General features: G+C 45.1%; 40 protein-coding genes, 1 other RNA gene and 6 riboswitches (1 of these 47 running past the window's edge). Of the genes, 6 read left to right on the top strand and 35 right to left on the bottom strand.

Annotation, left to right across the window (positions count from 1 at the left end; genetic code table 11):
- The 4 genes from ACMQ5W_RS14320 to ACMQ5W_RS14305 form a co-directional block, all read left to right on the top strand.
- Nucleotides 1-80: the 3' portion of a sodium-dependent transporter gene (locus tag ACMQ5W_RS14320; protein WP_419025759.1), read on the top strand. Its footprint begins 1,327 nt before the window's first position; 80 of the gene's 1,407 nt are visible here — the last part of the coding sequence; its start codon lies off the left edge, out of view; its stop codon occupies nt 78-80.
- Nucleotides 81-338: 258 nt separating this feature from the next.
- Nucleotides 339-1,766, top strand: a complete 1,428-nt coding sequence (locus ACMQ5W_RS14315; protein WP_419025758.1) for a sodium-dependent transporter — start codon at nt 339-341, stop codon at nt 1,764-1,766.
- Nucleotides 1,767-2,036: 270 nt separating this feature from the next.
- Nucleotides 2,037-3,455, top strand: a complete 1,419-nt coding sequence (locus ACMQ5W_RS14310; RefSeq protein ID WP_419025757.1) for a sodium-dependent transporter — start codon at nt 2,037-2,039, stop codon at nt 3,453-3,455.
- 212 nt (nt 3,456-3,667) lie between these two features.
- Nucleotides 3,668-5,068, top strand: a complete 1,401-nt coding sequence (locus ACMQ5W_RS14305; protein ID WP_419025756.1) for a sodium-dependent transporter — start codon at nt 3,668-3,670, stop codon at nt 5,066-5,068.
- A gap of 165 nt (nt 5,069-5,233) precedes the next feature.
- Here ACMQ5W_RS14305 and nifJ read toward each other — a convergent pair whose 3' ends face one another.
- The gene (gene nifJ / locus ACMQ5W_RS14300; protein WP_419025773.1) at nt 5,234-8,746 is read right to left on the bottom strand and encodes a pyruvate:ferredoxin (flavodoxin) oxidoreductase; all 3,513 of its coding nucleotides are present in this window, start codon (nt 8,744-8,746) and stop codon (nt 5,234-5,236) included.
- 148 nt (nt 8,747-8,894) lie between these two features.
- Nucleotides 8,895-9,155 (bottom strand): pro-sigmaK processing inhibitor BofA family protein, encoded by a 261-nt coding sequence (locus ACMQ5W_RS14295; protein WP_419025755.1) that lies wholly within the window; start codon nt 9,153-9,155, stop codon nt 8,895-8,897.
- 95 nt (nt 9,156-9,250) lie between these two features.
- Here ACMQ5W_RS14295 and ACMQ5W_RS14290 point away from each other — a divergent pair, with 95 nt between their 5' ends.
- Nucleotides 9,251-9,445: a DUF2508 family protein gene (locus ACMQ5W_RS14290; RefSeq protein ID WP_419025754.1), complete on the top strand. Its 195-nt coding sequence runs from the start codon at nt 9,251-9,253 to the stop codon at nt 9,443-9,445.
- 27 nt (nt 9,446-9,472) lie between these two features.
- Here ACMQ5W_RS14290 and recR read toward each other — a convergent pair whose 3' ends face one another.
- From recR to ACMQ5W_RS14145, 29 genes are all read right to left on the bottom strand, one after another.
- Nucleotides 9,473-10,072 (bottom strand): recombination mediator RecR, encoded by a 600-nt coding sequence (recR, locus tag ACMQ5W_RS14285; RefSeq protein WP_419025753.1) that lies wholly within the window; start codon nt 10,070-10,072, stop codon nt 9,473-9,475.
- On the bottom strand, nt 10,072-10,428 hold the full coding sequence (locus ACMQ5W_RS14280) for a YbaB/EbfC family nucleoid-associated protein (protein ID WP_148494540.1): 357 nt from the start codon (nt 10,426-10,428) through the stop codon (nt 10,072-10,074). Before ACMQ5W_RS14280 ends, recR begins: the two co-directional genes overlap by 1 nt.
- Before the next feature lie 27 nt (nt 10,429-10,455).
- The gene (gene dnaX, locus ACMQ5W_RS14275) at nt 10,456-12,036 is read right to left on the bottom strand and encodes a DNA polymerase III subunit gamma/tau (RefSeq protein WP_419025752.1); all 1,581 of its coding nucleotides are present in this window, start codon (nt 12,034-12,036) and stop codon (nt 10,456-10,458) included.
- Nucleotides 12,037-12,183: 147 nt separating this feature from the next.
- An RNA gene (ffs, locus tag ACMQ5W_RS14270) (signal recognition particle sRNA large type) lies at nt 12,184-12,373 on the bottom strand.
- Nucleotides 12,374-12,675: 302 nt separating this feature from the next.
- The gene (locus ACMQ5W_RS14265; RefSeq protein WP_419025751.1) at nt 12,676-13,572 is read right to left on the bottom strand and encodes an MBL fold metallo-hydrolase; all 897 of its coding nucleotides are present in this window, start codon (nt 13,570-13,572) and stop codon (nt 12,676-12,678) included.
- A gap of 1 nt (nt 13,573) precedes the next feature.
- The gene (locus ACMQ5W_RS14260) at nt 13,574-14,569 is read right to left on the bottom strand and encodes an AIR synthase family protein (protein ID WP_419025750.1); all 996 of its coding nucleotides are present in this window, start codon (nt 14,567-14,569) and stop codon (nt 13,574-13,576) included.
- Entirely contained in the window at nt 14,562-16,535 is a 1,974-nt protein-coding gene (gene ligA, locus ACMQ5W_RS14255; protein ID WP_419025749.1) for an NAD-dependent DNA ligase LigA, read from the bottom strand. Before ligA ends, ACMQ5W_RS14260 begins: the two co-directional genes overlap by 8 nt.
- Nucleotides 16,536-16,599: 64 nt before the next feature.
- A complete protein-coding gene (locus tag ACMQ5W_RS14250; protein ID WP_419025748.1) occupies nt 16,600-18,807 on the bottom strand; it encodes an ATP-dependent helicase in 2,208 nt (735 codons plus the stop codon).
- Between the two features lie 280 nt (nt 18,808-19,087).
- Entirely contained in the window at nt 19,088-19,798 is a 711-nt protein-coding gene (locus ACMQ5W_RS14245) for a Bax inhibitor-1/YccA family protein (protein WP_419025747.1), read from the bottom strand.
- 182 nt (nt 19,799-19,980) lie between these two features.
- On the bottom strand, nt 19,981-21,354 hold the full coding sequence (locus ACMQ5W_RS14240) for a branched-chain amino acid transport system II carrier protein (protein ID WP_419025746.1): 1,374 nt from the start codon (nt 21,352-21,354) through the stop codon (nt 19,981-19,983).
- Nucleotides 21,355-21,600: 246 nt separating this feature from the next.
- Complete coding sequence (locus ACMQ5W_RS14235; protein WP_419025745.1) at nt 21,601-22,365, bottom strand: sugar phosphate isomerase/epimerase family protein; 765 nt, start codon at nt 22,363-22,365, stop codon at nt 21,601-21,603.
- A 181-nt stretch (nt 22,366-22,546) separates the two neighbouring features.
- Nucleotides 22,547-22,736: riboswitch (cobalamin riboswitch) on the bottom strand.
- Between the two features lie 32 nt (nt 22,737-22,768).
- Nucleotides 22,769-23,335: a cysteine-rich small domain-containing protein gene (locus ACMQ5W_RS14230; protein ID WP_419025744.1), complete on the bottom strand. Its 567-nt coding sequence runs from the start codon at nt 23,333-23,335 to the stop codon at nt 22,769-22,771.
- A 91-nt stretch (nt 23,336-23,426) separates the two neighbouring features.
- Nucleotides 23,427-23,615, bottom strand: a riboswitch (cobalamin riboswitch).
- Nucleotides 23,616-23,641: 26 nt separating this feature from the next.
- The gene (locus tag ACMQ5W_RS14225) at nt 23,642-25,738 is read right to left on the bottom strand and encodes a heavy metal translocating P-type ATPase (protein WP_419025743.1); all 2,097 of its coding nucleotides are present in this window, start codon (nt 25,736-25,738) and stop codon (nt 23,642-23,644) included.
- The gene (locus tag ACMQ5W_RS14220; protein ID WP_419025742.1) at nt 25,735-25,977 is read right to left on the bottom strand and encodes a DUF6110 family protein; all 243 of its coding nucleotides are present in this window, start codon (nt 25,975-25,977) and stop codon (nt 25,735-25,737) included. Before ACMQ5W_RS14220 ends, ACMQ5W_RS14225 begins: the two co-directional genes overlap by 4 nt.
- A gap of 300 nt (nt 25,978-26,277) precedes the next feature.
- Entirely contained in the window at nt 26,278-26,919 is a 642-nt protein-coding gene (locus ACMQ5W_RS14215; RefSeq protein ID WP_419025741.1) for a diphthine--ammonia ligase, read from the bottom strand.
- 97 nt (nt 26,920-27,016) lie between these two features.
- Nucleotides 27,017-27,193: a hypothetical protein gene (locus tag ACMQ5W_RS14210; protein WP_419025740.1), complete on the bottom strand. Its 177-nt coding sequence runs from the start codon at nt 27,191-27,193 to the stop codon at nt 27,017-27,019.
- 74 nt (nt 27,194-27,267) lie between these two features.
- Complete coding sequence (locus ACMQ5W_RS14205) at nt 27,268-31,860, bottom strand: bacterial Ig-like domain-containing protein (RefSeq protein ID WP_419025739.1); 4,593 nt, start codon at nt 31,858-31,860, stop codon at nt 27,268-27,270.
- A 70-nt stretch (nt 31,861-31,930) separates the two neighbouring features.
- Entirely contained in the window at nt 31,931-32,605 is a 675-nt protein-coding gene (locus ACMQ5W_RS14200; protein WP_419025738.1) for a hypothetical protein, read from the bottom strand.
- Between the two features lie 283 nt (nt 32,606-32,888).
- Nucleotides 32,889-33,079: riboswitch (cobalamin riboswitch) on the bottom strand.
- Between the two features lie 60 nt (nt 33,080-33,139).
- Nucleotides 33,140-34,486, bottom strand: coding sequence for a DUF4430 domain-containing protein (locus ACMQ5W_RS14195; protein ID WP_419025737.1), 1,347 nt, complete (start codon nt 34,484-34,486; stop codon nt 33,140-33,142).
- Nucleotides 34,487-34,488: 2 nt separating this feature from the next.
- Nucleotides 34,489-35,781, bottom strand: coding sequence for a fibronectin type III domain-containing protein (locus ACMQ5W_RS14190; RefSeq protein WP_419025736.1), 1,293 nt, complete (start codon nt 35,779-35,781; stop codon nt 34,489-34,491).
- A 19-nt stretch (nt 35,782-35,800) separates the two neighbouring features.
- A complete protein-coding gene (locus tag ACMQ5W_RS14185) occupies nt 35,801-36,907 on the bottom strand; it encodes a hypothetical protein (protein WP_419025735.1) in 1,107 nt (368 codons plus the stop codon).
- Nucleotides 36,908-37,006: 99 nt separating this feature from the next.
- A riboswitch (cobalamin riboswitch) is annotated at nt 37,007-37,201 on the bottom strand.
- Between the two features lie 176 nt (nt 37,202-37,377).
- On the bottom strand, nt 37,378-45,873 hold the full coding sequence (locus ACMQ5W_RS14180) for a DUF4430 domain-containing protein (protein WP_419025734.1): 8,496 nt from the start codon (nt 45,871-45,873) through the stop codon (nt 37,378-37,380).
- A gap of 159 nt (nt 45,874-46,032) precedes the next feature.
- Nucleotides 46,033-46,263, bottom strand: coding sequence for a hypothetical protein (locus ACMQ5W_RS14175; RefSeq protein WP_227142605.1), 231 nt, complete (start codon nt 46,261-46,263; stop codon nt 46,033-46,035).
- Between the two features lie 323 nt (nt 46,264-46,586).
- A riboswitch (cobalamin riboswitch) is annotated at nt 46,587-46,794 on the bottom strand.
- 48 nt (nt 46,795-46,842) lie between these two features.
- Nucleotides 46,843-47,778 carry an ECF transporter S component gene (locus ACMQ5W_RS14170; RefSeq protein WP_419025733.1) on the bottom strand — a complete coding sequence of 312 codons (936 nt, stop codon included), beginning with the start codon at nt 47,776-47,778 and terminating at the stop codon, nt 46,843-46,845.
- Nucleotides 47,757-49,412, bottom strand: a complete 1,656-nt coding sequence (locus tag ACMQ5W_RS14165) for an ABC transporter ATP-binding protein (RefSeq protein ID WP_419025732.1) — start codon at nt 49,410-49,412, stop codon at nt 47,757-47,759. The genes ACMQ5W_RS14170 and ACMQ5W_RS14165 overlap by 22 nt, the downstream gene beginning before the upstream one ends.
- Nucleotides 49,385-50,290 (bottom strand): energy-coupling factor transporter transmembrane component T, encoded by a 906-nt coding sequence (locus ACMQ5W_RS14160; protein ID WP_419025731.1) that lies wholly within the window; start codon nt 50,288-50,290, stop codon nt 49,385-49,387. Before ACMQ5W_RS14160 ends, ACMQ5W_RS14165 begins: the two co-directional genes overlap by 28 nt.
- A complete protein-coding gene (locus ACMQ5W_RS14155; protein ID WP_419025730.1) occupies nt 50,280-51,323 on the bottom strand; it encodes a homing endonuclease associated repeat-containing protein in 1,044 nt (347 codons plus the stop codon). The genes ACMQ5W_RS14160 and ACMQ5W_RS14155 overlap by 11 nt, the downstream gene beginning before the upstream one ends.
- Before the next feature lie 109 nt (nt 51,324-51,432).
- Nucleotides 51,433-51,623: riboswitch (cobalamin riboswitch) on the bottom strand.
- A 238-nt stretch (nt 51,624-51,861) separates the two neighbouring features.
- On the bottom strand, nt 51,862-52,464 hold the full coding sequence (locus tag ACMQ5W_RS14150; RefSeq protein ID WP_419025729.1) for a hypothetical protein: 603 nt from the start codon (nt 52,462-52,464) through the stop codon (nt 51,862-51,864).
- On the bottom strand, nt 52,427-52,741 hold the full coding sequence (locus ACMQ5W_RS14145; protein WP_148494590.1) for a hypothetical protein: 315 nt from the start codon (nt 52,739-52,741) through the stop codon (nt 52,427-52,429). The genes ACMQ5W_RS14150 and ACMQ5W_RS14145 overlap by 38 nt, the downstream gene beginning before the upstream one ends.
- Before the next feature lie 116 nt (nt 52,742-52,857).
- On the opposite strand from ACMQ5W_RS14145, the gene ACMQ5W_RS14140 reads away from it, so the two are divergent.
- A complete protein-coding gene (locus tag ACMQ5W_RS14140; RefSeq protein ID WP_419025728.1) occupies nt 52,858-53,739 on the top strand; it encodes a LysR family transcriptional regulator in 882 nt (293 codons plus the stop codon).
- Here the strand turns inward: ACMQ5W_RS14140 and ACMQ5W_RS14135 are convergent.
- The 4 genes from ACMQ5W_RS14135 to ACMQ5W_RS14120 are packed head-to-tail and all read right to left on the bottom strand — an operon-like array spanning nt 53,717 to nt 57,084.
- Nucleotides 53,717-54,838, bottom strand: a complete 1,122-nt coding sequence (locus tag ACMQ5W_RS14135) for a M20 family metallopeptidase (RefSeq protein ID WP_419025727.1) — start codon at nt 54,836-54,838, stop codon at nt 53,717-53,719. The two genes, ACMQ5W_RS14140 and ACMQ5W_RS14135, sit on opposite strands and share 23 nt — an antisense overlap.
- Nucleotides 54,839-54,861: 23 nt before the next feature.
- Nucleotides 54,862-55,335 (bottom strand): PadR family transcriptional regulator, encoded by a 474-nt coding sequence (locus ACMQ5W_RS14130; protein ID WP_148494597.1) that lies wholly within the window; start codon nt 55,333-55,335, stop codon nt 54,862-54,864.
- Between the two features lie 50 nt (nt 55,336-55,385).
- Nucleotides 55,386-56,255, bottom strand: coding sequence for a DUF2812 domain-containing protein (locus tag ACMQ5W_RS14125; RefSeq protein ID WP_419025726.1), 870 nt, complete (start codon nt 56,253-56,255; stop codon nt 55,386-55,388).
- Nucleotides 56,256-56,259: 4 nt separating this feature from the next.
- Entirely contained in the window at nt 56,260-57,084 is an 825-nt protein-coding gene (locus ACMQ5W_RS14120; RefSeq protein WP_419025725.1) for a DUF2812 domain-containing protein, read from the bottom strand.
- Between the last annotated feature and the right edge of the window lie 587 nt (nt 57,085-57,671).

Here is a 57,671-nt window from a genome sequence, read left to right as displayed (position 1 = left end):
TGAAATGGGTTGCACCGATATTCCTGGTATTCATCCTTGTCGGTCAGATGAACAGCTTCTTCGCACTAGGTTGGTTCTAAAATAATGTCGCTTTTACCTAATAAAGATTAAATAAATGCATGTATGCAGACAGCGCCCGCGAGATATTCGCAGGGCGCTGTCTGCGTTTTTAAAATCTCTAGTCCCATGGGACTATTCTGCCACTTTACCCTAAACCCTGAGTAGCAATTCATCACTGAATCGTTGTTTAATATTTTCAGAATATTATAATGTAAGTTGCAATCATTTGCAGCACTTTTACTATTTTACAGTGTTATCTTGAATAGGAGGTAGTAATAATGGAAAAAGAGAATAACGGCAAAGGTAAATTTAACAGTACCTTTGGATTCTTAATGGCATCTATCGGATCTGCTGTCGGTCTTGGCAACCTTTGGGGGTTTCCATATAAGATGGGCATCGGGGGCGGTTTCGCTTTCTTGCTGATTTACTTGATTTTGGCAGTCTTTGTCGGCTATCCGCTGATATTAGGTGAAGTTGCCCTGGGCCGTAAAACCCAGAGAGCCGCTATCGAAGCATATAGAGACGCAGACCATAGGTTCACCATCAACGGCTGGTTCGAGACCATCGTACCATTCCTGTTAATCTGCTTCTACTGCACCATGGGTGGCTATGTCATCAAATACATGGTTGCAAATTTTGGAGACATCTTCGGCGCGGGTTTTGGAACTGGACGCGGCGATGCTGACGCTTTCTTCGGTGGATTCATCAGCAGCGGCATGCCTGCAATTCTGTGGGGTGTCTTCTTCCTGGCGCTGACCGTCATCATCGTCATCGGCGGCGTATCCGGCGGCATCGAGAAGTTCTCCAAAGTGGCCATGCCAGCGCTGTTCATCATGTTGGTCATCGTAGTCGTCAGAAGCTGCACCCTTCCGGGCGCAGGAGGCGGCATCGAATTCATGTTCAAGCCGAACTTCGAGGTGTTCAAAGGGCTGGGCTGGCTGAAAGTTCTGGGGCTGGCAGGCAGTCAGATGTTCTTCTCACTATCCCTGGCTTCCGGCTGTCTCATCGCTTATGGTTCTTATCTGGAGAAAGACTCCAATCTGGAGCAGAATGCAGTCATCATACCTGCTGCTGACACCATCGTGGCGCTTCTCGCAGGTATGGCAGTTATGCCGGCAGTCTTCGCCTATGGCATTGAGCCAAGCGGCGGACCGGGACTGCTCTTCGTATCTCTGCAGGCTGTATTTAACCACATGGGGGCTGCAGGCCCGATCTTCGGCTTCATTTTCTATCTGCTGGTATTCTTCGCGGCGCTGACCTCCTCCATCGGCATGATGGAAGGCGGTATCTCAGCCATGATGGACGCCCGGATCAAAAAGGGGAAGAGCGTCAACCGTACTGTGCTCACTCTGATCATGGGCGCTGTCGCGTTAGTCGGATCCACTATCGTATCTGCTGACGGTCTAGGTTCTACGGGAATGTGGAATCCGTTGCTGTCCATCCTTGGTCCAGATTCCGGAAAGGTATGGCTGGATGTCTTTGACTTAGGTGCAGAGGGTATTCTGATGCCGCTCGGCGGACTGCTGATGGCCATCATGCTCGGCTGGACCAGACGTCATTACATCGACGACGAGATCGAACTCAGCGGCAAATTTGTCAGCAAAAAATTCATCGATATCTGTTTCCGGTACATCGGTCCGGTCTTCATGATCTTCATTCTGGTCGTACAGCTCAACTCCTTCTTTGGGTTTACGAAGGTGTTCTAAAAATTGATATTCTCCTGATAGGATGAATAAATGCATGTAAAAAGAGGTGACCTCGCTTTGTCGAGGTTACTTCTTTTTTTGATATATAAATAACAAACTTGGTAGAAATTGTGAAAAGACAACAAATAATCGTGCACTTTTTGTAATTATCTGATAATTTTGTATTTTAAATGTATACATGTTGACACCTCTCCACGGAAAGGATTATAATACTATTGAAATAAATTATTATTTTGATGCATTTATTTAATCTTATTAGGAGGTAGTTCAATGGAACAGAACAAAGGCAAATTTAACAGTACCTTTGGATTCCTGATGGCATCCATCGGATCAGCTGTTGGCCTAGGCAACTTATGGGGTTTCCCGTACAAGATGGGCGCAAGCGGCGGCTTCGCATTCTTACTTATTTATCTCATTTTGGCAGTCTTCGTCGGTTATCCACTCATTTTGGGTGAGATCACCTTAGGTCGTAAGACCGGAAAAGCTGCAATTGAAGCATACAGAGATTGTGACAAACGCTTCACAATCAATGGCTGGTTCGAAACACTTGTACCATTCTTCTTGATTTGCTTCTACTGCACAATGGGCGGCTATGTAATCAAATACATGATCGCAAATCTGGGCGATATCTTCGGCGCAGGCTGGGGCACCGGCCGTGTCGATGCAAACGCATTCTTCGGCGGATTTATCAGCAGCGGCATGCCGGCAATCTTATTCGGCGTATTCTTCCTGGTTCTGACCGTACTCATCGTCATCGGCGGTGTATCCGGCGGTATCGAGAAGTTCTCCAAGATCGCGATGCCGGCACTGTTCATCATGCTGGTCATCGTCGTTATCAGAAGCTGTACTCTCGATGGTGCAGGCGCTGGTCTCGAATTCATGTTCAAACCGAACTTCGAAGTGTTCAAAGGAGCCGGCTGGCTGAAAGTTCTAGGTGCGGCAGGAAGCCAGATGTTCTTCTCACTGTCCCTGGCATCTGGATGTCTGATCGCTTACGGTTCATATCTGGGCAAAGACTCCAATATGGAGCAGAACGCAGTCATCATCCCAATCGCAGATACTGTAGTAGCAGTATTAGCCGGTATGGCAGTTATGCCAGCAGTCTTCGCTTACGGCATCGAGCCAAGCGGCGGCCCTGGACTGCTTTTCGTATCTTTGCAGGCAGTATTTGACAACATGGGAAGCACCGGTCCGATCTTCGGATTCATCTTCTACGCATTGGTATTCTTCGCAGCTCTGTCATCCTCCATCGGCATGATGGAAGGCGGCATCTCCGCCATGATGGACGCCCAGCAGAAGAAGGGCAAGAAGGCCAACAGAACCATGCTGACCTTGATCATGGGCTTCGTAGCATTAGTCGGATCTACCATCGTGTCTGCTGACGGACTCGGCTCCACTGGCATGTGGAATCCGCTCCTCGCAACATTGGGACCTGACTCCGGCAAGGTTTGGCTAGACGTATTCGACCTCTTCGCAGAAGGTATTCTGATGCCGATTGGCGGATTGCTGATGGCAATCATGTTCGGCTGGACCAGACGTAATTATCTGAACGATGAAATCGAGCAGAGCGGCGCATTCAAGAGCAAGGGATTTGTCGATATCTGCTTCAGATATGTCGGTCCTGTATTCATGTTCTTCATTCTGATTGTACAGCTCGACTCTTTCTTCGATTTCACTGATTTGTTCTAAATTACATAAGAAGAGCTTTCAAACCGGGATTCTCAGAATCCCGGTTTTGTTTTTTCTCCACAGTCTCCGAACAATAATTATGCTTATTTTGTTTTTGATAACAAAATTCAATCGCAAATTTATGTATCCATTGACAATTTTTTTCATTGTATGTATAATGATACTTACGAAATTATAATTGATTTGATATTTGATTTTTAGGAGGTAGTTCAATGGAACACAATAAGAAAGGCCAATGGGGCAGCAGCTTCGGCTTTCTGATGGCCGCAGTCGGCTCGGCTGTAGGCCTTGGTAATTTATGGGGATTCCCATACAAGATGGGAATGAATGGCGGCTTCGCCTTTTTACTGATTTACGTCATTTTGGTTATCCTTGTCGGCGTCATCATCTGCCTGGCAGAATTATCGCTGGGACGTAAGTCCGGCAAAGGTGTCGTCGGCGCTTATGAATCTATCGATAAGAAATTTGGTTTTGTCGGCTGGTTCGGCTGGATTTCACCGTTATTAATCTTAGGATTCTACACTATGCTTGGCGGCTATTGTATCAAATATGCCATTGCAAATCTAGGTGATTTGTTCAACGCAGGCTGGGGCATAGGAGACGCAGATAGTGGTGACTTCTTCGCGAATTTTTATGGTGACCAGATGCAGACAGTCATCTTTACTTTGATCTTTGTTCTCCTTACGGTCCTCATCGTAAAGGGCGGTGTCTCAGAAGGCATCGAAAGATTTTCCACAATCGCCATGCCGGCTTTATTCATATTATTAGTTATCGTCATCGTCAGAAGTGTAACCTTGGATGGTGCAAGCGAAGGTCTCGCATTTATGTTCAAGCCAAACTTCGAAGTTTTCAAGGGTACAGGCTGGATCAACGTTCTCGCCTCTGCAGGCGGGCAGATGTTCTTCTCCCTGTCGCTGGGTATGGGTATCACCGTCACTTACGGTTCCTATATGAAGAAAAGTGAAAATCTGGAGCAGAATGCCTTGTTGATTCCTGCAGCAGATACCATCATCGCCATCATGGCAGGACTTGCTATCATGCCGGCCGTATTTGCTTCCGGCCTCGATCCAGGACAAGGCCCTGGCCTCCTGTTCGTAACTCTGCAGACTGTATTCCAGGCCATGGGAGCTGCCGGACCAATTTTCGGATTCCTGCTCTACTTCCTGGTATTCATCGCAGCGATTACATCATCCATCGCCCTGCTTGAAGCTGTTGGTTCCGTAGTGATGGACAAGCAGATTGAAAAGGGTAAGAAACCGAACAGAAACCTGGTTACATGGGGAATGGGTGCTATCGTCGCTGTCGAAGCCGCACTGATTTCTCTCGACGGACTGGGTTCCAACGGATTCCCGCAGTTCTTCGGACAGCTCACCTGGCTGGACTCTTTCGATCTGGTCTCAGAAGGTATCTTGATGCCGCTGGGCGCATTGCTCATGGCTATCATCTTCGGCTGGATTCGTCCAGGATATACTGACGACGAGATTCAACTGGGCAGAACCTTCAAAATGAAAAAATACTTCCACTTCTGCATCAAGTGGATCGTACCGCCGGCTATGGTATTAGTCCTTGCTGGACAGATTGACTCATTCTTTAAGATGGGATGGTTCTCATAAAAGCAATAAAACAAATGCAACCGGCCCGAGAGGGCCGGTTTTAGATTGCAAGAGGGCAAGCCGCGACTGATTTGCCAGTCACGGCTTGCCCTCTCCGTTTGCGGCCCACTTCCGCTCCGAAAGAAGGCCGCTGAATTCAAATGTCTATTTAATTGATTGTAAGGATCACTTTTCAGCTAACTTTTTATAACCCTCGTATTTTTCCCTGGCATCCTCCTCTGTCATATTAAACAGCTTATCGGCGATTTGCGGGAATTCCTTGGCCAATGCAGCATATCTATTCTGACCCAGGATAAAGTCTCTGAACGGCTTCGTAGGAGTCTTAGAATCCAATATAAACGGGTTCTTCCCCTGCTTCTTCAGTTCAGGATTGAAGCGATACAAGTGCCAGTAACCGGAGTCCACCGCGTCTTTGATATTTTCCTGGGATTTTCCCATGCCTTTCTTAATACCGTGATTGATACAAGGCGCATAGGCGATGATTAAAGATGGGCCGTCGTAACTTTCCGCCTCAGTAATGGCCTTCATGAACTGATTCTTATCTGCACCCATGCCTACCTGCGCTACATAGACGTACCCATAAGACATGGCCATCATGCCCAGATCTTTTTTCTTGATCTTCTTGCCCGAAGCCGCAAATTTAGCAATAGCGGCAGCCGGTGTCGCCTTCGATGCCTGGCCGCCCGTATTGGAGTAGACCTCAGTATCGAAGACCAGGACGTTGATATTCTCACCAGAGGCCAGTACGTGATCCAATCCTCCGTAGCCGATATCATAAGCCCAGCCGTCTCCGCCCACGGCCCAGATGGATTTTTTGACCAAATGATCCTTGTGCTCCATAATTCTCCCACAGAGCTGTGTCACAATACTATCCTGGCTTTGGAGATTCTCGATGGCTTCCACCACCTGGTCGCTCACGCTTCTCGATCTCTCACCGTCATCTCTGTATGCCAGCCAATTCTCAAAGGCTTCCCGCAAAGTCCCGTCGATTTCCAGTTCCAGCAGAGTCTTCATATTCCGTTCTATCTTATCCCTCATCTGCTTTGATGCCAAAACCATGCCGTAGCCAAATTCCGCATTATCCTCAAAGAGAGAGTTCGCCCAGGCCGGTCCTCTGCCATTTTCATCCTTGCAGTACGGCATGGACGGTGCAGATGCGCCCCAGATAGAAGAGCAGCCCGTAGCGTTAGCAATCATCATCCGATCTCCGAAGAGTTGGGTGATAACTTTCAAGTACGGCGTCTCACCGCAGCCTGCACAAGCGCCGGAGAATTCCAAGTACGGCATAGAGAACTGACTGCCTTTCACCGATTTCTTCTCCAACGGCAGCGCTTTCTTACTTACCGTCATAGCATATTCCCAATTAGCGGCTTCTTTGACTTCTTTATCGAAAGCCTCCATTCTCAAGGCCTTCTCCTTTGCCGGACAGATATCAGCACAGTTTCCGCAGCCCATACAGTCGAGGGCAGAAATCTGCATTCTGTAGTGCAGACCCTCCCTACCGACACCTTTGGCTTCTATGGTCGCAAAGTCCCCCGGTGCAGTCTCTTTCTCCTTGTCGTTGAGCAGCACTGGACGAATGGCTCCATGTGGACATACAAAAGAGCACTGATTGCACTGAATGCACTTGCTTTCATCCCATCGCGGCAGATGCGTGGCAACGCCTCGCTTTTCGTATCTGCTGGTTCCCAAAGGAAAGGTCCCGTCAGCTCTGTCCACGAACTTGCTCACAGGCAGCCCGTCCCCCTCTTGGCGGCTCATCGGCAGCAAGATTTCCTCTATGAACTCCGGCAGATTCTCAGACTTCTCATCCTGTTCCTCTGCCCAGCGCCATGCCGATGGAATCTCGATCTTCTCAATGGCCTCGATTCCCTGCTCCACAGCGCGGCAGTTCATTTCAATAACCTGCCGTCCTTTTTTGCCGTAAGTCTTTTGGATGCCTTCTTTTAGATATTTGACAGCATCTTCTACTGGAATAACCTCCGTCAGCTTAAAGAAAGCGGCTTGCATAATCATATTGATTCTGCTGCCCAAGCCGATTGCCCGTGCAATCTTGCCTGCATCTATGGTATAAAATTCAGCTTCTTTTTCGGCCAGATGCCGCTTCACCTTAGCTGGCAGCCTCTTCTCCATTTCTTCCGATTCCCAAAGGCTGTTGAGGAGAAAAACCCCGCCTTTTTTCAAATCCTTTAACATGTCATACTGACCCAAATACGCCTGGTTATGACATGCTACGAAGTCCGCTTGATTGATTGAATAAGCCGACTGAATGGGACTCTTCCCAAAGCGCAGATGGGAAATGGTCACACCTCCCGACTTCTTGGAGTCATAGGCAAAATACCCCTGGGCGTACATATCAGTCTTATCGCCAATAATCTTGATTGCCGTCTTGTTCGCACCTACAGTTCCGTCAGAGCCCAGCCCCCAGAACTTGCATTTGATGGTGCCGGCAGGTTCGCGGGAAAGGTCTGCCGCATAAGGCAGAGACAGCCCTGTTACATCGTCCTCAATGCCTATTGTGAAGTGATCCTGCGGATTTTTACGGCAGAGGTTGTCGTAGATAGCCTCCACCATACCCGGTGTCACTTCCTTCGAGCCAAGTCCGTATCTGCCGCCGTAAATCTCTGGCGCTGCGGGTTCACCGTACAACATGGTCTTAATATCCTGATAAAGAGGTTCACCTACAGCTCCCGGTTCTTTCGTTCTATCGAGAACCGCAATCTGTTTTACCGTCTTTGGCAAGACCGCCATAAAATACTTCTTTACGAAAGGTCTGTACAGTCTGACTTTGATCAGACCGACCTTGCGTCCTTCAAGAACCATCTGATTCACTGATTCTTCGATGGTATCGCAGACCGAACCCATGGCCACAATGATCTGCTCCGCATCTGCTGCACCAATGTAGTCAAACGGCTTGTAAAACCTGCCTGTCAACTGGCCGATCTTGTCCATATATTCTACAACGATCTCAGGAAGGGCATCATAGAATTGGTTGGACGCTTCTCTGGCCTGAAAGAAAATATCCGGGTTCTGCGCTGTCCCCCTGACGACAGGGTGTTCCGAATTGAGCGCCCGTTTCCTGAATCTTACTACTGCTTCCTGGTCAATCAGCTCTCTCATATCATCATAATCGAGAGTCTCAATTTTCTGTACCTCGTGGGATGTCCTGAAGCCATCAAAGAAATGCAGGAACGGCAGGCTGCTTTTGATTGCCGCCAGATGTGCCACTGCCCCTAAATCCATGGCTTCCTGCACAGAACTTGAGGCCAGAAGAGCAAAGCCGGTCTGTCTGGCTGCCATGACATCGGAGTGGTCTCCGAAAATACAGAGGGCATGGCTTGATACGGTTCTGGCCGCAACATGAAAAACAGCAGGAAGCATTTCCCCCGCAATCTTGTACATGTTAGGAATCATCAGCAGTAATCCCTGGGAAGCCGTATATGTAGTCGTCAGCGCGCCAGAAGCCAGGGACCCGTGCACCGTACCAGCTGCACCGGCCTCAGATTGCATCTCTGCCACCCTGACGGTCTGTCCAAAAATATTTTTCTTTCCGTAGGCTGCCATTTCATCCACGACTTCCGCCATTGTCGAAGACGGTGTAATCGGGTAAATCGCCGCTACATCTGTAAAGGCGTAGGATACCTCTGCCGCAGCCGTATTTCCGTCCATTGTTTTCATTCTTTTTTTAGTCACAGTGTTTCCTCCAATTCTCTCCTATTTTGTACTAAAAAGCAAACAATGGAAACACTTTAATACAATATTGCGCTAATGTCAATATTGTATCTACAATAATACAATATACATATATTTATGCACAGCTTATACATCAATTACACAAAAGCAACAGCATGATGACACCAGGCACCCCTAAAATCCCCACTGTCAAAGAATTCACCACATTAATCGGTATCAAAACCCCGATATTCATGCCGATGAAATTTATTACAATAATCAATACTGCGCCTAATACGCTGTTAAGCAGAAGGCGCAAAATAACTTTCAGGGGCACCAATAAGGCTTTTCCCAATAAAAATATCAAAATCATTGCGCCGCCAAAGGTCAAAAATACCCCCATTTCAGTTCCCATATCACATCTCCTCCTAAGCAAATAATTGGTACCTTGTATAAAATATGCCAATGTGGAATAAAATAGAATTAAATAACTTTGAAGGATGTGATAATTTGAAACCTGATGAAGAAATAATCGTTACCTCAATAAAAAATGCCCGCTCTGAATTGGAGCAGGCTGTTAGTCTTTTCAATGAGATGACCGACTTCACCGCCATAGACTACGCTTCATACAATCTATTGGCAGTAAAGGCCAAATATTCATATTTGATGCAAATTGCAAAAGAAAAAGGGTTATCCGTCGGATAGAATGGCAAAACAACAGGGAGCTGTAATCTACAGCTCTCTTCTTCCTTCCATGGCCTTGAGCAATGTGACTTCATCGGCATATTCCAAATCGCCGCCCACAGGGATGCCATTGGCGATACGGCTGACTTTGATGCCCGAAGGTTTGATCAGTCTGGCGATATACATTGCGGTAGCTTCTCCCTCAATGTTGGGGTTAGTGGCCAATATGATTTCTTTTACATCGCTGTTCTGCAGCCTGACGATGAGTTGTTTCAGGTTGATATCCTCCGGCCCCACACCGTCCATGGGCGAAATGGCTCCATGAAGGACGTGATAAAGACCGTCGAACTCCTTAATTCGTTCCATGGCCATCACATCCCTAGGACTCTCCACCACACAAATCACATCCTGTCTGCGGGTTTTGTCAATACAGATGCTGCACGGATCCTGATCGGTCAAATTTCCACAAACGGAACAGTACCGCATAGTCTGCTTCGCCTCCAAGATGGAGTGCGCCAGGTTTTCTGCTTCTTTATCCTCCATAGACAGAATATGAAAAGCCAGCCTCTGGGCCGTTTTTCCTCCGATCCCCGGAAGCTTAGACAGTTCATTAATTAATTTTCCTAAAGGTCTCGGATACTGTCTCATTATACTAATCCTGGAATATTCAGTCCTCCTGTAATCTTACCCATTTCTTCACTTGAAAGTTCCTCCATCTGTCTCATGCCTTCATTGACAGCAGCCACGATCAAGTCCTGCAGCATTTCCACATCATCGGGATCTACAACTTCTTTGTCAATGGTCAGATTTGTAATTTCTTTCTTTCCATTTACAGTCACACTGACTGCACCACCGCCAGAAGTAGTAGTGATTTCTTTCTCTTCGATTTCAGCCTGCATCATCTCCATCTGACGCTGCATGGCCTGCATCTGCTGCAGCTGCTTCTGCATATTTCCACCGCCGCCTGTCTTTGGCTTCTTACCTGCTCTCATGCCTTTTCCCATAATGAATTCCTCCTATTTATTCCATATTTATTCAATCTTTACATCCAGACCCAGCTTAGCGCTGACCTCTTCTGCCAGTTCCAACGCCTCCTGGTCAGGTGTAACGTCTTCTTTCTGGTTCTCTGTCTGACAAACCAGCTTCAATCTCCTGCCGATAATCTTCTCCATCAAATCACAGATATGCAGTTGATTTGCCTCTACGTATTGCTTCGTAAATTCGTTGTGAGCGATGACTTTAAATTCCTGACCGTTCATATCTGCCAATGTCGCGCCCGTCCTAATCAAGTTGAAACTGCCTTTAAACCCTTCCCCCTCTTCAAATATCCTGCCCCAGATTTCCGCAAGATCATATCCGCTTCCATCGAAATCATCGTTTTCTGCCTGTGCAGGCGACACACCAGTGGATGCAGCCTGCCCTGCCGGCTCCGCCGGTTTTGCCGATACAGCAGGCTTCTTTGGTCTGGCGGCCATCTGCTGTCTCGGCTGTGCCTGCGCCATTCTTGGCGCTGCCTGCTGCGTTTCTGCCGAAAGCCCTGAGGCAATGGTCACGATGGCCAGTTCCAGCAAAATTCTCGGCTGCGTGGAATATCTAGCATCATTAATCGTTCTGGAAAGGGTAATAATGCCATGATTGATTTCGTCCAAGGAAACCTGATTGCTCTGGTTCCGCAGTTTCTCTATGTTTTCGGTAGACATGTTCAGCATGTCCTCCGCATTTTTTATATACTTGGTGATGAGCAGGCTTCTGTAATGGCTCATCCAGTCCTTCATCAGCTGCTTGACATCCTTGCCTTCCTGCAGTGCTTCATCAAGAAGCACTAAGGCTCCCGCCACATCGCTCAGAGCCACTCGGTCTGTCAAATCCAAAAAGAATTCCTCTGATACCGTGCCGAGAAAATCCAAAACCGTATCACGGTCAAGATCCTTCTCTCCGCCAGCCAGGCACTGATCCAAAATGCTCAGTCCATCTCTGACTGAACCGTCAGCATTGGCGGCAAGCAGGCGCAGCGCGCTGTCCGTAACCTGCACGCCTTTTTCGCTACAGATGCGGCTCATATGGTCAATGAGCACTTTCTCTGGCACTCGTTTGAAGTCCAGGCGCATGCATCTTGACAAGATTGTCTGTGGCAGCTTCTGGGGATCGGTGGTCGCCAGAATGAACATGACGTTCTCCGGCGGCTCTTCCAAGGTCTTCAGCAGCGCATTAAAGGCGCCTGTAGACAGCATATGGACTTCGTCTATGATATATACTTTCTTTCTGCCCACAGCAGGGGGATATTTGACGCTTTCCCTCAGTTCCCTGATATTGTCAACACCGTTGTTGGATGCCGCGTCGATTTCCACCACATCCATGAAGGTTCCCTCTTTGATGGCCACGCAGTTTGCACAGTGTCCGCAAGGCCTGTCCTCATCATCCAGGCAGTTGACAGCCTTTGCCAGAATTCTCGCTGTCGTCGTCTTACCGGTTCCTCTAGTTCCACAGAACAGGTAAGCGTGACTGACCGAATCTGTAGCGATTTGATTCTTTAAGATTCTCACGATATGATCTTGCCCGATGACTTCGGAAAAAATTTCCGGTCTCTGGGCTCTATATAACGCAGTGTACACTGGCATTCCTCCCTTACAAAGCTGAACCTTTGTGATGTGTCTATATTCTGGCAGCATTGGCAATTGGTCCGAGTTCGGACTAATTGCAAACGTCTCAAAGTATACATATAATTCTAATAAGACGCAGCACGCCTATTTTCCTATGTAATACAAAATTGCCCTTTAATAGCTCCGCAGGTGTTGGAGAAGGCTGATCTGCGGCACATAAGAACTTCCGCTTATTGCTGCTTCCTTCCGGACCTGACAAGGTTCACGGCATCTCATTGCGCAGGACCCAAACCATACCAGGCGAAGCTATTAAAGGGCAATATTTAATTTGTCGTACACATTATTATATTGTTTTTGCGAGGCTATGTCAAGAAATGTTTCATACATAATTACGGCAAAGGCATGAAAGCTGATTCAGTCAGTCTGCAGATGCAATTTTTACTATTAACATTATTTTATTTAAATTGAGTATAATTTATTGGAATAAAATGTGAATTAGGTCAGGCTTGGAGCGATTTTATGTTGTTTTCAACCCATTTTGATGGCAATTCGTGAAATTTACTAGTATTTTTTATACTCACTTTTGCAAAAAAAGCCCTCTATAGTAAAATTACCGCAGTAGCTGAACCGACTTTGTTTACAATCTGTTTTTCATTCGTTTGATTTTAATTCCCGGTGCCACTTGATGCGCATCTCCTCACACGCAATGGCAATCCGCCCCTCGTCATGGAGCTTTGCCAACATGGTCTTGATGGTGCAGCCATTGAGACAGTATTGGCTCAAGTTAAAAGCCAGCTGGTATTTCTCAAATAGAGCCGCCATCAGATCGTCAAAGGTCAGACCCTCCCCGCCGCATAAAGTCTCCACGTCGTCCATGATGTCCAGTGTGTTCTTGATATTGACCTCTGCCAGGGGGACGATATCCTCGCATGGCGCTGCATGAGAAGGGATGAACAGAGCGGCTGACAAGCCCTTTACCATCTCCAAGGTCTCAAGATAGCTTCCCACGTCAAAGACGTGAGAGATTTTGTACTTGTCCAGAGTATCCTCTCCCATCAGACAATCTGCCAGAAAGATGACGTCATCGTCAGTGCGCAGGCCAAACTGCCCGTCGGAGTGGCCCGGCAGCGGAATCACAGACAGCCCTGCCGGCAGCACTTCCTCTGTAAGTTCCGACGCCTGGCATTCCTTTGCCATTAAAAATTTATTCTGCAGTTCCTTTGGCGGATAAGCGCCGAAGAGAAAGGCCGGCTCCAGCAGCGGTCTTTTGATAAAGGCAAGGTCGCTGCCTGAACCGTAGATCTTGCACCCCGTCCTCTGCTGCAGCAGCTGGTTTCCGCCGATGTGATCGGCATGGAAGTGGGTGTTGATAATCATTGACAGCTTCCAGCCCTGCCCTTCAATGGCTTTCAGTGCCTTCTTCCCCGCGTCTTTGTCGTTGCCGCTGTCGATGAGGCAGACCTCCGACTCGTTGATCTTGTAAAGTCCCATCTTCGCTGGACACTCTATGTAGTAGGTCTTTTCGCCAACCTGCACTAGTTCATACATCCTATTTCACCACCTTGTACAACTCATCCGCTTCCGGCGGGGCAATCTCGATCTGCCGCTCTTCGTCCACCAAATACAGACCCTTCTCTTTCTCGCAGACCTTGCCGATGCAGCTGACTTCAATGCCGCCAATCTGCAGGGCCGACATGATTTGCTCCTTCTTTATCTCCGGCGCCACGATGAGCATGCAGCCACTGGAAATCAATCTCAGCCAGTCGATACCGAAATGCTCTGCAACTTTGATCGTTACCGGATCTACTGCCACTTTCTCTTTCCACACCTGGCATCCCAGGCCTGCAATGTGGCACATCTCCCAGACCGCTCCCAGGATGCCGCCCTCTGTCACATCGTGCATGCCGGAGGTGCCGATTTCGCCGGCGATGAGGCCTTCTTTGACAACACTGACCTGTTCCAGCAATGCTTTGGCACTCACCAGTTCCTCACTGGTCAGCACCCCTGCAAGCTCTTTTTCAAAATCAGAGGCGATAATCCCGGTTCCTTCCAGGCCCGCCGTCTTGGTCATCAGAATGTAGTCACCCGGTTTCATGTTGTGGGCGCTCTGAGAGTCCCCTGCCAGACCTCTGCCGATGGCCGTGGAGACGATGACTGGCTGATTCACTGCCGCCGTTATTTCGGTATGGCCGCCGATAATTTCTACGCCCACTTTTTCAGCTGCAGCGCCTGCCTGTGCCATAATCAGAGAGATGTCCTCTTCCGTCGTCCCCTCTGGAAGCATCACCGTCAAAGTAATGCCAAGAGGTTCTATGCCGTTACTGGCGATATCGTTACAGGATATGTGGATTGCCAATCTGCCGATATCATTCATCGCCGCCGTAATCGGATCTGTGGAAACCACACACTCGTATTTGCCATAATCGATGACTGCACAGTCTTCGCCGATGCCAGCTCTCGTCTTGACTTCCGGCCTCTTATATTTAATTTTGTCGATGACAATCTTCTGCAGCATGTTGCTGTCAAGTTTTCCTACCTTAAGCATTTTCTATTTCTCCTGTTTCGAGCCATCTCTTTATGGTTTCTTCATCTATAATTGGAATATTTAATTCTTTCGCTTTTTTGTTCTTTCCTGTGCCTGATTGCAAGTCGTTATTGATCAGGTATCCGGTCTTTGCGCTGACGGAGCCGGATACCCTGCCGCCCGCCTTTTCAATCTCCTCTTTGAGTGCGTCTCTGTTCTCATAATGGTGGAGAGAGCCTGTAATGACAAAGGTGATGCCAGAAAGAAAGTCTTCCGTCTCTTCCTCGGTTTCATCCAGTCTGACCACTTTGATGATATCGTCCACGATTTTCTTTTTCAGTGGATTGCCAAAATAAGCGGCAAAGGCGCCTGCCATGATTTCACCGATGCCGTCAATGTCAACCAGTTCCTCCTCAGTCAGGTTTACGATTTTCTCCCACTTCCTGTGACAGGCTTTGGCAATCAGCCGGGCGTTAGCCACGCCGATGCCCGGAATACCCAGCGCGTATAGCAGCCGCTCTGGTGTAGTATCCTTGGCTTTCTCAACAGAAGCCCTCAGATTTTCAAAGGACTTTTCTCCAAAACCCTCCATCTGCGTGATTTCTTCCCGGAAACGCTCTACATGAAAAACGTCGGCCAGTTCCTTAATCAATCCTTTGGCAATCAATTTCTCGATGGTCGCCTCAGAAAGACCGTCGATGTTCATAGCATCTCTCGATACGAACAGAGTAAAACTCTTAATCTGTTTTGCCAGGCATTCCGGATTGGTGCAGAAGAGTGTCTCTACGCCGTTGTCATTTCTAATCTCCGCCTTGTGCTGACAGACAGGGCAGCTATCTGGCACATGAATGCTGTTGCTGCCAGTCAGGTTTTCTGCAATCTGCGGAATGATCATATTCGCCTTATAGACTGTAATTCGATCTCCCAATCCCAGCTTTAAATCCCGCATGACGCTGATATTGTGTACCGACGCCCGGCTGACCGTAGTTCCCTCCAACTCCACCGGATCAAAAATGGCGACTGGATTAATCAAGCCCGTCCGCGATGCGCTCCACTCCATCTCCGTAAGTATCGTCTCTGCCAGTTGATCCCGCCATTTGAAGGCGATGGAATCCCGCGGGAATTTTGCTGTGCTGCCCAAACTCTGACTGTACAAAATGTCGTCAAAGGTCAGTACCAGCCCATCAGAAGGCACGTCGTTATCCTCGATGGCTTTTTCAAAGTATTCTACCGCTTCGACAATGTTCTCTGCAGTAACGGCTTTGTATTCTACGATATCGAACCCCTGGCTCTGCAGCCAGGTCATCTGCTTTTCTCTGCTGTTTTCAAAGTCGACATTTCCGGCTTCTACAAGGCTGAACGCGAAAAAATTGACATTTCTCTGCGCGGTGATTTCGTTATTCAGTTGTCTGACGGAGCCGCTGCAGAGATTCCGCGGATTCTTATATTTTGCTTCCGCATCTGGTATGGAAGCGTTGATTCGTTCAAACTCGCTGTACTTGATAACAGCTTCTCCCCTTAGAACTAACCGTCCATCAAAAGGAATCTCCACCGGTACATTGACAAAAACCTTGGCGTTATTGGTGATGACTTCCCCAACTTCTCCGTTGCCCCTGGTCAGCGCTTTTACAAGAGTGCCGCCCTCGTAAGTCAGCACGATGGTCAGTCCGTCCAGTTTCCAGGAAAGAAGTCCTTTTTGGTTCCCCAGCCAACCGCGGAGCGCCTCTCGGTCTTTGGTCTTATCGAGGGAGAGCATACGGCTGGGATGCTGCTCCTTTGGCAAATCTGACAGGACTTCATAGCCAACATTCTGCGTGGGGCTGCCCGCCATGATGATGCCCGTCTCCCGTTCCAGCTCCATCAGCTCATCATAAATTTTATCATATTCAAAGTTAGAAATGATTTCCTCTGCATCATGATAGTAGGCCTTGGCCGCTCTATTCAAAAGTTCTATTTTTTCTTTCATCAAAGACCGCTTGTCTTCCATATGCATTACCTTCCAAATTTGTATTTTCAATATTATTGTCGCCACACACCGGCACCTTATACCCCTAAATCTTTTTTAGCGGTGCGATGCCTTTGGCCATCTTCTTCTGACCCGCTGCATCAAAAATAACAGTCAAAGTCTTGCCGTCCTGATCGACGATCAAGCCTTCCCCGAATTTTGCGTGGCGCACTTTGTCACCGATAGCAAATCCTTCACCGCCGGCGGATACATTGGCTTTTGTCGCTGCTTTAGCATATCTCAAAGAGTCGTATGGTTTTGGACTCTCTTTTGCTGCAAATCCGTCGAAAGAACCAGTGGAGACGCCCAAGCCCGAGTCCCTGTTCTTTCTTACATAGACTGCATCGCCATCCAGCAGACGCTTATCCACTTCCCGCAGGAACTGAGATTCCCTAGTATACTCCGTGCGACCGTACAGTGTACGCACTGCAGCGCTGCAGAGAATCAGCGTTTCCTTGGCACGCGTCATGCCCACGTAACAGAGTCTGCGCTCTTCTTCCATCTTGTCACTGCTGTCAAAGGCCTTATGTCCCGGAAAAAGTCCGTCCTCCAGACCGGGCAGGAACACCACAGGGAACTCCAGCCCTTTGGCGCTGTGCATGGTCATCAGGACCACCGCATCCTGGCTGGCATCGTGATTATCGACTTCTGCCATCAGGGTGATTTTTTCCATGAATTCCTCAACATTAGGATTTTCAGCCTGTTCTTCGTAATCGTAAATGACCGATTTGAACTCCATCAAGTTTTCGATGCGGCCTTCTGCCTCCACTGTGTTGGCATCCTCAAGGGATTTCATATAACCAGTCTTCACCAGTAAGTTATCGTAAATATCTGAAACTCGTAAGTTCTCTCTTTCATCGCGGCACAAATTGATACACTCAACCATATTTTTGACACCGCTGTAGGCTTTGCCCGGTAAAGTGGCCAGAACCTCTTCATCGGAAAGAGCCTGCAGCAGACTTTCGCCTCGCACGTTGGCAAAGGTCTGAATCTTTTCAACGGACTTGTCCCCCATACCCCGCTTCGGCTCGTTAATCACCCGGCGCAGAGATAAATCATCATAAGGATTGACCACCAGTCTCATATAAGCCATCATATCCTTGATTTCTTTTCTGTCATAATAGCGCAAGCCGGAGAGGACCCTATAAGGAATATCTCTGCGGGTCAGAGCCTCTTCAAAGTGTCTGGACTGGGCATTGGTTCTGTAGAGAATGGCAAAGTCGCTGTACTTCTTGTCGCGTCCTTTCAGCAAATCAATCTCCTGTGCCACGTATCTGGCTTCGTCTTTTTCCGTGTCGGCTCTGTAATACTTGATTTTGTCCCCGTCTTCTCTATCGGTCCACAGTTTCTTGCCTTTTCTGCCGCGGTTATTTTCGATGACGGAGTGTGCTGCTGCCAAAATATTGCCGACAGATCGGTAGTTCTGTTCCAGCTTGATGACCTTGGCTTCCGGGAAGTCTTTTTCGAAATCCAAAATGTTCCTGATATCTGCACCCCTCCACTGATAGATGCACTGATCGTCGTCACCCACAACACACAGATTATGGTGACCTTCTGCCAGCATCTTAATCAGTTTATATTGGATGTGGTTGGTGTCCTGATATTCGTCCACCATGATATATTGAAATTTCCTCTGGTATCTGAGCAGAATCGCCTCGTCACGCTCGAAGAGTTTGACCGTGTTCAGAAGCAGGTCGTCAAAATCCATAGCGTTGTTCTTCTTCAATTCGTCTTCGTAAGCTTTGAAAACGCTGTAGATGACCTTTGTCTTATAATTATCTTCTACCGCATCACGATATTCGTCAGCAGATACCGCTTTCTCTTTGTAATCACTGATAATGCTGAGAAGATAAGGCGCGCTGAACTCTTTGTCGTTAATCCCCTGCCCTTTGAGGATGTTCTTGACAATGGTCTTCTGATCCGTACCGTCGTAGATGACAAAATTATGGTCGTAGCCGATAGCCTCACAATTGTAGCGAAGCATCCGCAGGCACATGGCGTGGAACGTCATAATCCACATATCATCACATCTGCCAACCAATTCCTCTACTCTGCTTCTCATTTCTCCGGCAGCCTTATTGGTAAAAGTCACCGCCAAAATATTATAGGAAGGAATTCCCTGTTCTATCATATACGCAATACGTTCCGTCATGGTGCTGGTCTTGCCGGATCCCGCCCCTGCCAGGATCAGAAGCGGCCCCTCCACCTGCATCGCGGCTTTTCTCTGTTTCTCATTCAGTCTCTCTAAACTCATCTATATTCATTTCTCCTTCGTCGTTTTCCGCCTACTATTTTATCACAAAATGTGATGGGGTGCTATGACATTCTGCCTTTTGAGAGGAAACCGGCAAATCCGCCATAAAAGCTTGTTTTTTAATTATTTCGACCACTATTTTATAAAGTCAAGCTTATTTTCGAACATATTTTCCAAAGAAAGTAAATAAATGCAGCGATTTTATGATAAACAAAAAGAGCCGTCGCCCTAACGGTTATTTTCCGTTAACGCAGGCAGCCCCTTTCAGTTTATTTATAGATCACTTTTTTGCCCTTCCTAAGAGGCGCAGCAGATACAAGAACAGGTTGATGAAGTCCAGATATAGCTGCAGGGCGGAGAATATGGACGCCCGTGCCAACATCGCCTGATCACCCTGATAGCAGTTGTAATAGGTACGGATCTTCTGGGTGTCGTAAGCTGTGAAGCCCAGGAATACGGCAATACCGACCAGACACACGATTCTGTCAAAATCCCCCAAATCCAGGAATAAGGATAGCAGTCCGCAGACAATCAGGAAAAGCAGACCGCTTATCAAAATAGGACGCATACGGGAGAGGTCCTTTTTGGTGACATGTCCGTACAGTGCCATGATGCCAAAATATGCCGCTGTCATTGCAAAGATCAGAATCAGTCTCGTCTTCTCGTATATCAGGAAATAGGCTGAGAACACCACGCCGTTAAGTACGGCATAAGCAAAGAAGAGTACCCGTGCCGTACCCACCTGGAGCTTCTGTATGCGGGCTGAAAGAATCAAAACGACTGCAAGTTCAGCCACCAAAAGTACAATTGGCACATATGGAATCGCAAAAATAAAGAAGATGGCTCCCGTATAATAGCCAAAGAATGCCACGGCAAAGGTGGTCAGAAGGCCCAGAAACATCCACTGAAAAGTCTTGGTGGTATAAGCGCCCACACTGTCTCCCATATTTTCTTCATATCCCCTGTCATAATCAAATTCATTTTCACGCATAGTTATGATACCTCCATTTTGGCCAGTATATCATATTTTGTCCACCCTGTCCATTGCCAGCTGGCTCGGAGCGGCCAGTTCAGAGAATAACTAGTGCGTATCAGCCGTACCATCAAAGGCTGCAGGCGGAGGGCCACCGATTTTTATCGCTCTCCCTCCGCCAGCAATGGTCAAACTTTTATTTATGCCGCAGCGTTCTGCTCATCTTCTGCAAGCATTCTATCCATTTCATCTATGATGCTTTCTTTTCCCAGCACCTTGAAGATGATGCCGCCTGCAATACCTCCCACAATTGCAGGAACAAGCCACGGAAATCCGGATTCCGCCAGCGGAATGGCAGCAACCAGATGATCAATTGCTGTCAAACGGAATGAAATCAGTCCGTTGGTAACCGCTACAGAATATGCGCGGTAGAGACCGAAAATCAATGCCATCAGAATGGAGCCCTTCCATACTCCGTCATTTGGAATCAATTTCTTGCAGACACCGAGAACCGTCAATGTCATGTACATCGGGAATAAAAAGTTAAACAGCGGGCCCGAAAGTCTGATGATAAAGCTGACACCTGTGGACGCTACCAGCATGATGGCAATGGAAAGCGCCAACGCGGCGATTCTGTACGGGATCTTATCCTTTGACAACATATTGATCCAGTCTGCTGCAGTGGCGATCATACCTGCTGCCGTTGTAAAACATGCGAAAATAATTGCTAGAGAAAGCACCACAATGCCTCCATATCCGGCCAGCTTTCTGACTAATCCTACCAATAAAACGGTGTTTTCTGTATCAGGTGCAAAGAACTTTGTTCCAGTAGAGCCCAGATAACAAAGCCCCGCGTAGATGACAAACAGGAGAACAAAGGCAACGACAATGACGCGAAAGAGAATTTTTTTCTGCTCTCTGCCTGGTTTATAACCTTTCGCATTCAGCGTCGTAATGAAAATGCCTGCGCAGACGATGCCAGTTCCGACATCTCCAGTGTTGATCGCTGTCAAAAATGCGTTAGTAAATGGATTCTCTGTGACTCCGCCGGAAGGCGTTCCCAGCGGATTGACGACTGTCAAAACCACGATAATCAACAGACAGATCAAAAGAGCCGGTGTGATAAATTTGCCGATATTATCCATGACGCTTGATTTACTGCTGGCAATCAGGAACGCGATGCCAAAGAAAATCAAGAGAAATATCCATTTTGAAATGGGTGGCAATTCCGGGAGAATTCCCATAAGCCCGATTTCATAGGCCACACCGCCACACCTTGGAATGGTTCCAAAGGTTACAGCCATAATGCCTACTACCATACAGAGCACATGGAGTTTAGAATGTACGTGCGAAGTGATATCTTCAATCTTTGTCCCGGTGTTTCCTACTGCTGCAACTGCCAACATCGGGAACAAAATTCCAGAGAGCGCAAGACCAATCGCTGCAGGGATAACACTGGCTCCAGACACCAATCCGATTTGTGGTGGGAATACCAGATTGCCTGCGCCAAAGAATACGGCAAACATGGCGAATCCGACTACCAGACTGTCTTTTAAAACTTTCTTTTCGTTCATAATTCATAATCCTTTCCTAATTCACAAATCTTTAATAAGTTTATTATATTCATTAAAGTGCAAAGGTTATGCCAAAGCAAAAGTGTCGGCGCTAAAACAGATTTCGCAAATATTTCTAATTTTTCTGAAACGTCCGTGTCAAATTCTTTTATAATATCAAATTATCTTTAATTTTTAAAATTTTCCATATAAAAGCGCCGTCCTGATGATTTATCTTCAACAGGACGACGCTCTCGTTTTACATCTTTACTTAAAATGTTGGATAATCCACGCTGCACTGGATGCGCAGGTACGGCTCTCTATGGTCATCGTCACATCAGGTCTGCAATAGGTCTTGATGGAATCCAGGACGGCGATCATATCCATCGTGCCCCTATCCAGCGGTCCATGCAAGTCCTCTTTGCCGTCGTTGTTGTGCAGGTGAAAGTGACCGATCATCGGTCCCAGAATACGAATCCAGTCGTGGATATCAAAGTCCTCACAAGTGACCGCATTGGCATGTCCCACGTCCAGGCAAATCTGTATTCTGGAATCGTTTAATTCTTCAATGATTTCTTTCATCATCAGCGGTTCATCTTCAAACACATTTTCAATATAGATGACAAAATCCTCTGGTTTGTCTTTCATAAATTCTTGCCAGAAATAGAGAGATTTTTCTTTGTGCCATTCCTTGAAGTACAGTAAGGGCATGTGTCCAGAGTGAACGACCATTTTCTTGATTCCCAATTTCTCAGCCACCGCATGAGCCTCATTGAGACGGGTCAGTCCCAATTCCACCGCTCTGTGATCAATGGACGCCGGAATAATTTCGGTGAATGGACCATGGATAATAGCCCGCTCTGCTCCTGCGTTTGCAATCTCTTGCTTCATCTCAGACATCGTTTCTCTTACTTTTTCCGGATCTAGATTCTCTGAAATACATAAATCGTTCAGTTCAATATTGAAGCCATTGTTACGAATGACATCGATAGCGTTTTCTGAAAAAGTGGCGATATATATCTGCTCTCTCATAAACTTCCTTTCACGCCTCTGCAGACAAAAAATGTTTTGAGGCAGGGTGACGAATCCTGCCTCAATTATGAAAAAAGAATGAAAAGCTCGGTTATCCGTCCACCTATAAATATAAAAAGACTGTGGATAACCCACAGCCCGTATTTGCTGTTCTTGCAACTTTCTAACCCAGTTCACCGCCGGAATAGAAATAATTTTATGCAGGTCTCCTGGCTCTGGAATCGTCGCTTCATCTGCCTTCCCAGAAAATCCAGTGGCATACGAGATGAAACTCCTCCATTACAGTGGCGGGACCGCACAGGCATCTAACCTGTTTCCCTCTTAGCCTCTTCTCCATGACGAGAAAAGGAACATAAAATTGTATTGATTTACTACTTCATTATATTGCAGATTGTCCCCAAAGTCAAACCTTTTCACGCAGACTTTTATGGAATTCCATCAGTTTTTCCATCATGTGATCGTAATTTTCTCTCTTGTGGGGTACCATGCAGCCGCTGCAGTCTTTGACGCCGTTGTCCAAGTAGAGAAAATTACCGCCGCAGTCCCTGCCCATGGCATAAAGTGGACAATAGCAGAAAATACAGTTGTAATTTTCCTCATCTACCGTTCTGTGACAGGGAAAATACTCGCAGTTTTTGTGACTAAAAAATTTGTATTCCGACGCTTCTTCACAGAATCCCTTATCATTGATTCCGTATAGACAATAACACTCGTAGCTCTCCCCCATATAGATCCAAACATTTTCCCCCATTTCGATGTGCTCGTCAAAGACGAGATCCGGAATGAAGAGTTTGATCGAGGTTCTCTTCTTTCCCTTTAAAACGACGCCCTCCTTGGTCGGATAGGCATCAAATTCCTCAATTTTCTGTCTCAGATTCTCAATGCCTGTTTCTTTACCGAAGTTGTCAACAAATTTGTCAACGTCGGCGTACACCACATTATTAGGATTTTTTAACCAACTTAGGTTCATGATATGTAATCTCCTTTCGCAATCAAAAAAGACTGTGGCAGATGCCACAGTCCGTATTTCACTGATCTTCTCTTTCCGAATGGGTTCACCGCCCTTGGAAAATATTCTATGCAGGTCTCCTGGCTCAGGAATCGTCGCTTGATCCGCCTTCCCAGCCATAAGGCCAGTGGCACCTTTAGATTAAGCTCCTCCATTACAGTGGCGGGACCGCGCAGGATTTTAACCTGCTTCCCTCTTAGCTTCTCCAATGCGGAGAAGAACACAGAACGCAAATATTCAGTTCTTACAGAGATTAGTATATCAGTATCAAAAATCCTTGTCAATATCCTCCGGTAAAAGATTCGTCATGCTGTGCATGCCGATGCCCAGCGTGGACATGTTGTGTAAAAATGCCGACATCTGCGGTGTGATCAGACCAGCAAGTCCCATGAGAAGCAATGCCGAATTAAAGCCTATGACAACTCTGTAATTGCTTGAAATCCGGTTTACCAACTGGTCGCTCAGCTCCCTCAGCACCACCAGTTCATACAGATTATCCTGAGAAATCGTAATATCGGAAATTTCTCGTGCTACGTGGGCGCCTTCGCTGATGGCGATACCCACGTCTGCTGCAGAAAGTGCAGGAGAGTCATTGATGCCATCACCAATCATGATGACAGTGCGTCCCTGTTCCTTTTCCGTCAGTACATAGCCGGCTTTCTCCTCTGGCAGCACCTCTGCAAAATATTCATCTACGCCGACCTGTCTAGCGATCGCTTTTGCCGTATGTTGGCTGTCTCCGGTCATCATGACAATTTTGCCTATTCCCATTTCCTTCAGCTTTGCAATCACAGCCGGAGCTTCTTCCCGCAGAGGATCTTTGATGCACAAAACCGCAGCCAGCTCACCGGCGATAGACATATACAGAAGAGAACCATCCTCTGAGAGTCCATGAAACTTATCGTGTTCTAACACCGGCTCCGCACATTTCTCATCTTCAAAGATAAAGTGATGACTTCCAATGTAGACTCTCTTCCCTTCTATCTCGGAAGCAATCCCATGAGCAATGATATAATTTACCTTTGCATGCATTTCCTTATGGTCAAGTCCCTCTTTTTCCGCCTGGTGCACGACTGCAGAGGCGATAGAATGTGGAAAGTGTTCTTCTAAGCAGGCGGCAATACGAAGCATATCGTCCTGTTTATGTCCGTTAAACGGTATTACGCTTTCAACCGAAGGTTTTGCCTGCGTCAGGGTTCCTGTCTTATCAAAGACCAGAGTATCCGCCTGAGCTACTGCTTCGAGGAACTTTCCGCCTTTTACCACAATCTGATGTTGATTACACTCTCTCATGGCAGACAGCACCGTAACAGGCATGGAAAGCTTTAGTGCGCAAGAGAAATCTACCATCAATATGGTCGCGGCTTTTTGCGGATTTCTCGTCAGAAGCCATGTCAGCAAAGTAGCAAGAAAACTGTATGGAACTAATCGGTCTGCCAGATGCTCGGCCTTGCTCTCTACCATGGCTTTCAGCTTTTCTGAGGCTTCAATCATGTTGATGATCTTCTCATAGCGCGTATTGCCGGCAATCTGTGTGACACGAATATAAAGTTCCCCTTCTTCCAGCACAGTGCCTGCATAAACAGAGGCACTCTTTCCCTTTTTTACTGGTAAAGACTCTCCTGTCAGAGACGCCTGATTAACCGTAGCTTCGCCCTGCTCAACAACGCCGTTCAAAGGAATCATCGTACCCACCGTAATGTGTATCAGATCACCAATCTGTACATTGCTGAGAGGAATTTGCCGCTTGTCATCACCATTGCAAATCCAAACCTTATCTACATTGAGCGCCATGCTCCCTGCCAGATCCGCTACGGATTTCTTGTGAGTCCATTCTTCCATCAATTCACCGATGGTGAGCATAAACATTACAGATCCTGCGGTTTTAAAATCTCCGCGGAAGATGGATACGCCTAAAGCCGTGGCATCCAAAACAGGTACTTCTAACTTTCTATGCGCCAGACACAGGATGCCGTCCTTCAGATAACGCAAAAACCTGATGCTTGTCCATATCTGACGAAATGGCGCGGGCAGCAGATAGCCGGTGACGATCCGCTTCAGGATACAATTGACCAGCTTGTGCTTGTATTCGTTGTTCAAGGCTCTCGAAGTATGTTCGGGAACCAGCTTCTTCACACTTTCATCATCGATTGTAAAAAGTGAGATTTCCTCAACTAACGCCTCCCTGCCGCAGGAAAAGCAAACGACTGCGTTACCACTGCGCTGATAGACCTTCGCCTTTTCTACGCCTTGAAGAGAGAGCAGATAATACAGCAGCATATCCGCCTGCTCATCGGTCATTTCCCCATATCCGCTGGCAAACCGAATTCTGCCCTGAATTTCATGTTCAATATGTATTCTCATATTGTCTCTTTCTTTTCTCTCTCCTCGTTTACCTGCTTAGCCTCTGCCAAAATATCTTCCGCATTTTCCTGTACCTTATTCACCGTGTCCATAACGCTTTCCTTCGCACGCAATGCTGCCGCCGTAGTCTGGACGTATGCTTTCTTTGCATCCTGGCTGGCCAAGACCTTAACTCCCGCTGTACCGAACAAAAGACCTCCGGCAAAACAGGCAAGTCCTTTCACATCTTTCTTTTTCATCTTTCTACACTCCGATCATAATTTAGTCTTCTCTTGATTTTCTTCTCTTTGGACCATAGCCCGTAATAAAGGCCATCAAAGCACAGGCCATCATTGCCCATGCCCAAAACTTATGGTTTTTCAAATTATCTCCCTCTTTCGTTTTAACCTTGCAAGGTGGTTAGTCAAAACTAACCTATGGAGTTATTTTATTCCATTTTGTGCGGCGTGTCAAGATTTCCAGTCAAAAAAGTTAGCGTGCGCTAACCAACTTTTTAAAAAAATCCTCCGACCGTATCGGAGGACAATAAAAGGACAGGTCTATTTGATATCGATTACAGATCGGTCCCCAAAGTCCAAGATTTCTCCCAACTGGTATTTAAGCGCACTTTTAAAAACAGGCCCGCCTACTGCGATGGTGTGGTACTCACCATTTTCACCACAGAGATCGATACCGCAGGACGCCATGATTTCTGCTGTGTCGTCTCCCAAAAGACAGCCTAAAATCTCCCTTGGCAGGAGTTTATTATTTATGGATTTTATGATGCACCGGAAACCGCTGCCGATAATCTCCCTGACGACTTCCTCGCGTCCCCGCTGCCACAGTGGAAATTCAGCTTTTATGCCGACGCTTTTGCATCTGTCTTCACTCCATCTGCGATTATTTTCAATATCGATATCGCCGAATACCGCCATTTCCGCCCCCAGTTTCATGGCCTCTGCCAGTCCTCTTTCAAATGCAATATGATACGCCTCCCCTTTTGAGGGGCACAGAATCAAAGGGATGTCCAGCGCCTTTGAAAACTTGTCCAAAAGCTTGTAGTCCGCCCCGTGAAACCACGAGCGGTCCAGTGCCTCGTTGACCATGACCAAAAGGCCGACGGGTTCGTTCCCCGCCTCTATGAACTTATGCAGGGCAAGGGTGCTGTCCTTGCCGCAGCTATATGACATTACAAATTTCATGTTCTGTTCCTCGACTTTTCTGGATACTTCCACTCAAGTATATCAGCAGCAAAAAAACGAGTCAAGCCGTTTCTTTGCTGCATCGTTCTTGATAAAACTAAAGCTCCTGCTTTCCAGAATGGTAAAAGATGTGGATTTGATCGTCTTTTCCGTGATAAATCTGTGCATCCACTTCGTAGACTTCACTGATAAATTCCCTTGTCAAAAGTGCTTTCGGCGTACCGGAACCTACGATTCGTCCCTCCTTCATGGCATAGCGCTTATCACAGTACATAGCCGCAATATTCAAATCATGGATAAATGAAAATCAGTCAGTGCTTCTTTTGAAGCACCGACTGATTTGTTCAGTTATTTGGCTATTCTTATAGCCGTTGTTGACCACTTGGTATAGACTTTCTCCTTACCTATGGTCCTGTAGCCTCTCACTTTATAGTAATATCTGAATCCCTTTTTCAAATTCTTGGTATTCTTATAGGTCGTTTTCTTCGTCGCTGCATATTTCTTGAAGTTCTTGCTGCTTTTTACTGCTCTGTATACCTGGTATCCGTCCACTTTATAACCGACAGACTTCTTCCAGTTCAGCTTCACATATCCTTTGCCGACCACTGCAGAAAGCTTGATGCTGGTGTTTTTCACGCCTACATCGATAGAACTTCCTTTCATTGTGCGATAAATCACCTTCGACCACTTCGTATAGACTTTCTTTCCATCGATGGTCCGATAGCCTCTCACTTTGTAATAATATCTGGTTCCTTTGGCCAGGTTCTTTGCATTCTTATAAGTAGTTTTCTTCGTTGTGCCATACGCCTTGAAGTTCTTGGTGCTCTTTGCCGCTCTGTATACCTGATATCCGTCCACCTTGAATCCTTTGGACTTGGACCACTTTAAATTGACGTAAGTTTTTCCGCCAGAAGCGCTTACCTTCAGAGTCGTCGCCTGCACACCCTTTTTAATGCGTTCTGTCTTCTCTGCGTCTGTTTCTTCGCCCTGCGCTTTAATTGCCGCGTCAATAGCAGCTTCTTCTGCAACGACAAACTGTGACAGATGCGGCGTTGCAATCTGATAGAATGACTTCCCGTCTTTGGTGACAGCTTTACCCTCTATTTTAGTCAGCAGCCCCTTATCGTTTATATACGCTGCCGCCAGAGTTTTGTCTTTCAACTTGTCTGGCACAGGGAGGGAAATCTTTAGTTTATTTCCATCAAAAGTGTTAATCTCCTTGTCTCCTGACAGCAGGCGCACTTCTGTAATTGCTGCATCAGCTCCAAGAAGCTTTTTCTGTTCATCTGTTGCAGCCTTCTTCTCCAGAACAAGTTTTATGGTTGCCCCTTCCGCTGTCTTGGCAATCTCCGTCGTGGTCTTTCTATCTAGGTTTACAATACCTGCCGGCGTTATGATATTCAAAGCTGCGTCCGTCTTGGAGGCAATTCCTGACAGGGATGCTTTCGGCAGTTCCAAACTAATTTTATCAGCTTTCTCTGCACCCTTGACATTGAGCTCAATAGTGGCTGCCTCGTTCTTTATTGCTCCTTCAATGAGCTTATCTACATCGGAAGTTGTCACAGATGACGACGCTTCCCCATCTTTGACAGTTGCGGATACGTCCTGGGATACAGGCTGTTTTTCTTCCTCCTGCCACTTGTCTGAACCTTCTTCTTTCGTATAATCATCGGTGTAGTGAAAAACGATAGTGTCGCCCTTGCTAAGGAATTGCTCGCTAACACCTAATTCTGGATGCTTTCCGTTAAGAGTATATAGCCAACCAGAATTCTGACCGTTAGTAAATTCTGCGAGAGTTGTTCCATCATATGTAACCGAGTTAACATAGTTACCGCTCGGATTAGAAAAGCTTAGACCGGAGTTCTGCGCCTCTACTATCTGCATTAAATCCCATACGGTAGCATTAACAGAAACCTCATAGGATTTCTGACTGATCCATGTGGTCAGATTTCCTGCTGATAGGGTATGTGTCGTTGTACTATCATGCACGCTGTCACCCATTAGTGTAAAGTTTACTGTTATATTCGGATTCTCAGGATCTACCTTTTGAAGCACTGTTACTGTAATTTCGGTCTTTGCATCACCATAGGCGAGTGTAACAGTCTGTTTCGCCCTAGTATTTTTGTCATAACCGGTTACTGTAATGTCTTTCGCCTCTGGATTGGTAACGTCTCCATTTGTCCATTGAGCGGTGAATTTTGCCCCGGAAAGATCCAATTCATCCCCGATATAGTATGTAGTTTTATAGTCGCCGGCAACAGCCAGCTCATAGCAAATTTTCTCAGGCATTTCGTTGGTTGCCTTTGCTAGAGAATCCTTATTCTTACCTAATGGGTCATCTGTACGGTTCGAGGATGCCTTCCAAATGCATCCACTTACTGACGGGCATTTATCAGTACCTTTCTCTGTACTGAAGTAAACTGTTCCATTTACAGCTGTCGGATTTTTATAATTGGTATCTACAAATTTTATTGCACCAATACCCTTGTCAGCACCACAGCTAGTAGTATAAAAGTTGCCCGCTATGTTATCAAGCTTATTTAAGCCATTATAGTATCCGATAATACCGCCGACATTTTCACGGCCTTTGATCGTCCCTGTAAATGTATTTCCAACAATAGAGGACGGGTTCCATGTATGTGCCACAAAGACATCTCCGCCAAGAATACCGCCAACGTTTTTGTTTCCTTCAACAGCTCCTTTCACAGAGCAGCTCTTTATTGTAATATGCGCTCCGTTAGGGGCTGAGTTATTCACATAGCCGCCACCGACAATACCACCGACGTTTTCATCGCCTGTGACACTGCCGTCAAAGGTGCAATTTTTCACTTCGCATATGCCAAGCGCATTATCTCTTGCTCCAAGCATGCCCCCGACATAGTTTTTGCCCTTGACCGTAGCCTTGCTTGTACAATTTTCAATAGTTCCCTGTATTCGACCAGCAAAGGAACCAATCATAGTCTGATCTGCATCATAGCCAATGGTAACACCTTCTTCAATGGTACAACCACGAATTGTTACAACAAAATCTGCAGAGCAGCCGGCAAATCCATTTGTAGATATCTCAGCGCCAATGAAACCCGCCTTCTTCGTCTGAGTCCCTGTCTTCAGAGTTACATTATCTATCATAATTGCACTTCCGCTTAAATCCACACCTGAATAGTTATTGACTAAGCCGTATCCATCAATTTTTTCACCATAAATATTCAGATTTTTGACGACAGCACCTTTGACATAACCAAGTAAAGGTTTACTCCCTGACGGAACCGTCAATTGCTTACCGTTACCATCAATATTGCCTGAAAATGCGTTTAAATTTTCGCCCTTTTTAATGTCATTTGTTCCGTCTTTTGTAACACCTATTGGTGTCCACTCTGTTGGAAGAGTAATTGTATTCACATCATCAGAGAAAATGAAGTAAATATTCTCCAGACTAATTCCCTTTTCGTTTACCAGCTTTTGTATTGCTGATAAATCGTCGCTAGTCTTTAATATATACGGTTCATCTTCAGTGCCTTTCCCCCCGTTCGTAAAGATTTTATCCAATTCTTGTTCTTTTATAGTCACTTTGGCACGATCAGAGTCCGTCGATGCGGTGAGCTTATTTATCGTGTTCGTTACCTTGCAGTAATAATAGAATTCGCCGCTTTCTAAAGTGTCCGGGGTATAAGTAGTTTTCGTTTCACCCTCTATCAGTTCTCCTACTTCGGTTGCAGTATCAGCTTTATACCATTGGTAAGACAATGTTCCGCCATCCGCTCTTTTTGCAGTAACAGATAATGCCGTAGCCTTTTCCCCCTGTCCATAGTTTGCCTCTGTTACAGGCTGTTTTGTAATTTCTGGTGTCGCCGCACTTGTTGCCGTAATCTTGATATTCGCCGCATTGCTGTCTAACGTATAGGTTTTTCCATTAACTATATATGTGACTCTGCATTTATAAAAATTGCCCATTCCACTTGTTCCATAAGTAGTTGGAGGTTTGTAGGAGGCTGCAGTTTCACCAGCAATTTTAGTCGTATTACTTGGACTTGCGGTCTTAGAAGCAACCTTGTGCCACTGATAGGATAACGTTCCGTTTCCTTCTGTATGTACTGCTACAGTTAAAGGCTTACTCTCTGCCCCCTGCACATAGCTAATAGGCGGAATTGTCTTGAGATTTGTTGTAAAATATGGTACGTAGTCAATTTCTGTTTTCTGCAGTGTTAAAGTATACGTTGTACTTTCAAAGCCGTCAGTACTTACTACAATGGGAATCTCCATTGTATCCCCATTACTCCAGTCCGGTGTTATTTTAACTTCCTTTCCAGAAACTCCGTTCACAGTAATAGCTGCATTTCCAGCACTCTGCGTTTTTACTGTAATTGCTGTAACGGACTTTGGAATCTCAGCAGTATACGATAAAGTATCATAAGAAAAAGAAGGTGCTATATCTCGTGTATTTCCATTATCATCCTCTAATTCCAGACCTGTTAAAAATTGTTGATATTTAATATTAATTTTATATGTTTTCGGAACACCCGAGTTATTCCCAACCTGGATTTCCAAAGTTTTAACATCCTGGGTCAAATAAGTCTCAAGCTTTGCAAAGTTATCCGAAGATAGTTCGATGGCTGCGCCCCCTCCTACACCAGGATATTTAGCAGTTACTTTTACATCATTTGGCAGATCATCTCCCTGGTATTTAACTTGGAGTTTTGAATTTAGCGCCATATGCCAAGGCAGCACAATATCATACTCCTCGTTTTCTGGTCTAAAAGATTCCTTTAGCTGAATATCATTCGGTTTAGAAGTGCGTGAATCAATTAGTTGAATCTCAATACCACTAATATCGCTCGCCCCCACTTGAGGTTCTGGAACATTGCTTGCCATGACCTGAACTGGAAGCATGGAAAGTATTAGTGCAAATACAGCAATTATACTTATTACTTTCTTTCTCATCATTTCTCCCTATAAGCAAAGAAACGAACAAGCCGCCGTACTGGGCAGCAGCTTGTTCTATCATAGTTATAACTTACTCAGTCCAAGCGGATCCTGTATCCCAAGTCATATCATATGGGCTGACATCAAATATGATTTCCATGCCATCTACCAATTTAATGTTGCTGGTATATCCGCTGGCAGCTGTCATGGTTCCGTCAGCATACTTATATGCTACGTTCCATCCAGTGCCTGTTGAGCGACCCCATTTGTTTCCATTTTCGCCCTTAAAATAGGTTGTTGCATTGGACACTAGTGGGTAATTAACGATGTTGGAAATATAGCCGCCATTTGGTGTTGTCCAGCTGTCCCATCCGCCTACGACGGTAGGATTTCCGCTTTCATCTTCATTGGAGTAATTATCCCAAACTGCTGCAATAATTGCATCAATTACTGTTGCATCGCCTGCTTGAGGATCAGTGACACCTGCCGGCAAATAAACAGATTTCAAATTCATATCGCTAATATAGTAATCGACTGTTGCGATATCTACATTATAGTTTGCAATCTGTGTAGGCAGCTGTGCATTAATGACGCCATTGCCTGTATAGTTGCCAGATGTGTCAAAGTTACCATAGGTAACGGATACTTTTACGGACGGATCCGCTGTACTTGCAAACGATGTTGTCGTCATAGCAAACATCATTGCCATTGTCATTACCATTGCCATCATAACAGCAATGATTCTTCTTGAACGTTTTTTAGTCATTTTTGACCTCCTTTATCTTTTAGAGCATAATGCTCTTCTTATGTTACCTAAGAATCGCAGCGGAATTGCTGCAGTTCTGCTAAAGAGTGGCCACTCTTTCTATATGTAAGCAGTCCCCCTTACGTGGATTGCTGTACAAACAAATATATGCTCGGCATTCTTTTGACGTCTGTCTGGTCCATATTAGCCAGCTTTCTTACAGACAAATAAAAACGGACCATGACTAAATAGCCACAGTCCGTATTAACTGACAGTTTTCTTTCCATCCTCGTCGTTTCTCCGCCGACTAGAAATCGAATTATGCAGGTCTCCTGACTCGTGAATCATCATCCTTCTCTCCCTTCCCGGTTTCCCAGTGGGTGGCTGTGCCTTAGAGAAGAACTCCTCATTTACAGTGGCGGGACCGTGCAGGACTTACACCTGCTTCCCTCTTAGCTCCTCCTTAAGAGGAGAACATAAAACGCCGATATGTAATTGTTTTTCGTGTCTTCATTCTATCATCATACTGACATAAAATCAACACAATTTTTCTTATCACGACATGCTGTTATCGCCCACGTCTTTGCCCAGATCGCAAGTATAAACCCAGACAATCTTATCTCCGTCCTTCAGCGTGTATTCAGAACTTCCATAATTAGGAAAACTTTCATTGACCTTGTACATCCAGCCGCTTAACTTGCCGCCGTCAAACTCGTAGAGATAATTGATGCCCTCTACGTAATAAGAACCGTAAGTCGGCGTATACGACGACTCTACTTGAATGTTTTTATTTCTGCATACCCTATTCAGCACATCATATGCGGTGCTGTCTTTTTTGACAGTAACCTTCGTAGTCGGCAAAATGATTCCGTCTGATGGAACGTAAGCCTCCAGCGCCGGGTCCTCTAGCTTTGATAAATCATTGGCCAACGTGTCACATCTAATTTCTATGGAAACAGAGATTTTTTCCTCTTCTGGGGTCGTTGCCGGTGAAGAACCGCCGCCGTTTCCCGTGTTGTTATTCTGATCGGAATCCTTCGAAGTGCCGCTGTCATTCTTATCCTCAACGGCTTTTTCTGCTTTTTTAATATCCACCGTCTTCTCAGCGTCTTTGTGAATTTTTTTAGTCAGAACGACGTAATCTCCGCCCTCCTCGACAGAAAAGGCCGCCTGCTGTGCCTTAAGGTCGATCTTCGCCTTGGATACAAACTCCAATTTGCCCTTCTCTAAGTCAACTTTATATGCCCATCCTGTTGTTTTCTTCTCGCTATAGATAGGAATAGAGACCTTAAGTGTGCCCCCAAAGGTGCCTTGCTGGTAGAACGAGATAATCTGTCCCTGCAATGACAATTTGCTAAGAATATGATTAATCTGCTCGTAATACGGCCCCTCTTCCTTTGCCGTCAAATTAATTGTTACAGGCTTTTTTACATTGGCGCCATCAAGGGTATAGGTCATCTCCTTCTTATCCTTGATCTCTATCGTATACTCTTTTGCTTCTTTTGATGCAGCTAGTTTCTTAACTACAGACTGTTCTACGACATCTCCGTTTTCCGCATTTTTAAATTCCTTTGTCTGGTCTTTCAAAGCCTCATAAGCCTCTTTTTTGTCGTTGTACTCGCTGTCTTCAGATTTAGAAATCTGTTTTGCCGACTTAATCTGCCTTTCAAAAGCAAGCAGTGTGTACTGGGCGTACTGCCCCTTTTCATTCCCTGCGTTGTTCCGTTGATCAGAGAGCAGTTCCTGGGCGGTTTTAATCTGCTCCTTTAAAGAATCCGAGTAATCTGCCTTCTCAACGTTCATATCAAGAATCAGGTACACAGCCAGTGCGACTACAATCAGAATTACGGCAATGACGCGCAGCCGCTTGCGCTTCACTTTCTTTTCAAAATCCTTATCCATACTTATTTCACTTTAACCCTTTGCACCGTGCTGTAGCTTCCATAAATCTTGTTGCCCTTGACGTCTGTTTTATAAGCCCTTACTTTTACGTAATATGTTTTACCTTTTTTCAAAGATTTTATCGTTTTTACCGTCGACGACTTGGAAGCAGTTGTGCTCTTACTGCCGGTGAACTTACTGCTCACCGCGTATCTGATCTGGTAACCCTTCACCCCGCTAATCTTTTTCCATTTAACCGTCATGGTCTTTGTTTTCGTCGATTTCAGCGAGGTAATGGCTGCTTTCTTTGGTTTGGAGATGGTCTTCCCATCCGTCATATCATATAACGAACTCTTTCCGCCGAGCAATCGGTCATAGGCCACTAACGTGTAATATCCCTGTTCCGTAGCCATGGAATTGACCACTGGCTTATATCCTGCTGTACTAGTATTTACATGGCGAAATCCACCACTGTTTTCGTCGTAATAAGTCAGCAAAGCGTCGAGCACTGATTTTCCATTTCTGATAAAGCGATTATCTTTGGTTGGATCAATCCCCAGGGCTGTCAGCCCTACGATCACCTGACAATTGCTTTCTGCATTTTTCGTTCCCCATGAATCAAAGCCGCCGTCAGCTTTCTGCATATCAGAGAGTACTATCAGCGCTCTGTCTACGGCAGTTTTTACTTCGCTTCTGTTCATATAGCCCGCTAAAGCCTGGATGGCCATACCGGTTATATCACTGTCAGGCGTTTTTCCATCGAGAGAAAATCCGCCGCCTTCAATTTCCTGATTCAGAATTTCTTTTATCAATAAATCTCTTGTAGTCTGTACTTCCACACTTTTAACGGTCGGAATCTCATACATATCACTGTCTAACGCAATCAAAGCCCAAATCGGTCCGTTGATGCCCTGCCATTTTACATTCTCAAAGTCTGCCAGCTTTTTCAGCAGATTGTAGCCGCCCACATTCTTCGGGTCTTTGCCGATAGCGGTTACCGCTAAGCACACTCTGGAATACTCTGTATATTTTCTCTTGTCCAGTACGCCTTTACACTTTTTTACTTCTTTGACTAAATTATTATAATAAGTTTCATATGTAGAATCTGTAACAGCCGCGCCGCCTCTGGCCAGTCCGATGATATACCATTCATCACCATATCCGGGCTGTGACAGCTTTTTTATCATATAGCTCTCTGTTTTACTCATAGCCGTCTTATAAGACGTTCCTGCGCCTTCTGTGCCCCATGATAAGCATGTCATAGACGACATGACCAAACAGAGGACAACGAGAAGCGATAAAATTTTTCTCTTCATTCTTTCCTACCTCTTCTTTCTATCTTGCTTTCGCACTAACTGTTTGAGACCATTTCGTATAAACAGTTTTTTTGTCTACCGTTCTATAGCCTCTCACTTTGTAGTAGTAACGTGTTCCCTTTTTTAAGCTGCTTTTGTTTGTATATTTTCTTGCAGCGGTTTTACCAATGCTTCTATATACGCCGTCTTTTTTGGCAGATCTATAAATCTGATATCCCTCTGTCTTGTAACCTGCTGTTTTCTTCCAGGTCAGCACTACCTTTCCTTTAGACACCTTTGTCTTTAAATCGGTTATCCTCGTTGCTTTCACACCGGCAGCCACTTTGCTGTCCACAGATATTTTGCAAATCGGTGCAATCAGCGGAGCATCCACATTGACGGCGGGGTTGCCTTCTGTATTCCAATCCGTTACAGTTGTCGATACGGTTCCTCTTGCAGAAAGATAATAGGTTTTTCCTGCCTGAAAGGTATCTTTATCTAGTTGAATAACCACTTTACCGTCTTGATCGGTCACGATCCCGTCCAATTCCTGAAATCCATCTTTTGTCACAATTCCCACTTCTGCATTTGGGATGGCCTGCGGATCTGCATTCTGTGTCATCCCCATAAACCCTTGCAGTGACAGTGTAACGGAGTCTCCTGTGATCCCCGTGATAGCTGTCTTGCCAAAATAGGAGAAGTAGTCGGAGTAATGCTTATCATCTGCATTGACTGAGGCAATGATTCTGTCGCCATTTTTTACAGGTTCAGATTTCACACCGCTTGTGATGGATAGGTTATTGATAAAAAACAAAGTGTTGCTGGTTTCGATCCCCCAAAGTTTGGAAACAAACTGGTCACAGATATATCCGCCCGGTTTGTACTCCTTATGAAAAGCTTCCATGACAGCATCGATGGTCGTCATCCCGTCAGCCGTCTTTACCTTCACTGGAACCTCTGCCATAACCTTACCGTCAGCCACTGCAATGTCTCCTTTTACGCTTATAGTAACGTAAATTGTTGCTGTTTTTTCGGCAGCCCCATATACGTCCTCCCTATTGATACCTACAAGGTTCATGCAAGTAAACAGTATCATGCCGATGAGTATTGCTGATGTAATGTGTCTCATCAGTTGGTTTGTTTTCATTCTCTTCCTCCTTAAGCAGCCCAAAGATTAAAAAAAGCTGTGGTGTTCCACAGCCCGTATTTACTGACATTAAAAAAAGCTCCCACCGGGTTCCGCGCCAGTAGAAGGTTCGCTCTATGCAGGTCTCCTGGCTTACGGGTCAACGTTCGTTGTTATCCTTCCCGATAATGATATCAGTGGATGGCACAGCCTTAACAAGAACTCTCCGTTTACAGTGGCGGGACCGCGCAGGACTTATACCTGCTTCCCTCTTAGCTTCCCTTTACGGGAAGAACATAGAACACGAAGTATTCAATTTATTCTATTATATTTCAAAAAATACTGTCTGTCAATCTAACGATATTTAGATTTTCTGGTACTCTTTACAAAGCTCCTCTTATAACACAAACCTATCGCAGAAGTTCCTTTACTGCTGTTGTGCCTCAAATTACAAGAACCCGGGGCGCACCCGGGTTCCATATTCTTATCTGCTATTTTGCTGTTCTGATTGCTTTACTTGACCATTTGGTGTAAACCTTGTCACCTGCAATGGTCCTGTATCCCCTCACCTTATAGTAATACCTGCTTCCTTTTTTCAGGCCTTTGGTATTCTTGTAAGCAGTTTTTTTGGTCTTGAAGAAGGCCTTCGTGCCATATCCGCTGTTTTTCTTAGTGGCCCTGAACACTTCGTAGCCGTCCACCTTGTAGCCCTTGGACTTGATCCAGGTTACTCTGATGTAGCCCTTTCCGGCTTTGGATTTTGCCTTCAAAGTAGTCTTCCTGACCCCGGCCTTCAGTCTGGCGTTCTTCTCTGCATCGGTGTCCTCACCTTGCTCCTTGACGGCTGCGTCTATCGCCGTTTCCTCTGCAACAGCAAATGTAGAGAGATGAGAGATCTCTGCCTGGTAATAAGCCTTGCCGTCCCTGGTCACTACTTTTCCAGACAGCTTTTCCAGTTTACCGTCATTGCCGATGACGACCGCTGCAACGGCCTTGTCCTTCAGCTGATCAGGTACTGGCAGAAGCAGCTTCAGCTTATTTCCGCCAAAGCTTCTGATTTCTTTGCCGTCCGAAAGAAGGGTTACTTCTGTGACGGCTGCCGACTCACCCAGAAGGACTTTCTGTTCATCCGTCGTCATCTTCTTTTCAAAGACAATGATAACGGTCGATCCGGTTGCTGCCTTTGCAATCTCCGTCATAGTCTTTCTGTCCAGATTCATCTCTCCTGCCGGTGTAATAATATTTAAAGATGCATCTGTCTTTTCTGCCATATCTGAAAGAGATGCTTTCGGCAGTTCCAGAGAAATCTTATCTGCTTTGTCTGCTCCATTCACGCTTAATTTTATGACACTGGCTTCGTTCTTCACCGCCTCTTCAATCAGCTTGTTCATCTCAGTGCTATTGACAGCAGCAGAAGCCTCGCCGTCTTTCACTGTTGGTGTCACATCCTGTGAAATCTCCGTCTCTTTATCTCCCCAATTTCCGGCATCCGGATCCTGGGTATAGTCTCCCGTATAATACAGCTCAATTTTATCGCCGTCCTTCAGATAACAGCTTCCCATATATACATCAGGCAATTTGCCGTTGACCTTATAGAGCCAGCCGCTGTTAACAGAATCTGTATCGGAGAGTGTCGCTCCAGAAGGATCCGTAATAGAAGCCACATAGCTTCCTACTCCAGTATAGGTATAATGATTCTCAGACATGGCAGTCTTTACAACATCCCAGACGGTCGTCGTATCAGCATCAAGACCACCTACGGTATAGGAAGACATATTTTTAAAGCCTTTCACGCCTTTACCATCTATGGAGACGGAGGCTTTGATCTCTAATGGCGGATTGGGATTGTCTGTTCCAGTGCTGCCTTTAACAGAAACCATTGTAGAAACCGGCTGTTTGTAGAATTGCTGGAACTGCTGGTACTGAGACGCTTTTGATGTATCCTTGTACTTTTCCCAATACTTGCCGAACTCATTGTGGGTCAGTACACTGTCTATCTTTACCTTCGTGTTGTACTCCGGCTGTATTACTTTCAGCGTTTCATATTCAATTACCCGCGGCTTGCTAGTGCGGAATTCTCTCCAGGTCTCATTGAGAAATGGGTCATAGCCCGGGAGGTCGTCTACTTCAATGCCGCCAAAAGTCAGGTTGATAGCCCCTCGGACATATTCAAAAGAGCCGTCTTCATTTTGCAGAATTTCTACAAATGGATTCAAATCTTCCGTGATTTCATCTTTAGAAACGTTCTCACCTTTGATGCCTTGCCAATAAGCACTTTCTTCCAATGCTGCCTTCATAAATGTGGCACCGTCTTCCAGTTCCTTTTCCGTCAAAGGTTTTACGGTCAGATAAAAAGTCTTCTTTGCATATACGTCTTTTTCATTTTTATACTTATGAATTGTAATCGTATACGGCACTTTCACTTCTTTCTGTCCCGGCAGCGGACGATAGACTTCTGCATGGTAGCCGTTAAATTCCAGCACGTCCGTGTTCCCACTCTCCATCTTGACTTGATAGTCCCAGCGGTCCATAACACCTGCATCGGTCAAGGCCTGTGATGTCGGCATCTGGATATCGTTTGTTACAGAGTTGACATCAATTGGTTTTTTCTTATCGACAAAATCTCGCAGAAGACCTTCATACTTTTCTTCTAAAGCTGTCTGCATCTGTTCACTAGGATCTTCCGTCAACGGCGCGATAGTGATGACAAAGTTTCTAGTGCCTGTCATCCACAAGGTGTCCTCCCCCTTATTTTTGAATTCATTCTCCGTATACTCGTCAAAGAGATTAAAGGTGGTCAAAGCTGTCAAAGTAAAGGTTTCCGGCTCGCTCCCTTTCCTCGGCCTGTTCAGCTTCGCCGAATAGCTTCCATCTGCATTCTGCGATACCAGAACAGCATCTGCATCCATGGATGCCCATTTTACAGTTACCGGCTGTCCTGCGATTGTAGTTGGCAGTGTCAAATCCTCTGAAACCTGTCCGTCCACTGTAACCGTATCCCACCAGTCAGCAGGATTTTCTTTCTTGGTCTCTGCTGTATTTTCATTGCCGCCTTTAATAGTATCCCAGGTAATCGTATTGACCGCATCGTCCAGCTTCTGCTCGACAACCTTTTCATCCCAGCCGATATGTACGCGAACCTTAACGTCTACGGACTGGGTGCCTAGCTTCAGCTTGAAGGCGACATCATTGTACTGCGCATATTTTGTACCGTTTTGACCTTCTGCTCCTGTAAAATACTGAATTGTTCCGTCTGGCTGCAGATTTACTTCGGCGTTATTTGGCATGGACTTGGTTCCCGCATTGACAAAGTCAACGCTGATTTTATCCTCGCCATTGTCATAGGAATAGTCTTTCGTATCCACTTCATAGCCGGCGCGGCTCAGGTATTGTTCCATCGCCTGATAAATCTTGGTCTGATTGTAGCTCTGTAATGGTTGAATAAATACGCTTGACTGTTCCAGTTTATCTTTGATTCCGTTTAGGTTCTCTAAGTCCTGCTCCCCTCGTGACCAAAGCACGAGATTAAAATCTGCAACAGTGCTTTCATTGCCTTTTCGAATTGTTGCATGTATCGTGATTTCTTGTTTGCCGTTGTCAGGTAATACAATTGTACCGGAACTATCCCAATTTACGGTGCACCCGTTTACATTGCTGTCCAAGGTTAAAGTTTGGGCTGCTCTAAAGTGATATTTTCCTTCTGCATCTGGCTTCATGACCTTGCCATCTGCATCTTTTAGTGCAAGCTGTGCCTTTGCTGCAATTACGGCCTTCAAATCTTCATTTAATTCCGGTGTTTTTCCGCCCTGCCAATTTAACACCGGAAGACCGCCGTTAATGCCGTCATCTTGAAGGAATGCCTCACCAGTGCCATTGAGTTCCAAAACAAACTGCGGAGATTGCATCTGCGACACTGTTTTCTCTGTTGCAGTGGCCGTACCGCTGGCAAAGGCATTTGCCGCACTACCTTGGAGATAGTACGTATTCGCAACGGTTCCTTCCATTTTTCCGGCAATCGCTCCGATACCATCTGCAGGGCCTGTTATCAAACCTGCATGATACACATTCTTGATGACACCACTAGAATATAACATCCCTGCGATACCGCCCACACAACTATTTGTTGTGTGATCAGGTTTTGCTGTCACGGCACCCGTATTGTAACAGTTTTCAATTGTGCCATAGGAATATCCGGTAATCCCACCTGTTTTCAGCTCGCTGTTAAAATAACTGCAGGTGTTCTCTATTGTAGCTGTATTCACACAACTGCGGACTGTACTTTCAGCGCCTTGCATTCTTCCAGCGATGCCTCCTGTGCCACTAGTTCCAGTGCCCGTTACCGAACCTGCAAAAGAACAATTCTCTACTGTTCCCTTGTCTAAAATTGAAACAATTCCGCCTGCAATGGTTCCGTTCACTTCACCGCTGACAGACAAATTTTTGACGCTGCTGCTTTCGCCTGCATATCCGAATAAACCCACATTGCTCTTCAAGCCGGATACTGTTTTCCCATTGCCGTCAAAGGTTCCCATGTAAGCTGCTGGTGTTGGATAACTGTTCTTGCCAATTCCCGTCCAATCCTTATTGTTCAAGTTAATATTTTTTGTCAATAACCCATCATAATCACCGTGTTCTTGGTTACTGACCTGGTCCGCAAACCATGCCAGTTCCTCCGCACTGGATATTTGATATACATCGCTTTTTTTCTCCGGCTCTGATTTAGTATTACCATCCCATGCCACCCCAGCAAATTCCAAAGTGACCGAAATAGTCATATGCTTATCCAAGGTAAAGCTTTCAGTCTTTGTTACATAGCTCTCTGATGAAACCGTATAGCTATAGGTCTCATCTTTAGGTAGTTTATATGTTCCATCCTCCTGTTTAAAGGCTTCCATCGTATCCCCTGAGGCATTTGTAACTTCTATGGTATACGAGCTGATCTCAGAAGGCAATACTTCAAATTTTGCCGCAGCCTGTTCCACTGCCTCCATGGATACGGTTTCTACCTTGCTTTGCTCATCGCCGACATGCAGCGGTCTATCTGTGATATCCTTGTAACCAAAGGCCTCGGCAGAATAAGTGTAATTACCCTTTTCCAGAAGATATTTATCGCCGATAGGTTTTATGATATCACCATCTTTTATGACGGTGATTACCGCATTCTCTGGCGCTCCTTCAAAAGTTACCGCAGTTAATGCCCTCGCTTTAAACCCCTTTAACCGAATCCAATTCTCGTCTCCTGGATTCATATCAGAGCTGTTAACATAACACTTGTAGTTGAGTGTTATGATATCCCCTTCATCCGCAGAAATCTTATAGCTTTTCCAATCCTGGCTGACTTCCTCAAAGCAATCCACTTGCTGATTGTTTTTCTTTATGGTCAATCCATAATCACTGTCAGTCAAAGTGCTGCCAAGCTCAGAAATCATATAGTCAAACGTCAGTTCCGTTGGCTTGTCAAAAGTCAGTGTCATAACACTCGTGGTATTCGTTTTACTATTGCCAGACTGTAAATAGCTTGTGTCATGATCTTTTGTTGCAATAAACGGGTATGTATTGTCGTCCTTTGCTGATACACGGTCCGCAACATCTGCAAAGAAGTCTGCAAGGGTCAGTTTCTTGATCATATCGACAGTAATCGTCTCTGTCTTACTGCTTACTGTAAATAATCCCCTTTCAGGTTCACATCCTTCACAGGTCACAGTGTATGTATAGGTGCCCTGTGGAAGGCTGGCTCCGCTGGTAAAGTCTACAATTTGGTCGCCGCTTTTTATTTCTATTTCCGCATTCGCCGTGATATCAGCTGGTTTATTGATGTCAAAGTTCACGACGTAGGACTCGGCTTTCTCCATGGCACCATTGATTTTGAGATCCTCTCCATCTACAGTAAATGCTTTATTTGAAACTGGTACATAACCAAAAGCTACTGCAGAATAGGTATATTCGCCGTTTTCCAGCAAGTAATCACCGTCTGCAGGTTCTATCACTTCATCCTCCTGTTTCACCGTAATTACCGCATCTTCCGGCATCCCATCAAAAGTCAGCTTGTAAAGCGGTGCAGCAGAAATATCTTTTATCCGGGCGGTATCTTCCCCCGTATTTCCGCTGCTATCTTTCGTATAGGTTACGGTTACTTTATCGCCTGCTTTTCCTGTAATCGTCAGAGACGTCCATTCTTTTCCCGTGCCGCTATCCGTGACCAGGGTATCGTTGTTCTTTTTTATCAGCAGTTTGTCATAGTTCTTCTCACAATCTACCTTGTATTTAAAGGTCAGCTTGCCATTTTCCTTAAAGGCCATCGTCATGGTTGCATTTGAATTGCTTTTGCTTTGGTTCGTAGAGGCAAGGACATTTTCAGAATCGTCTTTGTCCGGCTTAAATCCATAGTCGATACCATTTACCGCTTCAATCAAGTCTTTAAATTGGGAAAAGAAATCTTCAAAGACGGTAACTCTCGTCAAGGTCTTTTTTATTGTTTGTCCGCCGCCATCAACCCTAATATCTCCCGTCACAGTTTCGCAGCCATACAAAGTGATGGTATACGAATAATTGCCGTCTGGCAGGTTAAAAGTCGTTCCATCTGTTTCTGGCTGAATCGTGACACTCTCTTGTTTGACTTCAATTTGGGGAACGCCTGTCACTCCTTCTGGAACGGTAATCTCAAATTTAATATTTTGGGATGCTTGTCTTTCTAAATTTACCGTTTCGTTAATATCGCCATTTTCCACAGTTACGGACTTGGTCTCTGCCTTATATCCGAATTTTGATGCGGTGTAACTGTAAGTTCCGCTTTCCAGAGAATAAACATGGCATCCCTCTGACTTGGAGTCTGGTTCACTCACCGTTGTTTCTCCATCTTCCGTCAGCTCAAAATCTGCATCCTTTGGCGTTACTGCAAAAGATGCGGTGTGCAATTCTTCCAGCTGGAAGTTTTTCAGCCATGCACAGTCCGAACCGTTTTGGGTGCTGGAATCTTTTATGTAAGCTATAGTAATTGTGTCGCCGCCTTTAACCTTTTGTTTATAGGCCGTCCAACCTTTCTCCCCACTTATCTTTGATCCGTCATTGATTTCCAGCCCATCATACGAGGCTTCTGAACTAACTTTATAGTCAAATTTAAGGATTGATGACTTAATGTCTTCATTAAGGGTAATTGTTATTTTCACTTCAGAGTTGTTTTGATTGTAACTGTTAGATTTTAGTGCCTCTTCAGTCTCATCGTCTATAAATTCTTGTCCAGCTTCACCTTTCCAACCTTTAGAACTGTATTCGACCTTTGCTTTTCCTGCCAGTCCATTAAATGCCGTGCTTGGAAATGGCTTATCTTTGATTGCTACAAGATAAGTCGTTGTTTTACCTTTATAAGTAACCGTCAAGGATTGTGATTCTATCGCCGTGGAAGAGTCAAACCCCGCTATCTCAAATCCCGATTCAATTACTTTGGAACTTTTATCTGCGTAATTGACCTTCAATGACAATTTCTTGTCCAGTCTATCGCCAACATAATATTCTGTTTTAGCGGTTCCTTCCTCTACGCTGATTGATTCTACTGGATTTAATGTTACTTTTTCTGTTGCGTCCCCATCTGTAAGCGTAACCGGACCAGCTATCTCCTCACAGTCTTCGGCCGAAATGGTGTAAGTATACTCCTTATTTTTCAGCAATTCATACACATTTGCTTCGTTGGAGGTTATCACCTTGTCCCCATCCTTTACGACTATTTTATAGGATGCAGACCCCGTAACCTCAAAGGTTAAATTTCCCCATAAAGAGTTGTCCTTGTTAAGGGCTACAGATATAGGGCTTAATGTCTCCCCATTGTCGGCCTGGTCAGCTGTTACGGTCAAACTACTCGTCATTTCAGTATAGCCATCTTTTGTCATGGCATAACTATATTCGCCCTGCGGTAGGGCAACTGTTCGCTGTCCACCTTTGTTTGATGTATGTACAACATTGTCGCCTGATGTGACAGTCAATACAGCGTCTTCTGGTGTGATGTCAAAGGTTACTGTTGCAGTGGGAATTTCCCACGAGAGAACAGGGTAGCCTCCTGCCTTTGTCATGAATCCGCTGCCCAACGAACTTACAAAATCAGAAGCTTTCATTTCCTCTGTCGATTTACTTATAACCTGCCCTGTTATTTCTTCAGGAAGCTCATATCCAGAAATCCCATTTGTACAGCTAGTGTCGAGGTAATAACAATTATTTATCATCGTGTTTTTTGTTGCCCAACCGGCAATCGCGCCAAAATTGCTTGTAGCGCTACCGCCTACAGTGCCTGAACTGTAGCAATTTTCAATCGTCAATGTGCCAGCATTTCCTGCAATTCCTGCACAATACGCCGAGCTTTTCCTTGTGGATGTTACAGCCCCTCGATTATAACAATTTGTTATAGCGCCTGCGGTAGCACTCCCAGCAATTCCTCCCGTCCGCCGACCTGAAGAGTTTTCATTCTTAATGTCTCCAGTATTGCCACAGGAGGTAATAGTTCCGCCTGTCATATTAGCTGCAATGCCACCAGCGTAATCACCATTCACGGTAACAGCTGCAGTATTAAGACAGTTTTCAATGGATCCTGATGTTGTTCCTGCAATCGCTCCTACAGTGGTAGTTCCACTGATTACTCCTTCCGTAATTACATTTTTAATAGTGCCGCCAAGATTTCCTACTAGTCCTGTGCTTGTGGCGGCAAATGTAATCTTATGCTGTTCCCCATCAAAGGTACCATTATATGTCACATCGTTACCAATAGGCACCCAATCTGAAGATACTTCAATATTGGCTTTCAGAGCCGCATTCACTGCGACATCGCCAGAATTCACGCGTGCCACAAAATCCTTAAGATCCTGCTCACTGCTTATTTCAACAGCATCGCCGTCTTCACCATATGCAATCATACCCATTCCCGGCATATAGGTAACAACCGTTACCATTACCAAGAGTATGATGGCCATTTGTTTCAACTTACTTCTTAATTTCCAATTCAATCGTTCTTTCCTCCTTTTTGTTGGCGCTGCAAAGCGAAACTGACCTTTATCACCTTGCTTCGTGCGTATTGTTCACAGCCTGACGTCGATAAATGTGCTCAGAATCTTCGAAGTCCGGCTTATATATGTCACCAAAATGGTTACATCTTTTGTTTCAACTTATTTCCCTTCTTCTTTTTCTAAAGCGCTTTCAAGACTGTCGCAAAGGCCACGTATCAGCTTATACGGCAATACAAGGGTTGCAATTTCCCTCCCTGCTTGATTGTCGAACTTACCTGTGCTTGCATCATAACAAGGTTGATTCTGCGTGAAGGTAAGGACTGCCTCACCGCTATCTTTACTTAAAAGAAAAGAAAATCCGTTAGCATACTGTGATATTTTGTTTTCCATGTGTTTCCCTCCATAACATAAATGATCAAATCTGAAAATAAAAAACGTGGAAATGACGGAATCAAGCGGTCAAGCCCGTCAAATCGAGATTTGGGGACTTTTCGCATGAGACCTGCCAATGATTTACTTAAAGTAAATCGGGCTAGGGCTTCAAGATTCTTATTTCTCATGTCGCCCGCAAGGGGCGACTCTTCGCGAGGTACGTTCTTTGATATTCCGTCAATATCGACTTCATCGATATTTCCTACATAATAAAAAACTGCAGCAAAAATGCTGCAGCCCGTATTAACTGTTCATCGTTTTTCTTTCACTGGTACTCCGCCAGCAGAAATGCCATTCTATGCAGGTCTCCTGGCTTATGGGTCATCATTTTAATCAGCCTTCCCAGTCAACAGATTTGCTGTTTGTCCAGTGGACGGCGTAAGCCTTTGATCAAAACTCTCCAATTACAGTGGCGGGACCGCGCAGGACTTATACCTGCTTCCCTCTTAGCTTCCCTTTACGGGAAGAACATAGAACGTAAATATTTAACTTTATTATCTTCAGTATAGCAGTGCACAAAATTTCTGTCAACACCACTTACTTATATATTCCATACTTAATTTTAATTCTTTCCAGCTTCCTGATAATACTGTTTCCAAAGAGGAAAATACAGAAAGCCGCCGAACCCGCGTGGAAAGCGTCATAGGGCGCGCCTGAAATATATAAGACCCGCATGCTTTCTAAACTGAGGTTGTTTCCTCCCGGTACCCCCGCCGATGTCACCAAGGCGCAGATATTCATGATGCCGCCATAGATGATAAAAGTGGTAAAAAAGGTAAACAAGGCCAGAGTTATTCCATCTACCGGCAGCCGCTTTCGCTGTAACAGCATGCCAGCCAGTAAGCCAAGTAGACCAAACGCATAAAGCCTCCATCCAATCAGAGATTCGTCTCTTCCCGGCCAAAGCTGATAGCTGACGTAGGCGATAATCAGACCGAACAAGATACAGATGACCGGTCCCATGATCAATTTAAAGTTTCTCGACTTTAATTGATCCAAATCCACCTTGTTAAAGGCCATGCCGGCCAGAAACCCCAGAATGCCCCAGCAGAACATCTGCCAAGGAGTCCACGGCCCTTGCCCCATGTAAAAATTACATACAAAACGGGAAATCGCCCCTATCAAAAACCCCGCCTCTGGCCCTAAAGAGATGCCAGAAATAATAATCATGGCGGTCCCAATCTGAATAGGGAGCGTAATATGAAAGAAAATGTGCACACACACCGTAAGTGCCGACATCATGGCAATCAGTACGATTTCCCGCGCTTTCGGTTTGCGATTTTCAAAAACCATAAAGAAAGGAAGCATGGTATAGATTAAGATCAGTACACTGATTATCATATATTTATTCTGATCAAACTGAAAGCCGATAAAAATAGTAACTGGCATTGCCAAAAAAATCAGCAGCGCAGACAGCAGGGTCCTTTTGCGGCGGGCAGCTTCGTACTGGGTTAAATGATAGCTTTTAGCCATGCTGACACCTCCTCACAGGTAATAGCATCTCTTTGCCATTCTCTTACAAGTTTATTGGCAGTTGTCGTATAAAAACTGTTGCCAGAAAAAAACGCTTTTGGCCTTCCTACAGAAACAATGTCGCCGTCAAAAAACATTGCACATTGATCGGCATACTCTGCACAAAATTCGATATCGTGGGAAACCATAAAAATAGTAACGTCATTCTCCACCAACTTTTGTAAAACTCCCGCCAAAGTGCGCTTGAAAAAAGGATCTAACCCCTTGGTCGGTTCGTCCAGCAGCAAAATTTTCGGCTTCAGCAGCAAAATTTTCCCCAGTGCCAGCCGTTGTTGTTCTCCTCCGCTTAAGTCATATGGATTTGCCTTCCTTAAATGCTCAATTTCCATCAGAGCCAACATGCTTTTCACTTGATCTATCTTTGCTGAATCAGGTTCCTTTATATAATAGAGGGCTTCCAGCAGTTCCTCTTCTACTGTAATTTCCGTAAATAAAGCCTGCGGATTCTGTGGCAGCATAGAAAGTTTTGTGCGGTCCACTTTGGTCGACCCTCTTTGGGGCTTTAGAATTCCTGAAATGACTTTTAACGTGGTGCTCTTGCCGACACCGTTCCCCCCTAACAAACAGTACCACTGGTTCCGCTCCACATTTAAATTCAGCCCTCGCAGCACCTCACCACTCTCCTTGCTGTATTGAAACCATACATCCTTTAAGGCGATGACTGGGTTTTCAATTGTATCGTTATTAGGCAATTCATATACACTATCTGCTGCAGCCTGTGCTGCGGGTTTCCCTGTCAGCATCTTTTCCAACCTAAGACGGCCTTCTCTGATTGTCAAAGGGCTCTTTACAGTGGGGCAGACATCGGAGAATATACGCATCACTGACGGCAGTCCGTAAAACATCGGATGTCTGTTTTGATTTCCTGTTCCCGCAAGAAATTCGCCAATTTCAGAAGGACTTTCAAAAGCGATGACTTGACCTTGGTCCATGACCATCACCTTGTCAGCCATGGGGAATATCTCTTCTAATCGGTGTTCGGAAATGATAACTGTCGTCCCTAAATCCCTGTTAATCTTGTAGACGGTTCTCAGAAACTCAGAAGCGGCAATGGGATCCAGCTGCGAAGTCGGCTCGTCTAAAATCAGAAGCTTCGGCTGCATCGCCATAATGGATGCTAAATTTAGAAGTTGTTTCTGTCCGCCGGATAATTCGTTCACATTTTTTCGAAACCAGCCCTGAATATCAAAATAACTGGCCATTTCTGCTACTCTTCTTTTGATTGCCGCATTGGAAAGCCCCAGACTTTCTAAGCCAAAAGCCAGTTCATGCCACACTTTATCTGTCACAATTTGGTTGTCCGGATTTTGCTGTACAAAACCGATTTCACTGACACTGCGTCGATCCTCCAAATCAGCTACCGATTCGCCGCAGTACAAAACGTTCCCTTCTAATTGTCCGTAAGGAATTAAATTCTTTTTCAGCTGTTTCAGCAAAGTACTTTTTCCGCAGCCAGATTTTCCGCATAAAACAATAAATTGGCTGGAATCTATTGAAAAGCTCACATCCTTCAAGGCATTTCTGTCAGCCAATGGATAGGCGAAGGTTACATTTTCAAGTCTAATTGTCTCCATCTAATCTCTCCTGCTATATCTATTACAATTGGCGTGGCTGCAAGTACAGTGTAGCACATTAAAACCAGAGCAGTCCAAAGGTCCAATTCCGGTCTGACGATCTTTGGATAAAAATACATGTTTGTCATTCCTTTAAATGCTGCAGCCACAACAGGAAGTCCCGCCGCCAGCATCAAAACCAGAGCAGCAATGTCTCTCTTAGAAAATTTAAACAGATGAAAACTGCTCCTTCCTTTTAAGCCATACCCTCTGGCTTCCATGGAGTCAGCGCTTTCAATGGAAGCCTCCAGAGACCAGGCGATTAAAATAGAAACTTTCTTCACCAATTGTCTTGCCTTCATGATAAGGCCGCCCTTTCCGCCTCTGCCCATGCATTTCTGCCCTAAGGAAATTTCTGCAAATCTGCTCTTCAGAAGCGGAACAAACCTGAATATCATAGAAAGCGTTAAACCGAGTACTGGCGCTGCCTTGCCAAAGAGATAAATCAGTTTATCTGCAGTCATAATCACATTAAAACAGGTAAACCAGACGATAATCGAAATTAACATCACCCCGCCGGCAATGCCAAAGCAGATGGATTCAAGTGTAATTCGATTCGTATTGATGTAGAGAAGCACAGTCTCTCCGTTGTTATTAAAGAACATATTGAGAACCACCATGATAATCAACATAAAGATGCTCATGACAGCGTTGAGTTTCATTCCGCTTCTGCCTTTCAGTAAAATGGAGTAAATCCAGGAAAAGAGAAAGGCCACCGCTAAAAAATAAGGTGATATAGAATACATGGTAATCCCGATAGTCAGGGCAAAATACAGCGTATTCACCAAAGGGTGGTACGAACAGAATGTAGAGCTTTCTCCCAAACCTTTATTTTTCATTTGTCTTCCCGCCTTTGACCGTTCTATGGTATTCTTTTGGATCGATACCGATTTGATAGAGAACATTTGCCCAAGAACCGCAAGTCTCCTGCAGCCGCAGACGCAGTTCCTTTGACACGTCTTTTTTTGTCGGAATGACCCTGGTCTGCTGGTAAATGGCCCTCACTTGTTCCAGATTCCGCTTGTCCTCTTCAGAAAGGTTCAGCACTCTGTAATAGCAATTGTAGAGACTGTTGGTATGACCGTCGCGGTTATTTTCTTTTCTATAGTCGATATATATGCCATGGAAGGGTCTGATCCTGATTACCGGCTCCAACCCCACCTGATATAATGCATTTCTCCATGAGCCGCACCTTCTAATCAAAGCACGCTTTACCTCCGTGTCAATTTCTCCATGAATGGGACTGCGCCCTAACTCATATGCAAATGACTTTACATTATCAAGCATTTGCACGTATTGCGGTTCCAAACCTTCTATTTTGTAGACGACCTCTGCATTTAAGGTGTGCGGGTCTATATCCGCGGCTTCTATGACTCTTCCCCAATCGTTATAATACTTTTTAATCTCTGCACAAACGTCAGGTATATCCTTTGGATGCGGTATCTTACCCAGCTCCAAAGCCTTTTCCCTGACCTGCGCCAGTAACAATTCTAAATGTTTGTTATCCTCTTCAATCTGCTCCAGCGTTTTGCCGCCCTTTCCTGTAGATGCCGTCAGCCCAGCTGCCTTCATCGCATAAGGCCACCGCTTGAACCGCCTTTTGATATAATCCCTCATAACCCAAAATAGTTCCTTTTGGGCTGGCGCATGATTAAGCCGCTTTGTTTCAGCGCGTATGTAGTCTAACAGCTCCTCGTCAGTAAAACTCTCGTAGACGCTGTGGCCCCTCGCATTAGATGCGGCATAGTTCTTCCAGATAGTAGAGTTGTGGTTATCTTTTTGAAAGTTCTTGTCCGCATTGCTCGCCACATTATGAATCAATAATTCCTTTAACCGCTGAAGGTCTTTTTCATCTAATTTCTCGTCTTTCATTCTTTTCCTCTTTAAATTATAAATACGCCAACAAAAAAACTGTAGCACAAAAATGCTACAGTCCGTATTCCTGTAAAACTTTATTAAATCGATTCGCCGATAACCGTCGGCGGCATCAATTATTTCAAGCAGGTCTTCTGGCTTAGGCATCGTAACGTTATCTTCCTTCCCGGCATCAGCAGAATCCCAGTGGTATAATAGATAACGCTCCTCCCATACAGCGGCGGCAACCGCGCAGGACTTGCACCTGCTTCCCTCTTAGCCAATATGGAAATTGGAACATGAAATATGTTTTCTGTTGTAAATAACAAAGATATTGTACCACGACTAAATACTAAATGCAAGCCAGTTGCCGCTGCGATGTTTTGTGCTTTTCAGGACATTTTAGAAAAGTTGATCTAAATATCATAGCAAACGTGTGCATGACGAAATCATAGATTCCTATTTTCACATGTCACCCGCATGGAACGGTGCTTTGATATTTCCTATGAATTAAAAAACAGAGCATGTGTCTGCATACTCTGTCATCCATAATCTTCTATGTTATCATATTAATTGAACTTACCAACCCAATTCCATCCCCATAAGCTTCGTAGCCGCTGCGCATAGGGTAGACGATTCTGCGCCATAAAGCGATTTGTGCATCGATGGTTGCGTCGCCATCTTCGTCAAAAATCGCATTCATCAAAACGCCCTTTTGATCTACCAGTTCAAACATCACATCAATATATTCGGTGCCCGTCTTTACTGCAATCTCTTTGATTCGCTTATTGGCTTCTTTAACCTCCATCGAATCGCCTAACAGCGATAAAAGATATATTTTACATTTCGCTTGCTCTGCTTTTATCTCTTCTACCAGTGCTAAATATGCGTCGTAAAATTCATTGTTATCTTCTTCCCCTAAACTTAGGAACAGATTGCGCGGTGCAAGGTCTTTGACACAAGCACGGTAAGCCTCTAAAGCCTTCTCTACAGTCAAATGTTCAAAACTGCGGTTATAAATCTTGTAGATACAGTTAAATCTTTGCGCAAATTCGCCAAAATTCATTCCTGCAAGAAAGGTAGATCCCAGGAACACGGTCTCTCCCTTTTGAGCAATGCTGTTAAGCAGCAAGTATTTCTTTAGCTGTTTTTCCATCATTCGCAAGTTCCTCTTTTCGATCCAACTTTCTATTTCTGAAGTAAAGAACCATATCGACAGATACCATGATCAGGTTGATGACATATAATGCTAATACGTAGTTGATATTTCCTCCTGTAATCTTACTCATAATACCGCAGATATATCCGATGATAATCGCGTAAGTAAAGACCACACTTTTTCCCTTTGCAGTTCTCGCACGATAGGACTTCACGACAGAAATCGGCCAAGAACAACCAAAACAAATCAGCATTAACGTTTCAAAAATCTGTGACATTACACTTGCCTCCTGTATACTCTGTAATTAATTTTATTTTTTACTTTATAATATCATCATTTTATGCTAATGTATAATATATATATTTTATGATTTTGATAACGTAGAAATTATGAATGGGGTGTTTAGAAATGGAACTTCTGCAATTGAGATACTTTCTCGTAACTGCACAATATCAGCATATGACGAAGGCTGCTGACTTTCTTCATATCGCACAGCCTGCCTTGAGCCAGTCCATCAAAAGACTGGAGAAAGAATTAGGGGTCAGACTCTTTATCAGAGCGGGACGGAATATCAGGCTCAGTGACGAAGGAATCCTCCTGGCCGAAAAATTAGAGCCCGTAATGAAAACTCTAGATGAAATACCAGGAGAATTAACCCATGCCGCTGAGATGGCTGCAAGAACAATCAAGTTGAGCATCCTTTCAGCCTCTGAAATGATCACTGACATAGTTATATTATACAAGGAACGATGCCCCGAAGTAAACTTCCAACTTTCCCAAAAAATCGACAACAAAGACTGGGATATTCGTGTCTCCACGGTCATACCTGATCAAAATGCAAAGACAAATCACACCGTGCTCAAGGAAGAAATCTATCTGGCCGTACCGATTGATTCTCCCTTTGCAAAGAAGAATTCCATTCATCTGGAAGAGGTTCATGACGCCTCTTTCATCTGTCATGACAGAACCAAGCCATTTTCCATCTTGACTACAAGTTGGTGTATGAGCTGCGGCTTTGAGCCCAAAATCGTCTTTGAAAGCGACAGCCCTTCCACAGTAAGAGACCTGATCGGCGCCGGTATGGGCGTCGCTTTCTGGCCTGCTTATTCCTGGGGGCAGCAGCGCAGCAGCAAAGTGAAACTGCTCCACATTACGCACCCCAATTGTACGCGTCAGATTTACGTTGCTCAAAAAAAAGAAAAATCGTCCTCTCCTATAAAGAACGATTTTTATAACTATATGGCTGCATACCTCAACGATTTACAATCCCTGTAATCGTCTCCAGAATCAAGGAAAAGCGCTGCTCTATCGACGAAAGAACCATGTACTCTTCGTCACTATGGTAATTGCCGCCTACAGGACCACACCCGTCCATCACAGACACGGGCAGCCCTCCCAGGTTATTGGCATCTGAGCCTCCTCCTGTACTGACAAACTCCGGCAGATCCTGTCCAAGTTTTAAGGCAGCATCTTTCATCATCTTTATCATTTCCTCGGTACTTTCGTTTGGGGTCATCGGTGGAAATCCCTCTTTCCTCTCCCAAGAAGTCTTGACGCCTGTCACTCTCGGATACTCTACCATCTCATCAAATGCCCTTTCAATTCGCTGCAGCTCGCTCTCTTTCGTATATCTGAGGTCGATGAGCATTTCCGCATGTTCCGCCACTACGTTGGACGCACTGCCTCCCTTGACGATACCTGGATTGAGGGTAGTCCCTTGCTCTGGTGCATTGAGATTTGTCAACGCCCAGATCCATCTGGCCATCTCGATTACTGCGCTGGCTCCTTTCTCTGGCGCGACCCCTGCATGGGCGGGTATTCCCTGGAAAATGACACGATAGTCATAGACTCCTTTCCTTTCCTTGACAAAGGCCCCAGTCTCCCTTCCAGGTTCAAAGTTAAAGCAATATTTCGCTTTTCCCCCCAACTCCTTCATCCAGGCTACTGAGTCTGCAGAACCAATTTCCTCATCGCTATTAAAAGCAATGCAGAGGTTCATTGGAAGTGCACGCTTTTTAATCTCCAATGCCAGATAAAACGCCAACAGCGCACCACTCTTCATATCTGCCGCTCCCGGACCTCGTGCTTTTCCATCGTCTAAAGAAAATGGTCTCTCCCGCACAGTCCCTTTGGGGAAGACGGTATCTAAGTGCCCCATAAACAAAACATCTATCGTCTCGCTTTTTCTGATAAAATTCCTAGCCTCCACATGTGGATGCTTTCCCTGCTCTCTACTAATTCTTACAGCAAAGCCGGCGCTCTCAAATTTGCCAGCAAAATATTCTGCCATTTTCCGGCATCCTTCTAAGTCCTCGCTGCCGCTGTCGATGTTCACAATCTCTTCTAAGTCTTTTAAATACTGTTCCAAATCCATTGGTTCCTCCTCCGATCATCTCCCTATACTGGCAGCATGCCTTTTTTCCCTAAACTGCCAAAACTTCGTTTCGGCTTTGGATCTTCCTGCATCACCTGAGTTTTGACTTTCTCCTTAGCCACAGCCTCAGGAATGGTCTCTTCTTTCTTACCGCCACTATCATCAGGCGGATCCTTTCGTTCCCCATCAAATTCAAAGAATTTTTTTCCGTCCTCTACCAAATGATTGAGTCTGGTATATTCTTCTTGCAGAATCCCGCCGCCTTTCTCCGTTATCTTATAAATCTTTCGTCGATTTTCCTCAGCAACCTGGGTAATGATATCCTCTCTTTCAAAGCGGCCAAGCAGGGAATAGAGCGTGCCTGCTCCGATGGCGACCCTGCCGTCAGTCAGCTCATCTACCATTTGCATGATTCCGTAACCGTGATTTTCATTGAGCAATGAAAGTAATATATAATACATCGGTTCTGTCAGTGATTTTAATTGTTCACGTGCCATAATCTTACCTCCTTTTCAAATTAATTTATGGTACTATTTATTTATCTTCGTCAAACTAGTCCTAGCTGAACTTCCGCATAGGCCAACCCCAGCAGCCCTCCAAAATAAGCGATTGAATACATGAAGATCCCACCAATTTGTATGACTCTTTTCTCTGCTATTACCTCCAAGTATGTGCCCAAAATAAACAATGCAGGTGCTAGAAGTGAAGAAATCATGGAAAATTGACTCAAAATCTCTTCCTCTAAATTGTTTAAAAACTTTCCGCTGTATATTAAGTAGATATTCAGCGGGATTTCCAAAAAGATGAGCAAGGCAAAAATTCCGTTCCATACAATATTCCACCAAGCGTCTATCTTTGTCAAAAGGTTTTCACGTCCCAGCTTTTTATAAGAAAATGCAGAGATGGCGGGTACGATGTACAAGCCAGCAAAAAGTCCTACTACCAAAATAAATGCAATATCGCCGCCCCACCCGAGGCGATCTAGTTTCACATCGTGGAACAACAAAAAATACATGATGATAAACCCTATCATGCCGCCGATAATAAAACTCCATTTAATTCTATTTTTCTGTAGTGATTCTCTCTCCTCTTTGCTGTAATAGGCATGAGGAATAGAACTCCCGCTTTCATTGACAAAAAGATACATTCCGTCTTCACTGATGCGTTTCAAAAATTTCCAGCCAATCTGCTCATAGAATTCTTTCATCGGCTTGACCTCTAAATCATCCGCCCCACTAAAACCTGGCGGCAGAACTTCAATAGTATACTGTGGACGAATACCTGTGCATGGTACAAAACTGACGATGCTGCTTATATTTCTCACTTTCCAGCCAGCCTCCGCCATCCGGTTCAGCATGACCTCTGCTTCATCAGCACTATAGCTGTTGTACTTCCAAAGCTTAAATCTGTATTTCATTTCACTATATCCCTTCTACCAAAAGCAAAACAAATCCTGGCGAGATAATGCTGATATACATTAGCAAAATCCCTGTTACATCAAAATGTTTCGCAGCTCGTATAAAACCGCCAAGGAGGAATATAAATGGTGTTGCGGCTGTAAGTATGATTCCCAGAACACTAGGATAGATGTTTATGTAACAATACAGCAAGTAGACGATCAAGCCGACTCCAATGATAACCGCGCCTCCGCAAGAAACAAGTCCAAAGTATTTATAGAGGGGTGATTTCTGCAGAATAATCCCTTCTTCTGCATATTCTGCGGCCTTTTTATGAAAGCGATATTCTTTAAACGCCAGAACAATGCTCAGCATAGCCATCATACAAATTCCCGCTAAAACATAGTATTCAGTGCTCCCCCATCCACTCTTAAAATCCTGAAAAAAATTTATGAGCAAGACAATCGCTAATATGGCTAAGCCACTGAGCGGATTTGTCGATTCTGCAACTTCTAAAACATTCTGATATTTGGTCATCTCATCTGTAAAAGGCTGCTTCGCATTCTTATCTTTAGCCTCAAAGATACACAAGCCGCTTCTGATTGCTCTCACCTTGCGCCAGCCAGCATCTTCACAGATGCGAACAAAATCGGTATCATTTTCTTTTATGGGAACAATCGAATAGCATTTTTTTCTACCTCCCAGTCTTTTTTGGTAGACAGCAAGAGGAAACCACTCTGTCGCCACGCCTTCTATATCCCAACCTTCTTCGCTCATACGGTTGAGGTGCTTTTCAGCTTCTTCATAATCAAATAAGCCGTATCTCCAGAACTCCAGTTTGTACTTCATAGCTCCCTCCTAACTGTCATTATTGTAACGATTGCGTTTATATCATTAATCGATATATCTAACATCAATATATCACTACTCAATATAGGTGTCAATGCAAATTACAGATATTTATCAATTTCAGCACAAAAAGAAGACTCTGAAACAGAGTCTTCTCTCGTCTGATATACGCGCGTTATCAAAAACATATCTCAATCCATAACAAAACCGAGCAAGTTGAATGTAATTTGTTTGTTATTTTTTTAAAATATAAATGCTCTAGTTTCACCATAGATTAAAATATCTATATATATGATATAAGTTTTTTCTGCGTTTGTCAACTGTAAGTACAATAACTTATGTCCCGTTCCGTACTAAAAAAACAGACTGCATATGCAATCTGTCTTTTAAGAAAACCGGCAGCACTCCCTGCGGTCGTTCCTCCGCTCACCCTGTTCGCTGCGCTGTCCCGTTTCTGACGCTGCCTGCGGCAGCTAAAAAAAGACAACCCTACTGGATTGTCTTTTTTACAGAAACCGGCAACGACCTGCTTTCCCAGGCGGCTGCCCGCCAAGTATCATCAGCGCTGGGGAGCTTAACTGCTGTGT

Origin of the sequence: Emergencia sp., from assembly GCF_048465375.1 — a bacterium.
Lineage (GTDB): Bacteria > Bacillota > Clostridia > Peptostreptococcales > Anaerovoracaceae > Senimuribacter.
The sequence above is the reverse complement of the archived record's forward strand: the minus strand, read 5'-3'. Positions and strand labels throughout refer to the sequence as shown.

What these genes read in the sequence shown, in the direction of transcription:
- nifJ (WP_419025773.1), bottom strand. Translation starts at nt 8,746, where the DNA reads ATGAAAACAATGGACGGAAATACGGCTGCGGCAGAGGTATCCTACGCC.
- ACMQ5W_RS14210 (WP_419025740.1), bottom strand. Translation starts at nt 27,193, where the DNA reads ATGTACTGTGATAAGCGCTATGCCATGAAGGAGGGACGAATCGTAGGT.
- ACMQ5W_RS14170 (WP_419025733.1), bottom strand. Translation starts at nt 47,778, where the DNA reads ATGGCTAAAAGCTATCATTTAACCCAGTACGAAGCTGCCCGCCGCAAA.
- ACMQ5W_RS14195 (WP_419025737.1), bottom strand. Translation starts at nt 34,486, where the DNA reads ATGGATAAGGATTTTGAAAAGAAAGTGAAGCGCAAGCGGCTGCGCGTC.
- ACMQ5W_RS14205 (WP_419025739.1), bottom strand. Translation starts at nt 31,860, where the DNA reads ATGATGAGAAAGAAAGTAATAAGTATAATTGCTGTATTTGCACTAATA.
- ACMQ5W_RS14310 (WP_419025757.1), top strand. Translation starts at nt 2,037, where the DNA reads ATGGAACAGAACAAAGGCAAATTTAACAGTACCTTTGGATTCCTGATG.
- ACMQ5W_RS14160 (WP_419025731.1), bottom strand. Translation starts at nt 50,290, where the DNA reads ATGAAAAATAAAGGTTTGGGAGAAAGCTCTACATTCTGTTCGTACCAC.
- ACMQ5W_RS14130 (WP_148494597.1), bottom strand. Translation starts at nt 55,335, where the DNA reads ATGGCACGTGAACAATTAAAATCACTGACAGAACCGATGTATTATATA.
- ACMQ5W_RS14260 (WP_419025750.1), bottom strand. Translation starts at nt 14,569, where the DNA reads ATGCTTAAGGTAGGAAAACTTGACAGCAACATGCTGCAGAAGATTGTC.
- ACMQ5W_RS14280 (WP_148494540.1), bottom strand. Translation starts at nt 10,428, where the DNA reads ATGGGAAAAGGCATGAGAGCAGGTAAGAAGCCAAAGACAGGCGGCGGT.
- ACMQ5W_RS14250 (WP_419025748.1), bottom strand. Translation starts at nt 18,807, where the DNA reads ATGAGTTTAGAGAGACTGAATGAGAAACAGAGAAAAGCCGCGATGCAG.
- ACMQ5W_RS14185 (WP_419025735.1), bottom strand. Translation starts at nt 36,907, where the DNA reads ATGAAAACAAACCAACTGATGAGACACATTACATCAGCAATACTCATC.
- recR (WP_419025753.1), bottom strand. Translation starts at nt 10,072, where the DNA reads ATGAGACAGTATCCGAGACCTTTAGGAAAATTAATTAATGAACTGTCT.
- ACMQ5W_RS14145 (WP_148494590.1), bottom strand. Translation starts at nt 52,741, where the DNA reads ATGTCACAGATTTTTGAAACGTTAATGCTGATTTGTTTTGGTTGTTCT.
- ACMQ5W_RS14295 (WP_419025755.1), bottom strand. Translation starts at nt 9,155, where the DNA reads ATGGGAACTGAAATGGGGGTATTTTTGACCTTTGGCGGCGCAATGATT.
- ligA (WP_419025749.1), bottom strand. Translation starts at nt 16,535, where the DNA reads ATGGAAGACAAGCGGTCTTTGATGAAAGAAAAAATAGAACTTTTGAAT.
- ACMQ5W_RS14240 (WP_419025746.1), bottom strand. Translation starts at nt 21,354, where the DNA reads ATGAACGAAAAGAAAGTTTTAAAAGACAGTCTGGTAGTCGGATTCGCC.
- ACMQ5W_RS14150 (WP_419025729.1), bottom strand. Translation starts at nt 52,464, where the DNA reads ATGATGGAAAAACAGCTAAAGAAATACTTGCTGCTTAACAGCATTGCT.
- ACMQ5W_RS14245 (WP_419025747.1), bottom strand. Translation starts at nt 19,798, where the DNA reads ATGCGTGAAAATGAATTTGATTATGACAGGGGATATGAAGAAAATATG.
- ACMQ5W_RS14305 (WP_419025756.1), top strand. Translation starts at nt 3,668, where the DNA reads ATGGAACACAATAAGAAAGGCCAATGGGGCAGCAGCTTCGGCTTTCTG.
- ACMQ5W_RS14235 (WP_419025745.1), bottom strand. Translation starts at nt 22,365, where the DNA reads ATGAGAGAGCAGATATATATCGCCACTTTTTCAGAAAACGCTATCGAT.
- ACMQ5W_RS14125 (WP_419025726.1), bottom strand. Translation starts at nt 56,255, where the DNA reads ATGAAATACAGATTTAAGCTTTGGAAGTACAACAGCTATAGTGCTGAT.
- ACMQ5W_RS14140 (WP_419025728.1), top strand. Translation starts at nt 52,858, where the DNA reads ATGGGGTGTTTAGAAATGGAACTTCTGCAATTGAGATACTTTCTCGTA.
- ACMQ5W_RS14215 (WP_419025741.1), bottom strand. Translation starts at nt 26,919, where the DNA reads ATGAAATTTGTAATGTCATATAGCTGCGGCAAGGACAGCACCCTTGCC.
- ACMQ5W_RS14200 (WP_419025738.1), bottom strand. Translation starts at nt 32,605, where the DNA reads ATGACTAAAAAACGTTCAAGAAGAATCATTGCTGTTATGATGGCAATG.
- ACMQ5W_RS14155 (WP_419025730.1), bottom strand. Translation starts at nt 51,323, where the DNA reads ATGAAAGACGAGAAATTAGATGAAAAAGACCTTCAGCGGTTAAAGGAA.
- ACMQ5W_RS14265 (WP_419025751.1), bottom strand. Translation starts at nt 13,572, where the DNA reads ATGTATGAACTAGTGCAGGTTGGCGAAAAGACCTACTACATAGAGTGT.
- ACMQ5W_RS14135 (WP_419025727.1), bottom strand. Translation starts at nt 54,838, where the DNA reads ATGGATTTGGAACAGTATTTAAAAGACTTAGAAGAGATTGTGAACATC.
- ACMQ5W_RS14165 (WP_419025732.1), bottom strand. Translation starts at nt 49,412, where the DNA reads ATGGAGACAATTAGACTTGAAAATGTAACCTTCGCCTATCCATTGGCT.
- ACMQ5W_RS14230 (WP_419025744.1), bottom strand. Translation starts at nt 23,335, where the DNA reads ATGAACCTAAGTTGGTTAAAAAATCCTAATAATGTGGTGTACGCCGAC.
- ACMQ5W_RS14120 (WP_419025725.1), bottom strand. Translation starts at nt 57,084, where the DNA reads ATGAAGTACAAACTGGAGTTCTGGAGATACGGCTTATTTGATTATGAA.
- ACMQ5W_RS14225 (WP_419025743.1), bottom strand. Translation starts at nt 25,738, where the DNA reads ATGAGAATACATATTGAACATGAAATTCAGGGCAGAATTCGGTTTGCC.
- ACMQ5W_RS14220 (WP_419025742.1), bottom strand. Translation starts at nt 25,977, where the DNA reads ATGAAAAAGAAAGATGTGAAAGGACTTGCCTGTTTTGCCGGAGGTCTT.
- ACMQ5W_RS14315 (WP_419025758.1), top strand. Translation starts at nt 339, where the DNA reads ATGGAAAAAGAGAATAACGGCAAAGGTAAATTTAACAGTACCTTTGGA.
- ACMQ5W_RS14175 (WP_227142605.1), bottom strand. Translation starts at nt 46,263, where the DNA reads ATGGAAAACAAAATATCACAGTATGCTAACGGATTTTCTTTTCTTTTA.
- ACMQ5W_RS14190 (WP_419025736.1), bottom strand. Translation starts at nt 35,781, where the DNA reads ATGAAGAGAAAAATTTTATCGCTTCTCGTTGTCCTCTGTTTGGTCATG.